The organism is bacterium, from assembly GCA_041648665.1.
Taxonomy (GTDB): Bacteria; UBA10199; UBA10199; order 2-02-FULL-44-16; family JAAZCA01; genus JAFGMW01.
In genome coordinates, this window is the sequence record JBAZOP010000005.1 from 1 (window position 1) to 57,671 (window position 57,671).

Annotated in this window: 45 protein-coding genes and 3 tRNA genes (1 of these 48 running past the window's edge); 33 read left to right on the forward strand and 15 right to left on the reverse strand. The window is 59.3% G+C overall.

Annotation, left to right across the window (positions count from 1 at the left end; genetic code table 11):
• Positions 1–1,010: replicative DNA helicase (dnaB, locus tag WC683_03565; protein MFA4971665.1), on the forward strand; the 1,010-nt coding region annotated here is incomplete at its 5' end.
• Positions 1,011–1,016: 6 nt separating this feature from the next.
• Here the strand turns inward: dnaB and WC683_03570 are convergent.
• Positions 1,017–1,655, reverse strand: coding sequence for a hypothetical protein (locus WC683_03570; protein MFA4971666.1), 639 nt, complete (start codon positions 1,653–1,655; stop codon positions 1,017–1,019).
• A gap of 88 nt (positions 1,656–1,743) precedes the next feature.
• On the opposite strand from WC683_03570, the gene WC683_03575 reads away from it, so the two are divergent.
• Positions 1,744–2,340 carry an XTP/dITP diphosphatase gene (locus tag WC683_03575; GenBank protein MFA4971667.1) on the forward strand — a complete coding sequence of 199 codons (597 nt, stop codon included), beginning with the start codon at positions 1,744–1,746 and terminating at the stop codon, positions 2,338–2,340.
• An 8-nt stretch (positions 2,341–2,348) separates the two neighbouring features.
• Here the strand turns inward: WC683_03575 and WC683_03580 are convergent.
• The 3 genes from WC683_03580 to WC683_03590 all read right to left on the reverse strand — a co-directional run bounded on the left by WC683_03580 (position 2,349) and on the right by WC683_03590 (position 2,882).
• Positions 2,349–2,424, reverse strand: a tRNA-Pro gene (locus WC683_03580).
• Positions 2,425–2,433: 9 nt separating this feature from the next.
• Positions 2,434–2,507: transfer RNA gene (locus WC683_03585), tRNA-Arg, on the reverse strand.
• 102 nt (positions 2,508–2,609) lie between these two features.
• Complete coding sequence (locus WC683_03590; protein MFA4971668.1) at positions 2,610–2,882, reverse strand: HU family DNA-binding protein; 273 nt, start codon at positions 2,880–2,882, stop codon at positions 2,610–2,612.
• Positions 2,883–3,271: 389 nt separating this feature from the next.
• Here WC683_03590 and gyrA point away from each other — a divergent pair, with 389 nt between their 5' ends.
• From gyrA to WC683_03665, 15 genes are all read left to right on the forward strand, one after another.
• Positions 3,272–5,713 carry a DNA gyrase subunit A gene (gene gyrA, locus WC683_03595; protein ID MFA4971669.1) on the forward strand — a complete coding sequence of 814 codons (2,442 nt, stop codon included), beginning with the start codon at positions 3,272–3,274 and terminating at the stop codon, positions 5,711–5,713.
• The gene (locus WC683_03600) at positions 5,713–6,585 is read left to right on the forward strand and encodes a tetratricopeptide repeat protein (protein MFA4971670.1); all 873 of its coding nucleotides are present in this window, start codon (positions 5,713–5,715) and stop codon (positions 6,583–6,585) included. Before gyrA ends, WC683_03600 begins: the two co-directional genes overlap by 1 nt.
• 40 nt (positions 6,586–6,625) lie before the next feature.
• Complete coding sequence (ndk, locus tag WC683_03605; protein ID MFA4971671.1) at positions 6,626–7,060, forward strand: nucleoside-diphosphate kinase; 435 nt, start codon at positions 6,626–6,628, stop codon at positions 7,058–7,060.
• A gap of 13 nt (positions 7,061–7,073) precedes the next feature.
• Positions 7,074–7,490 (forward strand): archease, encoded by a 417-nt coding sequence (locus WC683_03610; protein ID MFA4971672.1) that lies wholly within the window; start codon positions 7,074–7,076, stop codon positions 7,488–7,490.
• Between the two features lie 9 nt (positions 7,491–7,499).
• Complete coding sequence (locus WC683_03615; protein MFA4971673.1) at positions 7,500–8,216, forward strand: hypothetical protein; 717 nt, start codon at positions 7,500–7,502, stop codon at positions 8,214–8,216.
• 237 nt (positions 8,217–8,453) lie between these two features.
• The gene (locus WC683_03620) at positions 8,454–11,129 is read left to right on the forward strand and encodes a hypothetical protein (GenBank protein MFA4971674.1); all 2,676 of its coding nucleotides are present in this window, start codon (positions 8,454–8,456) and stop codon (positions 11,127–11,129) included.
• A 31-nt stretch (positions 11,130–11,160) separates the two neighbouring features.
• Positions 11,161–12,099, forward strand: a complete 939-nt coding sequence (locus tag WC683_03625; protein MFA4971675.1) for a hypothetical protein — start codon at positions 11,161–11,163, stop codon at positions 12,097–12,099.
• Between the two features lie 271 nt (positions 12,100–12,370).
• Positions 12,371–13,822: a hypothetical protein gene (locus tag WC683_03630; GenBank protein ID MFA4971676.1), complete on the forward strand. Its 1,452-nt coding sequence runs from the start codon at positions 12,371–12,373 to the stop codon at positions 13,820–13,822.
• A 112-nt stretch (positions 13,823–13,934) separates the two neighbouring features.
• Positions 13,935–14,489, forward strand: a complete 555-nt coding sequence (locus tag WC683_03635) for a 2-oxoacid:acceptor oxidoreductase family protein (protein ID MFA4971677.1) — start codon at positions 13,935–13,937, stop codon at positions 14,487–14,489.
• A 13-nt stretch (positions 14,490–14,502) separates the two neighbouring features.
• A complete protein-coding gene (locus WC683_03640; protein MFA4971678.1) occupies positions 14,503–14,802 on the forward strand; it encodes a 4Fe-4S dicluster-binding protein in 300 nt (99 codons plus the stop codon).
• A 42-nt stretch (positions 14,803–14,844) separates the two neighbouring features.
• Positions 14,845–16,020, forward strand: a complete 1,176-nt coding sequence (locus WC683_03645) for a transketolase C-terminal domain-containing protein (GenBank protein MFA4971679.1) — start codon at positions 14,845–14,847, stop codon at positions 16,018–16,020.
• A gap of 15 nt (positions 16,021–16,035) precedes the next feature.
• A complete protein-coding gene (gene porB, locus WC683_03650) occupies positions 16,036–16,962 on the forward strand; it encodes a pyruvate synthase subunit PorB (GenBank protein MFA4971680.1) in 927 nt (308 codons plus the stop codon).
• Between the two features lie 68 nt (positions 16,963–17,030).
• Entirely contained in the window at positions 17,031–17,531 is a 501-nt protein-coding gene (locus WC683_03655; protein MFA4971681.1) for an NAD(P)H-dependent oxidoreductase subunit E, read from the forward strand.
• A 3-nt stretch (positions 17,532–17,534) separates the two neighbouring features.
• On the forward strand, positions 17,535–19,427 hold the full coding sequence (locus tag WC683_03660; protein ID MFA4971682.1) for an NADH-quinone oxidoreductase subunit NuoF: 1,893 nt from the start codon (positions 17,535–17,537) through the stop codon (positions 19,425–19,427).
• Between the two features lie 10 nt (positions 19,428–19,437).
• Positions 19,438–20,157: a 2Fe-2S iron-sulfur cluster-binding protein gene (locus WC683_03665; GenBank protein ID MFA4971683.1), complete on the forward strand. Its 720-nt coding sequence runs from the start codon at positions 19,438–19,440 to the stop codon at positions 20,155–20,157.
• Positions 20,158–20,161: 4 nt separating this feature from the next.
• Here the strand turns inward: WC683_03665 and WC683_03670 are convergent, their stop codons facing one another.
• Genes WC683_03670 through dapA form a run of 5 tightly spaced genes read right to left on the reverse strand, consistent with a single transcriptional unit; the run spans position 20,162 to position 23,457 of the window.
• Positions 20,162–20,749 (reverse strand): GTPase domain-containing protein, encoded by a 588-nt coding sequence (locus WC683_03670; protein ID MFA4971684.1) that lies wholly within the window; start codon positions 20,747–20,749, stop codon positions 20,162–20,164.
• Positions 20,750–20,766: 17 nt separating this feature from the next.
• Positions 20,767–21,414 carry a fructose-6-phosphate aldolase gene (gene fsa, locus WC683_03675; GenBank protein ID MFA4971685.1) on the reverse strand — a complete coding sequence of 216 codons (648 nt, stop codon included), beginning with the start codon at positions 21,412–21,414 and terminating at the stop codon, positions 20,767–20,769.
• The gene (gene folK, locus WC683_03680) at positions 21,411–21,911 is read right to left on the reverse strand and encodes a 2-amino-4-hydroxy-6-hydroxymethyldihydropteridine diphosphokinase (GenBank protein MFA4971686.1); all 501 of its coding nucleotides are present in this window, start codon (positions 21,909–21,911) and stop codon (positions 21,411–21,413) included. Before folK ends, fsa begins: the two co-directional genes overlap by 4 nt.
• The gene (dapB, locus tag WC683_03685) at positions 21,908–22,585 is read right to left on the reverse strand and encodes a 4-hydroxy-tetrahydrodipicolinate reductase (protein MFA4971687.1); all 678 of its coding nucleotides are present in this window, start codon (positions 22,583–22,585) and stop codon (positions 21,908–21,910) included. The genes folK and dapB overlap by 4 nt, the downstream gene beginning before the upstream one ends.
• A complete protein-coding gene (gene dapA / locus WC683_03690; protein ID MFA4971688.1) occupies positions 22,582–23,457 on the reverse strand; it encodes a 4-hydroxy-tetrahydrodipicolinate synthase in 876 nt (291 codons plus the stop codon). Before dapA ends, dapB begins: the two co-directional genes overlap by 4 nt.
• A gap of 257 nt (positions 23,458–23,714) precedes the next feature.
• Between dapA and WC683_03695 the strand changes: the two genes are divergently transcribed.
• The gene (locus tag WC683_03695) at positions 23,715–25,694 is read left to right on the forward strand and encodes an integrin alpha (GenBank protein ID MFA4971689.1); all 1,980 of its coding nucleotides are present in this window, start codon (positions 23,715–23,717) and stop codon (positions 25,692–25,694) included.
• On the opposite strand, the gene dapF is transcribed toward WC683_03695, so the two are convergent.
• Positions 25,695–26,513, reverse strand: coding sequence for a diaminopimelate epimerase (dapF, locus tag WC683_03700; protein ID MFA4971690.1), 819 nt, complete (start codon positions 26,511–26,513; stop codon positions 25,695–25,697). It lies immediately after the preceding gene.
• Between the two features lie 443 nt (positions 26,514–26,956).
• On the opposite strand from dapF, the gene rho reads away from it, so the two are divergent.
• The gene (rho, locus tag WC683_03705; GenBank protein ID MFA4971691.1) at positions 26,957–28,204 is read left to right on the forward strand and encodes a transcription termination factor Rho; all 1,248 of its coding nucleotides are present in this window, start codon (positions 26,957–26,959) and stop codon (positions 28,202–28,204) included.
• A gap of 12 nt (positions 28,205–28,216) precedes the next feature.
• Here rho and WC683_03710 read toward each other — a convergent pair whose 3' ends face one another.
• Both WC683_03710 and WC683_03715 read right to left on the reverse strand, forming a co-directional pair.
• Positions 28,217–28,990, reverse strand: coding sequence for a phosphodiester glycosidase family protein (locus WC683_03710; GenBank protein ID MFA4971692.1), 774 nt, complete (start codon positions 28,988–28,990; stop codon positions 28,217–28,219).
• A complete protein-coding gene (locus WC683_03715; GenBank protein ID MFA4971693.1) occupies positions 28,987–30,075 on the reverse strand; it encodes an efflux RND transporter periplasmic adaptor subunit in 1,089 nt (362 codons plus the stop codon). The genes WC683_03710 and WC683_03715 overlap by 4 nt, the downstream gene beginning before the upstream one ends.
• A 146-nt stretch (positions 30,076–30,221) precedes the next feature.
• On the opposite strand from WC683_03715, the gene WC683_03720 reads away from it, so the two are divergent.
• The 7 genes from WC683_03720 (at position 30,222) to WC683_03750 (ending at position 44,821) form a co-directional block, all read left to right on the forward strand.
• Complete coding sequence (locus tag WC683_03720; protein ID MFA4971694.1) at positions 30,222–31,511, forward strand: glycine--tRNA ligase; 1,290 nt, start codon at positions 30,222–30,224, stop codon at positions 31,509–31,511.
• Between the two features lie 35 nt (positions 31,512–31,546).
• Entirely contained in the window at positions 31,547–34,216 is a 2,670-nt protein-coding gene (gene ppdK / locus WC683_03725) for a pyruvate, phosphate dikinase (protein MFA4971695.1), read from the forward strand.
• A gap of 316 nt (positions 34,217–34,532) precedes the next feature.
• Positions 34,533–36,518 carry a hypothetical protein gene (locus tag WC683_03730; GenBank protein MFA4971696.1) on the forward strand — a complete coding sequence of 662 codons (1,986 nt, stop codon included), beginning with the start codon at positions 34,533–34,535 and terminating at the stop codon, positions 36,516–36,518.
• Positions 36,519–36,538: 20 nt separating this feature from the next.
• Positions 36,539–39,292: a hypothetical protein gene (locus tag WC683_03735; GenBank protein MFA4971697.1), complete on the forward strand. Its 2,754-nt coding sequence runs from the start codon at positions 36,539–36,541 to the stop codon at positions 39,290–39,292.
• A gap of 239 nt (positions 39,293–39,531) precedes the next feature.
• Positions 39,532–41,952: a hypothetical protein gene (locus tag WC683_03740; GenBank protein MFA4971698.1), complete on the forward strand. Its 2,421-nt coding sequence runs from the start codon at positions 39,532–39,534 to the stop codon at positions 41,950–41,952.
• 203 nt (positions 41,953–42,155) lie between these two features.
• Complete coding sequence (locus WC683_03745; protein MFA4971699.1) at positions 42,156–42,728, forward strand: transposase; 573 nt, start codon at positions 42,156–42,158, stop codon at positions 42,726–42,728.
• 158 nt (positions 42,729–42,886) lie between these two features.
• Positions 42,887–44,821 (forward strand): hypothetical protein, encoded by a 1,935-nt coding sequence (locus WC683_03750; protein MFA4971700.1) that lies wholly within the window; start codon positions 42,887–42,889, stop codon positions 44,819–44,821.
• An 82-nt stretch (positions 44,822–44,903) separates the two neighbouring features.
• Here the strand turns inward: WC683_03750 and WC683_03755 are convergent, their stop codons facing one another.
• Positions 44,904–46,112, reverse strand: coding sequence for a hypothetical protein (locus WC683_03755; GenBank protein MFA4971701.1), 1,209 nt, complete (start codon positions 46,110–46,112; stop codon positions 44,904–44,906).
• 195 nt (positions 46,113–46,307) lie between these two features.
• Here WC683_03755 and WC683_03760 point away from each other — a divergent pair, with 195 nt between their 5' ends.
• The 5 genes from WC683_03760 to WC683_03780 all read left to right on the forward strand — a co-directional run bounded on the left by WC683_03760 (position 46,308) and on the right by WC683_03780 (position 55,988).
• Positions 46,308–48,548 (forward strand): hypothetical protein, encoded by a 2,241-nt coding sequence (locus tag WC683_03760; GenBank protein MFA4971702.1) that lies wholly within the window; start codon positions 46,308–46,310, stop codon positions 48,546–48,548.
• A gap of 271 nt (positions 48,549–48,819) precedes the next feature.
• On the forward strand, positions 48,820–51,489 hold the full coding sequence (locus tag WC683_03765; protein ID MFA4971703.1) for a hypothetical protein: 2,670 nt from the start codon (positions 48,820–48,822) through the stop codon (positions 51,487–51,489).
• 106 nt (positions 51,490–51,595) lie between these two features.
• Positions 51,596–53,365 carry a M2 family metallopeptidase gene (locus WC683_03770; GenBank protein ID MFA4971704.1) on the forward strand — a complete coding sequence of 590 codons (1,770 nt, stop codon included), beginning with the start codon at positions 51,596–51,598 and terminating at the stop codon, positions 53,363–53,365.
• 12 nt (positions 53,366–53,377) lie between these two features.
• Positions 53,378–54,814, forward strand: coding sequence for an RtcB family protein (locus WC683_03775; GenBank protein ID MFA4971705.1), 1,437 nt, complete (start codon positions 53,378–53,380; stop codon positions 54,812–54,814).
• A gap of 142 nt (positions 54,815–54,956) precedes the next feature.
• On the forward strand, positions 54,957–55,988 hold the full coding sequence (locus WC683_03780; GenBank protein ID MFA4971706.1) for a hypothetical protein: 1,032 nt from the start codon (positions 54,957–54,959) through the stop codon (positions 55,986–55,988).
• A 175-nt stretch (positions 55,989–56,163) separates the two neighbouring features.
• Here the strand turns inward: WC683_03780 and WC683_03785 are convergent.
• Both WC683_03785 and WC683_03790 read right to left on the reverse strand, forming a co-directional pair.
• Positions 56,164–56,234, reverse strand: a tRNA-Gly gene (locus tag WC683_03785).
• Between the two features lie 254 nt (positions 56,235–56,488).
• The gene (locus WC683_03790) at positions 56,489–56,698 is read right to left on the reverse strand and encodes a helix-turn-helix transcriptional regulator (GenBank protein MFA4971707.1); all 210 of its coding nucleotides are present in this window, start codon (positions 56,696–56,698) and stop codon (positions 56,489–56,491) included.
• A 103-nt stretch (positions 56,699–56,801) separates the two neighbouring features.
• Here WC683_03790 and WC683_03795 point away from each other — a divergent pair, with 103 nt between their 5' ends.
• Positions 56,802–57,221, forward strand: coding sequence for a hypothetical protein (locus WC683_03795; GenBank protein MFA4971708.1), 420 nt, complete (start codon positions 56,802–56,804; stop codon positions 57,219–57,221).
• A 431-nt stretch (positions 57,222–57,652) separates the two neighbouring features.
• Positions 57,653–57,671, forward strand: partial view of an SEL1-like repeat protein gene (locus WC683_03800; GenBank protein MFA4971709.1) — the 5' portion only. It continues 968 nt past the right edge of the window; 19 of the gene's 987 nt are visible here — the first part of the coding sequence; the start codon lies at positions 57,653–57,655; its stop codon lies beyond the right edge, outside the window.

Here is a 57,671-nt window from a genome sequence, read left to right on the forward strand (position 1 = left end):
AGCTCGCGTATCGCGAGAAGGGCAACGTGGACGAGTTCGTGGATTCCGCCGAGAAGATCATATTCGACGTCGCCCAGAAGCGCATCCGCCAGGGCTTCGCGAGCGTGAAGGACATAGTCAAGGCGAGCTTCAAGGCCATCGAGCAGCTCTACGAGCGCAAGGAGCTGCTCACCGGCGTGGCCACCGGCTATCGCGAGTTCGACAGGCTGACGTGCGGGCTCCAGAGATCGGACCTGATCGTCATCGCCGGCCGTCCCAGCATGGGAAAGACCGCGCTCGCGCTCAACATCGTGGAGCACGCGGCCATAGAGAACGGCGTGAACTGCGCGGTCTTCTCGCTCGAAATGTCCAAGGAGCAGCTCGTGCAGCGCATGCTCTGTTCACGCGCGGAGGTCGACGCATCCAAGCTCAGGGGAGGGTTCCTCGCGGAGAGCGACTGGCCGAGGCTCACCAGGGCGGCGGGACTTCTCTCCGAAGCGCCGGTATTCATCGACGACACGCCGGCGCTGAACGTGCTCGAAATCAGGGCCAAGGCGCGCAGGCTCCAGAGGGAGCACGGGCTGGGGCTCATCGTCGTCGACTACCTGCAGCTCATGCGCGGAGTCGGCCGCATCGAGAGCCGCGAGCGCGAGATCTCGGAGATATCGCGTGCGCTCAAGGCCCTGGCGAAGGAACTGGCGGTCCCGGTCATGGCGCTCTCGCAGCTCAACCGCGGCGTGGAGGCGAGGCAGGACAAGAGGCCGCAGCTGGCCGACCTCCGCGAATCCGGCGCGATCGAGCAGGACGCCGACGTCATAGCCTTCATCTACCGCGACGAGATGTACAACCGCGAGAGCCAGGACAAGGGCAAGGCCGAGGTCCTCATCAGCAAGCAGCGCAACGGCCCCACCGGCAGGGTGATGCTCGCCTTCCGCAGCCACCTCACGCGCTTCGACGACATCGCGCACGGCCCGGACGACTACGTCGCGCCGACGGCCATGCCGGCGGACGAGGAGCCCGCTCCGTTCTGATCGATTCTAGTAATGTACTCCGACGAACCCCATGCCGGTGAACGACGGTTGGAATCCACCCTTGTACACGAGCGTGTCTGGCACGCCGTTCACGGTCTGCCTGATTTCGTCGTAAAAGAAGAGATCCTCCTGCAGGTCTATGCCGAAAAAGAAATACTTCTTCCAGATGAACGCTATTCCACCCCCGACTGATGGTCCGTAGCCGATGCTCGTCTTCTTGCCGGTGCCCGTGCTGGGCGTATCCGGCAGCACCGACGCCTTGAGTCCTGCGCCGGCCTTGGCAAAGGGGAGCATGCGGAACGTCGGGAAATCGGTCAGCGCGTCGAGGATCAGGAAATATTTGGTGGTCACTACCGCGGAGCCGTAGTGCACCCGCCTCCCGCTGTTTTCGTTCGTGGAGTAGAGGCCCTGCAGCTCGGTGGAGAACCAGTCGTAGATGTTCCATCCGAAGATGAAGCCGAAGGCGGGCTCGAACTCAGCTGCTACCTTCTCTCCCGTGACCTGGTCGGTGTCGAATTCGGTCTGCGCGGCGCCCGCCTCGATCGCGAGATAGGGGCCCACGTTGAAGCCCTTCTCCGGCCTGGCCTGTGCGGCCGAGGCCGCGAGTATCGTGAGCGCTATGATCAGGACCTGGATGCGACGCATTGCCTGATTCTTATCATTTGGCCCTCAAAACACAAGCCGGAGCTCCGGGTCCTTGTAATGCGCCGCAGCCTCTGTTACATGGGCAGGGATGAAGATCGTGCTGGCCACGAGAAATGAGGGCAAGGTCAAGGAGCTCAGGCATATGCTCGATGGCATGGATGTCGAGTTCTCTTCGCTCGCCGATCACCCTGAGGTCCCGGAGATCCCGGAGGAGGGCGCGACCTTTCTGGCCAATGCCAGGATCAAGGCGCGCGCGGTCTGCGAGATCACGGGCCAGTGGGCGCTCGCCGACGACTCCGGGCTTGCGGTCGAGGCGCTCGGCGGCGCGCCGGGGGTCAATTCAGCGAGATACGCGGGTAAGCAGGGGGACTACAGGGCGAACAACGAGAAACTTCTCAAGGAGATGGACGGCGTGCCTGACGGCAAGAGGCAAGCCGCCTTCGTCTGCTTCATGGTGCTGGCCGGCCCTGGCGGCGAGGAGTATGACGTTCAGGGTCGTTGCGAGGGCGAGATCCTGCGCGAGTATCGAGGGAAAGAGGGCTTCGGCTTCGACCCGCTCTTCTTTGTCCCTTCCGAGGGCAAGACCATGGCCGAGCTTTCGATGGGGCGCAAGAATGAGATCAGCCACCGCGGGAAGGCCTTGGCCAGGATGAAGGAAATATTGAAGGAAATTCTGAAAAGCTGACTTCGCTGTCGGGGTGAGAGGATTCGAACCTCCGACTTCCTGGTCCCAAACCAGGCGCTCTAAACCAGGCTGAGCTACACCCCGTAAATCGTGCGCGCCCAGCAGGATTCGAACCTGCGACCCCCGGCTTAGAAGGCCAGTGCTCTCATCCGCTGAGCTATGGGCGCGTTTTCAACACAGCGTGAATATCCTAATGATCAGGGCGCTGCAATATGCAAAAAAGGCGCCCGTACGGAGCGCCTTTTTCACAAACCCTTTGAGAGTTGAACTTAGCAAACCCAATCCTTCAGCTGCTTGCCCGGCTTGAAGCGCGGTACATTGCGAGCCTTGATGTTGATCACCGCGCCCGTCTGCGGGTTGCGCCCCGTGCGCGCCCGACGCTTGGATACGTAGAACGTACCAAAGCCCGTCAGCGTGATCTTATCCTTTTTGCGCATGCACTTCGCGATGTTCTGAGTCACCGTGTTGAGGAGCTGCTCCGCCAGCGACTTGGAGATCTTGCAATCCTTCGCCACGTAATTGATCAGTTCGGCCTTTGTCATGTTGTCACCCCCTTTCACCGAGTAGATTCAGAGGGCGGCAGCTGTAAATGCTTGTTGGGCTTGCATCAGCCGCCATCCGTGGCCGTCAATCTACTTTTCGTGACACGGCATGTCAAACAAAAATGATGCGGCCGATGCAGATTTTCAGCACATCAGCGGGCGCGAGCGTCCGAAGGAGGAGGGGTTCAAGGCTCGGCGGTCGAGGCCGCGTTTGACGGCAAAGCTTTTATTTATCGGGTTCTTATGGCGACGCCGTCGTCCTGAAATACGTTGACTTTTGAACGATCGGTGTGCAGAATTCCCGCGAAATCAGAGGCGGCCGGGCGAGGCCCGGGCCGCCCGTTTCTCATCGGCACGATCCAAAAATCCCTTCGGGAGGAAGAATCCAGATGAACAACGCGGCACAGGTAATACCGATCAACATAGAAGACGAGATGAAGGGCTCCTACCTCGACTACGCGATGAGCGTGATCATAGGCCGCGCCCTCCCCGACGTGCGCGACGGGCTCAAACCCGCGCATCGCAGAATACTCTACGCGATGTACCGCGAGGGCCTGCTCTCCAGCAGGCGCTTCTCCAAGTGCGCAGGCGTGGTGGGCGAGGTCTTGAAGAAATATCATCCCCACGGAGACGCGGCCGTCTACGACACCCTGGTTCGCATGGCGCAGGACTGGAACATGCGCTACCCGCTCATAGACGGGCAGGGAAACTTCGGCTCCGTGGACGGCGATTCCGCCGCCGCCTACCGCTACACCGAGGCGAAGCTCAAGGCCATGGCCGAGGAACTGCTCGCGGACATAGACAAGGACACGGTCAACTTCGTTCCGAACTTCGACGATACCACCACCGAGCCATCCGTGCTGCCATCCAGGGTCCCCAACCTGCTGATAAACGGCTCCGACGGCATTGCCGTGGGCATGGCCACGAAGATACCGCCGCACAACCTGAGCGAGGTGGTGGACGGGCTGCTCGCCCTGATCGACAACCCCGAGCTCGCGGTCAAGGACCTGATGAAGTTCATACCCGGCCCTGATTTTCCGACCGGCGCCGCGATACATGGCAGGGACGGGATAAAGTCGGCCTATGAGACCGGCAGGGGGCAGATCGTCCTGCGCGCCAAAGCGATGATCGAACCCATGGCGCGCGGCGACCGCGAGTGCATCGTGGTCACCGAGATACCCTACCAGATCAACAAGGCACGCCTCATCGAGCGCATCGCGGAGCTCGTCCGCGACGGAAAGATCGAAGGCATATCCGACATCCGCGACGAATCCGACCGCGACGGGATGCGCATAGTCGTGGAGCTCAAGAGGGGCGTCGTGGCCGGCGTGGTGCTCAATCAGCTCTACACCCACACCTCGCTCCAGTCGAGCATAGGCATCATCATGCTTGCCATCGTCGCCGGGCAGCCCAGGCTCATGAGCCTCAAGCAGGCGCTCTCGCTCTTCATCGACCATCGGAAAGAGGTGGTCACCCGCAGGACCGCGTTCGACCTGGCGAAGGCCGAGGAGAGGGCCCACATATTGGAAGGCTTGAGAATCGCCATCGATAACATCGACGACGTCATCGCGCTCATCAAGAAGTCGAAGGAGCCGGCCACGGCGCGCGACGCCCTGATGAAGCGCTACAAGCTCTCCGAGCGGCAGGCGCAGGCGATACTCGACCTCAAGCTCCAGAGGCTCACCGGCCTGGAACGCGACAAGATCATCGCCGAGTACAAGGAAGTCATGGATTTCATCAAGGAGCTGAAGGCGATACTCGCGGACGAGAGGCGGATTTTGAAGATCGTCCGCGACGAGCTCCTGGAGATGAAACAGAAGTACGGGGATGAGCGCCGCACCCTGATCAAGGGCAAGGCCGAGGAAATCTCCGTGGAGGACCTGATCCAGGAGGAGGAGATGGTGATCACCGTCTCCCACCGGGGCTACATCAAGCGCAACCCGATCAGCATATATCGCGCGCAGCGCCGGGGGGGACGCGGCAAGCAGGGCATGGTCACGCGCGAGGAGGATTTCGTCGAAAACCTCTTCATCGCCTCCACGCACAGCTACGTTTTGATATTCACTGCGTCCGGCAAGGTCTTCTGGGTCAAGGTCCACGAGATACCGCAGGTCGGGCGCGTGGCTCGCGGCCAGGCGATCACCAATCTCGTCAACATGACGAGCGAAGACCGCATAGCCGCCGTGCTTGCGGTCAAGGAATTCGCGGAGGGCCGGTTCATCGTCATGGCCACCAAGAACGGCGTGGTGAAGAAGACGGACCTCATGGCCTACGCCAACCCGCGCGCCGGCGGCATCATCGCCACCTCGATCGACGAGGGGGACGAGCTTATCTCGGTGCGCCTCACCGGCGGGGTGGAGCACCTCTTCCTGACCACGCGCGGCGGACAGTCGCTGCGCTGCGAAGAGAGTGCCGTCAGGGCCATGGGCCGCACCGCCCGCGGCGTGCGCGGCATATCGCTGCACAAGGGGGACGAGGTCGTGGCCATGGAGACCCTGACCACCGACGCCCCCGTGCTCACGGTCACGGAGCGCGGATACGGCAAGCGCAGCGAGCTCGCGGAATACAGGGTCCAATCGCGCGGCGGCTCCGGGATCCTCACGCTCAAGGTCGCGGACAAGAACGGGCCGGTGGTCGGCGCGCTGCAGGTGACCGACACCGACGACGTGATGCTCATCACGGACAGCGGCAAGGTGATCCGCTCCAGCGCCAAGGAGATCCCGGTCATAGGCCGCAACACCCAGGGCGTGCGCCTCATCTCCCTTGAGGGAGACGAGAAGGTCGTCACCGTCGCCAAGGTTGTGGAGGATGACGGCGGCGAGGGCGAATAGTGAAGAGGGTCCTCACAGCATGCATGGCCGCTGCCCTCCTCTTCTCGGCGTGCGACCGCGCCATAAACGACTATGATGCGGCGATCGCGGGCGCCGAAGCGAATCTCGGGCTCGGCGAGGCTGAAAAGGCGTTGGATTCCTACAGGCGCATCGCGCGGGCGCTCGAGGAGGATCCGCGGTGGGCCGGGCTCATGCTCCGCATAGCCGAGATAGAAGCCAACATGATGCGCGACGGAAAGGCGGCCGACGAGGCGCTCTCGGAGGTGATCGAGAGGGCGCCGTTGACCGATGCGGGCCGGCTCGCGCGCGAGGCCAGGGCAAGGGACAGGGAGGCGCGCCGCGACTATCAGGGCGCCATCGAGGACTACACGGCCCTGATAAAACACTTCTCGGAGGGCGAGCGTGCGATGCGATATCGGATCGCCCTGTCCGGCGTCTACCTCGCGTCGAAGGATTTTCGCCAATCCAGGGTCGAGATCAAACCGCTGATCGAGGGCGACGGCGTTCCCCCCGAGATGAAGGAGAAGGCGATATTCCTCGCCGCGGAGAGTTTCTTCCTGGAGGGGCAGGTCCGCAAGGCGGCCGGCTATTACGAGTGGATGATAAGGGAGTTCCCGAAGTCGGAGCTCGCGGGCGAGGCGAAGCTGCATCTGGCGACTTGCATCGAGGAGATGGGATATCTCGGCATCGCCCGCGAGGTCACGAAGGATGCCTTGGACGAGTACCCGAACAAGGGGGTCGTGGAGGCGCGGCTCAAGAGCATAGACGAGCGCGGCACGAAGCCGGCGAAACAGATGAACAAGGAGCTGAGCAAGGACGGGAAGCCTGATGAGGGGTCGAAAAAGGTTTACAAAGCAGAGCCGCTAAACTAGTTTTCCGGCACATTCACGGACAAACTGTAAGGAGATCAGCATGGTTACCGAACGAACCCTGGCAATAATCAAACCCGATGCGCTCGAGAAGGGGATCATCGGCGAGATCGTCAAGCGTATCGAAGAGGCGAATCTCAAGGTCGTCGGCATGAAGATGCTCAAGATGGACGTAACGAAGGCCGAGGGCTTCTATGCGGTGCACAAGGGCAAACCGTTCTTCGAGAGCCTGGTGAAGTTCATGGTCTCCGGGCCCTGTGTGGCGGCGGTGCTGGAGGGCGACGGCGCGATCGGCCGCTGGCGCACGACCATGGGGGTGACCAACCCCGAGCAGGCCGACGAGGGCACTATTCGCCGCGACTTCGGGGCGAGCATCGAGCGCAACGTGGTCCACGGCTCCGATGCTCCGGATACCGCCAAGTTCGAGGTCAACTTCTTCTTCGAGCCGGGCGAGATCGTCAAATACGACTGGGTCTAAAAATTTCAACCGGATGTACAAGATAATCGATCATACTGCTGATATCGGTATGAGGGTCGAGGCCGCTTCTCTCGCGGAGCTCTTCGTCGAGGCTGCCTCAGCGATGTTTGACATGATGGTGGCGGAGAAGCGCAGGCTGATCCCCTCGGTCGAGGTCCCGATCTCGATCGAAGCGCCTTCTCTGGATCAGCTCATGGTGCGCTGGCTCTCGGAGCTGCTCTACATATTCGAGACGCGCAGGCTCGTGCTCACCAGGTTCTGGATAGACGAGATGAGCGAGGGCCGCCTCTTCGGGGCCGCGAAGGGGCTCAAGTTCGACAGCGCCCGCCACGATCAGAAACTGGCCATCAAGGCCGTGACATACCATCGCATCAAGGTGGAGAGGGACGAGGCCGGCCGCTGGTTTGCTGAGATAATTTTCGACATCTGAGAGGCGCGCATGTCCACCGAAAGCATCACATCGAATCGAACTCAGTGCAGGCCGGAATTCGACTATCTCAGGCCCGTGAACTTCAAGACAACGGGGGATCTGGGCGAGGCCCTGCTCGACAGCTTCGAGAGTCGAAGTCTGGAGCAGGGCGAGAAGCTCTGTTACCGGTTTGAGGCAAACAACGTTGCAAGCTGGTTCGTCTACCTCCCGCGTGAGGCAAAACCTGTTGAGAAGTCCTCCTCAGGGGATGTGAAAGAGGCGTTCAGCGTGCTGGGCGCGATCGCGCTTTTATCGCTGTTCGTCACGTCGGCGTTCAAGACGATAATCGACGGCGCCACTTACGCGGTCGGCGGGGTGGCGGACGATGCTGCCCTTGCAAAGGAAGGGGCGGCAATGGAAACGCTGTCCATGCCTGCTGCCCTTGGGATGGAAAATGAGCCGTGGTGGCTGGGACTCACCGAGACCGACCGCAGGAGGATGGGCACGGTCATCGAGAGGGATCTGCCGCGCGCCCTCGAGGGCGAGGAGTTCCGTCGGACCTATTTGGACGATGCGGGCAGGGTCAAGCCGGAGGGGCTCCGCTCTCTCCTGGGCAGCCAGGGAAACGTCGATCATCCCCTCGGCCGTATTGACGCCAGATCGAGCTCCATGGAAGCCAGGAGGGCGGAGAGGGGGAACAGGGGCCGGTTCCGCGATCTTGTCCGTTCGTTCAGGGGTGTAAAATAATCAGTTTATCCGCGCATCCTCTTATAATCTCTTAAGAAACCGATTTTTTTGGCGTCTTACGCAACTTCGCCCCTTTTTTGCCGATAACAATGGTGAAAGAGGGATCGAGATGCTTTTAACTCATTGTAAATATTGCAAAATCGAGAGCCTGAAGGTTTCAGGCAACTTTTCCCTGAATCAACCGATAATAAAACAGGGGCGGGGGCTTCATATATATACATTTGTGCGGAGGGGTAAATGGCAGGGGACTCTGTGAAGTGCGTACCCACGAAGACGAAGTCATGTTCGGCCAATGACATCCCTCTCTGCACGGACGTGCTGAAGGAAGAGCTCGGCTATTTCGAGGGCAAGTTCTTCGGCATGCAGGAGCTGGCCGTTGTGAAGGACGAGAAGGGCAAGGAGGAATTCACCACCTTCCTCCCGGCCTCCTCTTACGCGGAAGCGGGCATGCCCGACCCCAGGGGAGAACCGGGGGTGAGGACGCTCAAAGACCGCGACAATCCCAAGACCCCTGCAAATGAGAATGAGCTCGATGAGGTTGTGTACAGCGGCTACCTCGACCTCAACAAGTTGGACGGGATCTGCCGTCTCTCCCAGAAGACCGATGCGGGCAAGGAGTGGAACAAGTATTACGCCTACACGGGCCGCTTGGGCCATATGCTCTTCTCGAACGAGGACGCCTCCAACGACATAGACGACAGCGACATCGACCTCCCGGTCGGCGAGATGAAGGTCATCATCCCTGCGCTGGGGCTGGGACCCACGGATTTTGCGGTCAAGGCGGGCAGCAAGCCGTACGCAAAGGAAGAGGGCGGCCCGGTGATGAACACCTTCCACTTCAGCGGCCAGTACAACCGCCTCGAGCAGATCATAGACAGGCTGAACAAGGTCAAGGGTGTGCTCACCGCGCAGGGCTCCGGCGTGAGCGCTGCGACCGTGGACAGCCTCTCCGCGCATTTGGAGAAGATATACGCCATGTATAAGATGCAGATAGACTCGACCGAGGAGCAGTTGGAGCTCTCGAGAAAATCGATGGACTCTATACCGATGCAGAAATGGTTGACGATAGCTGGTATTTTTTCCGGCCTGGTAGGCACTGCAGCATTCGTCTGGTTCATGCATAGAGCGAATAAAAAGGGGAGGGAAGACTCGTGGAAGATGCATAAAGAATCCATGGACGAGATGAAGGCCAGCAGGGGCGAGAATGCGTCGGTTGCCGGCGACAACATCAAGTTTGAAGATATGGTGGAGGACAGCATTGGAAAGGCCAGGGGGGAGTTGAAATCGCTGGGGACCTTTGAGATGCCTTACATAGATACCGACCGCAAAGTCTCGAGGATGATCGACGTTTCGCTGAGGCCGCAGGCAGATCAGAACAACTGGCTCTCTGCCGGTCAGTCGCGCACCGGCAAAACCGCATCGCTCAGAGGCTATGCGCAGATGTTGGCGCTGTCTGAATTGACTGAAAATGAACGCGAGGTCTTCTATAAAAAGACGACGGAGAGGATGAGCCCGAAAGATGCAAGGGCTTACAGAGAAGGAGTGGAAGCGAATATTGCTTCAATCAAAACTGAATTGGAGAAGGGGGGGCACAAAGGGATACTCATCTACGAAGCCGATATCAACAACCTCAAGGCCAAGGGGGCTGTGTGGGCCGATAAGGACGTAAAAATTCTTGAGGAAAAACTCATCGACCCGGTACTTGCCAAGGCCCGAGAGGGTTACAAGGTTATTCTGTTTATCGACGAGATTCAGCAGGCCGAAGACGGAAGTCGTGACGGAAGGATTGCCCTTCGCGACCGCATAAAGAAGGTCGCCGAAAAACATCCGAACATAACGCTTGCGATAGCCACGACGATCCAGGAGTTGTCCGATACCATAGCCAGGGACCCTGCCTCGCTGAACCGTTATGTCACGATTTTTCACGAAGCCGCGTCCCCGAAAAAGGTCGCGAACATACTGGAGCTCAAGCCCTACGTGAATACGCGATACGGTGTGCTCTCCATTGAACCCGACGCATTGCGAGCCACATATATTCTCGGTTTGAAGGCTCATGCCAAGCCGTCGGCATTGACCGCTGTGGAGACATTCTTCAATGACGTCCTCCAGCAAGCGCAGAAGGACGGAGTTACGGCCATTACTACTGACTATGTCTTGGAATATTTCGAGAAACATCACGGCGAAAATCCGGCGGCCCTCGGTCTTTCAAAGGATAAAATAAGGTCGATATTCAATTACGAGATAAAAGAGATCGAGGTTCAGAATGAACGCGACAAGGCAAGGCTGCGCGTGATCGAGGAGTCTGCCGGTGAAGCATCCCGAGTTACAGCGCCTTGGTGGGAGGCTTCCAGCGATTCATTCCTGAATGTCGATCCGGAGCCCGAATGCAGACAAGAACCGAAACCTGCGCCCGCAGCGTCTGAGCCTAAGCCTGCAGCACCTGCACCCGCAGCTGTGGCTGCCGCGCCTGCGCCTGCTCCGGCAGCACCTGTGCCCCTTGAAGCGGACATGAACGATCCCCGCGCGCGCGAGGTAGAGATTATGAGAAAGACGCTCCTGCGCGAGGCGAGGGAATGGCCGAAGGACGGATCTGTCATACCGTTCAACATCGAGACTTACACAGAGACCGATCAGCGCAACTTCGCCACCATGGCGTACACAGAGTTCGAGGGCATGAAGAAGGATGAAAGCAAGTGGTCAAAATACCTGGAGATAAAGGACAACGCAGGGGTGTTCAAGCCGGGCGCTGCGCACAAGCTTCTGGCGCAGGGCATGAAGCGTGCGAGCCATCCGAGCAGGGGCCTGGTCAACGGTCTTTGCAAGGGTCTGGACAAGATGCGGGATGAGCGCGCAAAGGCGGAGAAAAAGGTTGCGCGCGATGCAGCCAAGGAAGCTGCGCGCAGGGGAAAGTAGTCCTCTCGGGGCGGGGTAGAGGAGAGACGTCATGGGAAAAGTAAAAGGCGCAAAAGGTGGTGCACAGCAGCAAGTCCCGCCGCTCGCGGAGCCGGTCGAGGCCGAGCAGCCGAAGAGGCCCGAGTTTGTTCAGACCGAGGCGGGCTACATCGTAACAAATGACGGGAAGAATCACGTGGTGAGCGGCGACTATCAGGGCGAAAAAGCGGTCTGGTGCGACTCTCTCTGGGGCAGCCAGACGGCCGTATTCCGATTGACCGGCCTTGAGATGACAAAGCAGGAGGCGGTCTGCGTCCGCGAGGCATGGGGGCTCAACAGGGACGCCTTTGTCCTCGACAGGGCGAAGAAGCCGCAGGGCGTGTACTGCATAGAGAAGATGGACCCGTCAATTTACAAGAGTTATCTGAACGATGAGCAGTTCGAGTCGTACAGGAAATGCCTGAAAGAAGATCAGGTCGATAAACTGAACGAGCTCCTCACGATCGAGGAACCGAACAAGGTGGAGGAGTTGGTCTTCCTCGGAGTGGCGTTCGGTGTTATTGCCCCGCTGGGGACGATGCTCCTGAACGGCGCATGGGGCTTGCTCAAGAACAAGTGGAAAAATCGCAAGAACGGCCCGAAGGATCCTCCTGCGCCTCCGGCTCCAGGCGGCGGCGCGAAGTTGCCTGTGCTTGCCGATGTTCCTGATCCTGTGCCCGGCGGCGATGCAAAATTCTCCGCGCTCGACGATCCGTACGATCCGGATGGCGTGTACTACCCTGAGCCCGTACCCATGAGTGATGTTGCGAACCAATTTGCAGAGAAGCTGGGGCTCATTGCGGCGGGGATCATGGGACTGATTTTACTGCGCTTCGGTGGACCGGCGGCTGTGATGGGCATGGAGGGAGCGGCGGCCGGCGGCACGTTCATGCTTACCCCCGGATCGAATGGGGGCCAGGGCGGCATGTCGGGCATGGGCCCCATGGCATAAGGGATCTGTTTTATTTTGACTCATAACGAACCTGTTTCCCTGCGATTCACAAGGAAACAGGTTCTTTTTTATCCAATTAAATCAATAGCTTAAATCGGATCAAATTTTCTAGCAACTTATGCGACATTTTGTCGACAAATTCTCCGGAGGTTGTGTTAAGGGTTTGCGGTCAAAAGCGCCTATGGGAAAAACTTATCCGACAACAGGTGTCTGCGGTTTCGAGGGAAAGATTTGTCAGCTCAAGGATTACCCGCAGTGTGATGAGATGCGCATGATCGGCGCCCGCCCGCTTCCGGGCACACCCCCGGAGGATGACAAGGAGCTTGCGAAGTGGGTCGACCGATGGGTCGAGTCTGTGAAGAACATAGGCGGCATATGCAAATATGCCTCCGGCGCCTGGGGCATCTACTCTGGGAACAGACCGTCCCTATTGTCTAGCGCTCAGAGATCATCCGAACCTCAGCCTCAGCCTGAATCTCAACCTGCGTCTCAGCCTGTGTTTCAACCTGAATCTCAACCTGTTTCTCCTGCAGCTGTTGACGAACCCTCTGCCCCACTTCAGTTCATCAAATCGATCCAGGAGTTTGGGGCAGGACTCATCCCTGAGGATAAAAAGAAGGATGTCGGGATATACGGCGGCATCGCAGCCGGCGCTCTGCTGTTTCTCGTCGTATCCGTATCTTCGTATGTGATCTATAAGAAGGCCAAGAACATCGACAAGATCCTCAAAGCGAACAAACCGCAAAAGGTCGTCCCTCCAGTTGTTGCGAAAGATCCGGTGAACGCGGAGGCTGTGAAATCGCCGAATCTCAAAACAGCTCAACTCCTGCAGCTCATGCTGGCTGTTCATAAGAAGAAGAAGGGAACCCCTGAATACGATGAGAAGTCGAGCACGACCAAGCTTCGCACGATGATGGAGGTCGGGAAAGAGAACAGCGTCGAGCTCGCTGATCTGGAAAAGGTTCAGGTCCTGGTGATGGAGTACGATGCGCTGCTGGGCCAGATAGACGGGTTGAAGATTGTCAATGAGGGCATGGCCGGTATTGATTCGCATAAACTCGCTCAATCCGTGCTCCTTAAAAAACACCTGATGCTCATCGATGGGAATTGGACCGAGTTCGAGGCAAAGTTCAGGCCCGGCGGGTCGGAGCTCATGGGCCCTGTGCCGCCTGAGTTGATCCAGAACATGGTGAAAGACGGCAGTTGGGCGGACCCGTTCGCACCTGCTCCGCAGGCGAAGCCCTCCTCTCCCGCGCCTGCGCCGGCTCCTGCTCCTGCAGCGGCACCTGCCGCAGGGGCTGAGCCTGCCATCGAAGTCGTGGCGTCAGGTGCGCCAAGGGGGGACGAGAGCAGCGACTTCGGTCCCACCCGCGCCAACTCGGCATTTTGGACCGATCTCCTCGAGAGCGATTGGTTCCAGGGTATGGATGACCTTACCAAGGAGATCATCCTGGGAAACCATGAAACCATTCAGAAAGCCCTCCACCTGGCATACAAGGATCCGGCCTTCAAGGAGCGCCATGTCCCTGTGGGCAGCAAGAAGATCAGCGATGCCGGGATGCATTACGTGGTCGTGGAGACCCTGAATTCCCGCAAGGTTAACACCAGACAGGCGGTCGGCCTCGCCGGCCTCGCGCGTCCTGATGAGAAGGCGGAGCGCGGCTGGTTAGAGCGCTATCGCAAAGATCTGCCCAAGGCTCTTCTACCCAAGGCCGCTCGCTAGGCGATATCCCCTGAGCTCTTTTTCTTGACATATTCCCCCAAAAGCGGGAAGTTCCGCGCGCCTTTTTGGCGAAAGTAAATCCATTATCTTTCAACCACTTGGAAACACTACCATGATCGAAATAAGATTCCACGGCCGCGGAGGCCAAGGCGCAGTCACCTCAGCAGAGCTCGTCGCCCTTGCGGCGATAGAGCAGGGACGCTTCGCGCAGTCCATGCCCTCGTTCGGCCCGGAGCGCCGCGGCGCCCCTGTGCAGGCCTATCTGCGCGTGGCCGATGAAAAGATCCGCGTGCGCGCAGAGGTCAATCACCCGAACATCGTGGTGGTGCTCGACGACAGCCTCATAGACATCCTGGACGTGACGCAAGGCCTCAAGGACAAGGGGCTCGTGGTGCTCAACACCAAGCGCAGCGAGAAAGAGGTCCGCGAGGTCATGAAATACAAGGGCAGGCTCGCGTGCATCGACGCGCTCACCATAGCGCTCGAGACGCTCAAGGTTCCGATCACAAACACCACGATGATAGGCGCGCTGCTCAAGGCCAGCGGGGTCATTCCGCTGGACGCGCTCGTCCCGCAGATAGAGCGCCGCTTCAACCCCAAGCTGGCGGAGCGCAACGTGGCCGCCTTGAAGCGCGCGTTCGAAGAGACCAAGGTGAGCGGTCAGTGAATTGGAGAATGTCATGGCTCTGATTACGGTCAAGGACGTAACAACAGGTTTCATAGTCGACACCCCGGGCGGGGCCAAGGCCTATCGCACCGGCGATTGGCGGAGCATGAAGCCGGTGTACGACAAGGACCGCTGCGTGAAGTGCGGGGTCTGCTACCTGTTCTGCCCGGATGCGGCCATCAAGATAAAAGAGGACGGCTACGTGGAGGTGAACGAGTTCTACTGCAAGGGCTGCGGGATCTGCGCCAAGGAGTGTTGGACCGGCGCGTTCGAGATGAAGCCCTTGAGCGAAGATACGGGCAAGAAGAGCTAGCTCACAGCTTACAGCTCAAAGCCGAAGGCAAGGGAAGGTGTCATGGGAAAGAGAATAGGGATCGAAGTCTCTCTGGCGGTATCCGAGGCGGTGAAGCTCTGCGACGCTGACGTGGTCTCCGCATATCCGATCACGCCGCAGACGCACATCGTGGAGCACCTCTCCGAGCTCATCGCGGACGGCGAGCTGGACGCGGAGTTCATCTGCGTGGAGAGCGAGCACTCCGCCATGAGCGCGTGCCTGGGCTCGGCCGCTGCCGGCGCCCGCACGTTTACCGCGACCGCGGGCCAGGGCCTGGAGCTCATGCACGAGGCGGTCTATCTCGCCTCCTCCATGAGGCTGCCGATGGTCATGGCGGTCGCCAACCGCGCCCTCTCGGCGCCGCTCTCCGTGTGGGGCGATCACTCCGACGTGATGGCGGTGCGCGACACCGGCTGGATACAGATATTCTGCGAGGACGGCCAGGAGGCCTTCGACCACATCATCTGGGCGTTCCGAGTCTCCGAGGACAGGCGCGTGCTCTTCCCGGTCATGGTGCACTTGGACGGCTTCCACCTCACGCACGTGGTCGAGCCGATCTATATAGAGGACAAGGAGAAGGTCGATTCGTTTTTGCCGCCGAACGATTTTCCGCTCCCGCTCGACCCCAAGAAGCCCGTGAACATGGGCGCATTTGCGCCGCCCGCGATCTACACCGAGATAAAGAAGGCGCAGGAGGACGCGTTCCAGTCGATCATGCCGCATCTTGCCGAGATCTGGGAGGCGTTCGGAAAACACTTCGGCCGCAAGTACAAGCCGGTGGAGACCTACAAGGCCGAGGATGCCGAGACCCTCATCATGACCATGGGCAGCTACGGCGAGACCGCGTCGGTGGCGGTGGATACGCTGCGCGAGAAGGGCGTGAAGATCGGCCAGGTGAAGCTCAGGCTCTGGCGGCCCTTCCCGTTCAAGGAATTCCGCGACGCGGTGAAAAACGCGAAGAACCTGATCGTGCTCGATCGCTGCATATCTTCCGGCGGCCCCGGCGGACCGGTCGCCTCCGAGGTGCGCAGCGCGCTCTACGATGAGCCGAAGAAGCCCGTCATCGTGGGCTACATAGCGGGCTTGGGCGGCCGCGACATCCTGCCTGAGCAGTTCGTGGAGATAATAGAGCGCGGGATCAAGGATGCAGCGAAGGGCCAGAAGGACCGCATGGTCATTCTCGGCGCGCGCGAATAGAAGGGAAGGGGAAAGATGAAAGACCTGTCGGTTTTCGCATCCAGGCTCGTGACCAAGGACGAGAGCTTCGCGCCGGGCCATCGCGCCTGCGTGGGCTGCGCCGAGGCTCTGGCCGTGCGCCAGGTGGCGAAGGCGGTCGGCCGCAACGCCATCATGGTCAACGCCACAGGCTGCATGGAGATCATCGCCTCATGCTACCCTGACACGAGCTGGGAGATCCCCTGGATACACACGCTCTTTGAGAATACCGCCGCGGTCGCATCCGGCGTCGAGGCCGCCCTCAAGGCGCTCAAGCGCAAGGGAAGGATGGACCCGGCCCGCAGGATAAAGGTGGTCAGCATGGGCGGCGACGGCGCTACCGCCGACATCGGCATCCAGGCGCTTTCCGGAATGCTCGAGCGCGGCCACGACGTGCTCTACATCTGCTACGACAACGAGGCGTACATGAACACGGGCATACAGCGCTCCGGCTCGACGCCCTACGGAGCCTCGACCACGACCTCGCCGGCAGGCAAGAAGAGCATCGGACAGCACACGCAGAAGAAGAACATGCCGGAGATCGCGGCCGCGCACCATATACCGTACGTCGCTACCGCGTGCCCCAGTTTCCCGTTCGACCTGATGGACAAGGTGAAGAAGGCGGTGGCCGTGGAGGGGCCGGCATATATCCACATCTTCTCGGTCTGCCCGACCGGATGGCGCGCGGCCTCCGAGGACGCGGTCAAGTTCGGCAGGCTCGCTGTTCAGTCGGGGGTGTTCCCGCTCTACGAGGTGGTGGACGGCGAGTACAAACTCTCCATGGATTTCGAGAAACTCCTCCCGGTCAAGGATTACTTCAAAGGCCAGGGGCGCTTCCGCCATCTTACGGAACAGGACGTGGAGCATATCCAAGCGCAGGTGGAGAAGAACTGGAACAACCTGAGAAAGAAGTGCAATCTGTGATTTGTGAGCTATCCGCTCACAGCTCATGACTCACAGCTTGAAAGGAACTTTAAAAACGAGGGCTCAAGATGGATCTCACGAAAGTCGACACAATCTGCGAGAAGCACCGCGGCCTGCCGGAGCAGCTCATCGGCATCCTGCAGGACGTGCAGAAGCAGTACAACTACCTGCCGCGCGAAGCGCTGGAGCGCGTGTCGCAGGACCTGGGCGTTCCGCTCTCGCGCATCTACGCTGTGGCCACATTCTTCAAGGCGTTCTCGCTCGAGCCTCGGGGGAGGCATACCTGCCAGGTCTGCATGGGGACGGCATGCCACGTCCGCGGGGCGCAGCGAGTTCTCGACGAGATGGAGCGCGAGCTCGGCGTCAGTGCGGGGAAGACAACCGCCGACGGCGCCGTGACGCTCGAGACGGTCAACTGCGTAGGGTGCTGTGCGCTGGGGCCGGTCGCCGTCGTCGATGGGGAGTACCACGGCCAGCTCACGGCAGCGAAGGTGAGGGGTATCATCCCGGCGGGCGAGGCCCAGCCCAAGAAGGCCGTGAAGCCGGCCCAATCGAAGAAGAGAAGGTAGATCATGGCGAATGAACCGAAGAAGCTCAGGAGTGCCGCAGAACTCGACGCCTGGCGTGAGGGCATCCTCGCCAGCCGCAAAGGCTGCAGCGCCCAGATCGTCGTCGCAGGCGGTTCGTGCGGCGAGGCGCGCGGGAGTCACAAGGTGCGCGACGCGGTCGCCGAGGCGATCAAGGCGGGGAAGCTCTCCGACCGGATAGGGATACGCTACACCGGCTGCCACGGATTTTGCCAGCGCGAGCCGATCGTCATCGTGATGCCCCACGGCTTCTGGTACCAGCGGGTCGCGCAGGAGGACGCCGGCGATATCGTCGCGTCGGCGCTTTCGGGGAAACCCGTCGAGAGGCTGCTCGCGACGGACGAGTCAGGGAAGATCTGCCTCAGGGAGGAGGAGATTCCCTTCTACCGCTCCCAGAACAAGCTGCTGCTCGGAACGAACCGATTGCTGGACCCGACCTCGATCGAGGACTATATCGCGGTCGGCGGGTACGCGGCCGTCGTCAAGGCGTTCGGGATGAAGCCCGAGGCGATAATCGACGAGGTGAAGAGGTCGGGGCTGCGCGGGCGCGGCGGCGGCGGATTCCCCACAGGCAAAAAGTGGGAGATCTGCGCTGGCTATGAGAGTGACACGAGGTACGTGGTGTGCAACGCCGACGAGGGCGATCCGGGCGCGTACATGGATCGCTCGATCCTTGAAGGCAATCCCTTCGCGGTGATCGAGGGCATGATCATCGGCGCCAGGGCGATCGGCGCGTCACACGGCTACGTCTACGTGCGCAACGAGTATCCGCTTGCGGTCAAGAACCTGGGCGCCGCGATCGAGAAGGCCAGGGAGGTCGGTCTGCTCGGTGAGAACATCATGGGCAGCGGGTTTTCCTTCGACGTCACGATCACCCGCGGCGGCGGTGCGTTCGTTTGCGGCGAGGAGACAGGTCTCATCAGCTCGATCATGGGCTTCACCGGCGAGCCGAGGCCCAAACCGCCGTATCCGGCGCAGCGCGGGCTCTGGGACAAGCCGACCGTCATCAACAACGTGGAGACCTGGGCCAACGTGCCTATGATCCTGGCGAAGGGCGAGAAGTGGTTCGCCGGCATGGGGACCGCGAACAGCAAGGGCACGAAGGTCTTCTCGCTCGTGGGCAAGATCAACAACACCGGTCTTGTGGAAGTGCCGATGGGCATCACGCTGCGCAAGATCGTCTACGACATCGGCGGCGGGATTCCCGGCGGCCGGAAATTCAAGGCGGTGCAGACCGGCGGCCCGTCGGGCGGCTGCCTCCCGGAATCCATGCTCGACTCTCCGGTTGATTTCGACGAGCTCAAGAAGGCCGGCTCCATGATGGGCTCCGGCGGCATGATCGTGATGGACGACCGCACCTGCATGGTCGACGTGGCCCGCTACTTCATGAAGTTCTTAAGCGAGGAGTCCTGCGGCAAGTGCGTGCCCTGCCGCGAGGGCGTGCCGCGAATGAGGGCGATCCTCGAAGACATATGCGACGGCAAGGGGAGCGAGGATAAGATCGCGCTGCTTCAGGAATTGGCCGAGACCGTCCGCGACGCGTCCCTCTGCGCGCTCGGCGGCACGGCTCCCAACCCGGTGCTCTCCACGCTCAAACACTTCCGCGACGAGTACGACGCGCACATACGCGACAAGCGATGCCCTGCCGGCGTGTGCAAGGCGCTGATCAAATACTTCATAATCGAGGACAACTGCGCAGGGTGCAAGGCGTGCGCAAGGGTCTGTCCGACCGGCGCCGCCGTGGCGACCGGAAGGCCTGCCACGATCAAGGGCAAGAAGAACGACAAGCTCAAGGCCCACGAGATCGTCCAGGAGAAGTGCATAAAGTGCGGCGCCTGCATCGAGGCCTGCAAGTTCGACGCAGTGAGAGTCGAATAGGGAGCGGGATATGCCAGAGGTAAAGATCACCGTAGATGGAAAACAGCTGAAGGTCACGACCGGGGAGACGCTGCTGCCCGCGCTCCTCGCCGCTGGCTTCGACATCCCCCACATGTGCTACAACGACGAGATAAAGCCGTTCGGCGCGTGCAGGCTCTGCCTGGTAGAGGTCGAGGCGAACGGCCGTCGCAGCGTCGTCTCGTCGTGCTCGTATCCAGTGAGCGAGGGGATGGCGGTATTCACCGATACCGAGCGCATCAAAAAACATCGCAGGATGGTGGCGGAGCTCCTGCTCGCGAGGTGCCCCGACGTAAAGGAGATCCGGCAGTTGGCGGCCGACCTGGGCGTGGCGGGGGATTCGCGTTTTGCGAAGAGGGACAAGGGCTGCATACTCTGCGGGCTCTGCACCAGGGCGTGCGAGCAGGTGGTCGGGGTGTCGGCGATCTCGTTCGTCGGCCGCGGTCCGGACAAGGAAGTCGGCACGCCGTTTCTGGACAAGAGCGAGGCCTGCATAGGCTGCGGATCCTGCTACTACGTCTGCCCCGTGAACTACGTGGAAATGGAGGACGAGGAGGACGTGCGCCGCTTCCCGCAGTGGAAGGTCGAGTTCGAAAAGGTGTGGTGCGAGAGGCTGGGCCGCAAGGTCCCGAAGAAGACGCTGGATCACTTCAAGAAGATCGCGAAGATTCCGGATGGATGGTTCGAGGGTCAGTCAGCGGACAAGAAATAGTCTTTCAAAAATCTTTCTTCAGCTCCTTTAGCACCTGAAGGCTCGCCGACCTGAAGGCGTCGAATATCCCTTCTCCCTTTGTGGCCACGGTCTCGAATTCCTCTCTCTTCTCGGTGTTGAGGTAGCGCGACATCTCCTCCCGAGGCACTATGCCCTGCAGGTCGCGCTTGTTGTACGCGAACGTGAAAGGGACCGACTGCCAGTCCAGCCCTTCGCCGTGCAGGATCTCCTTCAGGCCCGTGAGGCTCTTTATATTCTCCTCCATCCTCGTCAGCTGCGAATCGGCCACGAAGACCACCCCGTCCACGCCCTTCGATATGAGCGCGCGGCTCTGCTTGTAGCCCACCTCGCCCGGGATGGTGTAGAGGTGGAGCTTGACGGTGTAGTCGCCGATCTTCCCCAGGTTCAGCGGCACGAAGTCGAAGTAGAGCGTATGGTCGTCGTCCTGCGCGAGGGAAATCATCTTGCCCTTCGAGCCCTTCTTCACGTCGCCGTAGATGCTCCTCAGCGTGGTGGATTTTCCGGCGAGCGCGGGCCCGTAGTAGACGATCTTGCAGTTTATCTCGTTGGTGTTCTGGTTGATGAAGGACATGTTGATCCCCCGTTGTTTTATTTCGGCACTTTCTTCCAGTCGTTGAGGAAGCGCTCGATGCCGATGTCGGTCAGCGGGTGCTTCATTAGCTGCTTTATCACGTCGAACGGCACCGTGCATATGTCGGCGCCTATCTTCGCCGAGTCGAGCACGTGTATCGGGTTCCTTATGCTGGCTACGATGATCTCGGTGGGATACTCGTAGTTGTCGTAGATGCGCACGATGTCGTCGATCAGCTCCATGCCGGGCTGGGTTATGTCATCCAGCCTGCCGACGAAGGGGCTGACGTACGAGGCCCCGGCCTTTGCGACGAGCAGCGCCTGGTTGGGCGAGAAGCAGAGGGTGGCGTTGGTCTTCACGCCCAGCTCGGACAGCGCACGTATCGCCTTGAGGCCCTCCACGGTCGTGGGGACCTTGCAGACCACGTTCTCGCCCAGGTCCGCCAGCTTCTTGCACTCCTCCACCATGCCGGCTGCGTCCATCGCGTTCGTCTCGAGGCTCACCGGCCTGTCCGTTATCTCCTTGAGTATCTCGTGGACCACGGTCTTGAAGTCGCGGCCGGTCTTTGCGACGAGCGTGGGGTTGGTGGTCACGCCGTCGAGCACTCCCATCGCGTTCGCTTCCCTGATCTCCTCTATCTTCGCGGTGTCGATGAAAAGCTTCATCTGTTCGCCTCCGTATCGGTTGACAACAACTCTCTCATCTCTGCGGCCGAAAGCCCTGAGCGAGGATCGACAGCATCAGGCGCTATATCACACAGGGGGACGAGCACAAACAATCTTTTGGCCAGCTCCGGGTGCGGCACCGAAAGCCCAGGCTCGTCGATGATCATGTCGCCGTATAAAAGGAGATCCAGGTCGACTGTTCGGGGCTCGCCTTTTTGCCTCTCCATGGGGCGCCCGAGCCGGGACTCCACCTCCAGGAGCCTCGATAGGAGCTCCGCCGGGGGGAGCGGCGTCTCGATCCGCGCGACCCCGTTGACGTAGTCGGGTTGAGGGAGGGTCCATCCCGCCGTGGGCAGGGCCTTTGTCTCGTACCAGTCGGAGAGATCGGAGACCTTGATGTCGCGATAGTGCGCTAGGAGATCGATCGCCGCCGTGCAGTTCTTTTGCCTGTCGCCGAGGTTTGAGCCGATTCCGATGTAGGCGGTGCGCGTCGTCATTTGAAACCCAGCACGTCGGCCATGTCATATAGGCCGGCCGGTTTGCCCACGGCCCAGCGCGTCGCGGCGACGGCGCCTCGAGCGAATATGCCGCGGTTCGATGCGCGGTGCACAATCGAGAGCTCTTCGCCTTCGGCGGAGAAGCGGATCTCGTGGTCGCCGACCACCTCGCCTTGCCTGATCGACTGCACGTCGATCGCCTCGCCGCCCCTCTTCTCCCTCGCTATCTCCGCCATCCTCTTCGCGGTGCCGCTGGGGCGGTCGAGCTTGTGCTCGTGGTGGGTCTCCTCGATGCCTACCGCATAATCGGGGCCGAGGGCGCTCGCTGCGGTGGCGATCAGCCGGAACATCACGTTCACGCCTATGCTCATGTTTGGCGCATAGACAACCGGCACCTTTTTTGCCGCGGTTCGGAGTGCATCCATCTCCGCATCGGAGAGGCCGGTGGTGCCGATGACGATCGGCCTGCCGGCATCGGCCGCGATCGCGGCGTGTTGCGCCGAAGCTTCAGCCGTGCTGAAGTCCACGATCACGTCGCAGCCGCCGGCTGCTTTTTCCAGCGAATCGCCGGCGTCGATCTCGGCGGTGAGCGCGAGGTCCTTTGCCGACCGCACGAGTTCAGAGACCTTTCGGCCCATGCGTCCCTTCGCGCCTGCGACGACAACCCTGATCATTCGATGACTCCGTATTTTCTGAGCACGTCCCTGAGCTCCGTCCTGTGCTCTTCGCCCATCGGGGTGAGCGGCAGCCTGAATTCCTCGCGGCATCGGCCCATCATCGCCAGCGCGGTCTTGGCGGGTATCGGGTTCGTCTCGATGAACATCGCTTCGTTGAGCGCCTGGAGTTCCCGCTGTTTGCCCTTCGCCTCGTCGACCCTGCCCGCCTCGAACGAATCCCACACCGCCGCGATCTGCTTCGGCGCTACGTTGGAGGCGACCGAGATGGCGCCGGCGCCGCCGGCCTTGTAGATCTCGAAGTTCTGCGCGTCTTCGCCCGACAGGAGCGCGAATTCCTTAGGCGTGCTGCGGAGGATCTCCCTCACCTGATCCATGTTACCGCATGCCTCCTTGATGCCGACGATCGAGTCGATCTTCGCGAGTCTGGCCACGGTCTCGGGAAGCATGTTGACCGACGTCCTTCCCGGCACATTGTAGAGCAGCATCGGCAGCTCCACCATCTCGGCGATCGCCTTGAAGTGCTGGTAGAGCCCCTCCTGAGTGGGCTTGTTGTAGTAGGGCGTGACCTGAAGCATGGCGTCGGCGCGGGCCTCCTTGGCCTGTTTAGCCAGATTGATGGCGTTCGAGGTGGAATTGGAGCCCGCGCCCGCTATCACCGGCACGCGGCCTGCCGCTTGTTCCACGGCGATGCGAACAACGCGGTCGTACTCTTCGTATTGGAGTGTCACGGATTCGCCGGTGGTGCCGCATGGCACGATCGCATCCACGCCCTCTGCTATCTGCCAGTCGATCAGTTTGCGCAGCGCATCCTCGTCCACCCTGCCGTCGGAAAAGGGTGTTATTATCGCCGTCATCACGCCTTTGAACATGGGAGTAGCCTCCTTCAGACCCGTCTCTCTAACAGACTGAATTCAATCATTAAACAAAAAACCGCCACTCTTTTGACACTTTTATTGTTTGGAAGGTTTTTTTTGACCCTCCATTTCAGAGGCGCGGTCTAAATAAGCTTATTTATCAGCGTATTAACTGCTTAAAGGGGAGGGCGATCTTGGCATCCAATGTGCATATTAATGAGCGTGCCTTTGAGAAGGCATTTGAACCCATTATTTTGGGAAGGAGCGGGGCTATGACTACATATAAATCTCTTGGGTATATGAAGGCCGCCTGTGTGGCTGCGATGTTGTGTCTTGTCTTCGCAGCCCTGTCGGGCTGCAAAGGCGCCATAATCTTCGGTGAAGATGAAAATGGGGATGGGAGCGTGAATCAGGTTGCCGTCACCATGACAGTGGAGAAGGACGCTGAGCGCAAATGCTGGGTGGCCACCTTTGCAGCGGGCGATCCGTCGGCGACGCTCCCTGGGATCGACCAGGCTTCGCTGGCAACGGCGATTACGGTCGTGAACGAATCCGGGGTCGAGGTAGCCTCCAACGTCCTCGCAAGCAATGTCGGGAGCCGGTGGTTCATATGCAGCCCCATGCAGTGCGGCTTTGCATACGATATCGCGGTGGCGGAGGGAGTGATAGCGGATGCGGAGGGCGCTGTCTTCGAGAACCTCACGCTGCAGGTGGTGGACAGCTCCATATCGGTGACGACCAAGGCGGGCAGCGTGGATGGCGACTGCTTCGCGGACTTCCTCGTCGGCGATTACACGGCGAACGGCAACGACGGCCTGGCCAGGCTCTATTACGGCAATACTACGCCTTCGGAGGGGATGGACTATGCTGAAAACGTTCCGCCTGAGGCCGACAACAGGTTAGGCGCCGAGCTTACGATGACGGACAGCATGGGCGTCACGACGGGCGGGGGCCCCAATCTCCTTATCGGCGCGCGCACTGCCACGAGCGACGGCGGTCTGGGAAGCGCCGGCAAGATATACCTCGATATCGTGTCTCTCCTGGATGCGGCTATTCTTCAGGACCTTCTTTATGTCGAAGGCGAAGCTACGGATCAGAGGTTCGGCTTTCATGTGGCGTTTGTGGGCGATGTGAACAACGACGGATACGGCGATTTCGTTGGATGCGGCAGGGGCGGTGTTGCGGACCCGGATGAATCGAGGGAACCGCGTCTCTTCCTGGGGCCTTGGGGCAGCGACCTCGACAGCTCGGTCGCAAACGCGGTGTTGAAGAATGAACATCCTGCCGCCAACTGGAACTTGGGATTCCATATAAAGGGCAACGCGGATTTCGACGGCGACGGGATCGACGATATATTCGTTTCCTCCGCTACGATAGACGCCGCGGAAATGGTCGGTTATTGGGTGCTCTATTTTTACAAGGGAGGTCAGTCCTTTGCAGGAGAGGTCCAGCCGACCAGCTATCTCTGGGGAGGAGGCGTTGATTATCAGGGATTCGGATACCTGTACGACCTTGCGGACGTCAACGGCGACGGCTATGCGGACCTGATCGTCTCTGCCATCCAAACAGACATGTCGGCCTATCCGCCGGATATCAGCATGGACTATGGCGCCGCCTTCATCTTCTTCGGGCCTAGGGCCATGGACACGCCCCTCTTGCCCGGCGATGCGGACGTGATGTTCGCTGCCGACGACGAGATCATGGGCTTCCAGGCGGCTAGCGCCGGAGACGTCAACGGCGACGGGATCGACGATGTCTTAGTCGTATCGCTGTTCGAACCGCTCGCCCCCGGTTATCCCAACGCAAGGGCGTATCTCTATCTTGGAAGGCAAAGCTGGGATCAGCTCCCGCTGACTTACGCCAAATCGGATGCTGATCTGGTGATCAGCGGCGTAGTCGATCCTGCCACCGAGGACATGGATGAGGCGATCTACGCGAGCGCAGGCATAGGCGATCTGAACAACGACGGCTATGACGATTTTGCGATCGGCGCTTTCGACAAGACGAGCGGACAGTCCTCGATCTATGTATTCATGGGGTCCTCTTCTTACTCGGGGAGCACGGTATATCTGGGCGATGCTGCGCTGAAGATCGACAGCCCGGATGCGGCGTCTTCGACCGGCATGACGGCAGTGGGCAGCGTCTGGAGCGGGTTCTCCGATACTCAGTATCCGATCGAGGATTACAAGCCTGAGCCCGAGCAGCCCCCTGAGCCGGAACAGAGAGACGGGCAGGATCCCTTGCAGAATTAGCTATATCATTATCTGTCCGGTGAACACCGTTTCGGCAGGTCCTGTCATGTAGACGTGGTTGTCGCTAGTGCTCCATTCGATATCGAGTTTCCCCCCCTGCTGCACGACCGTGACCTTGCGGTCTGTGAATCCGTTGAGCACCGACGCCACTGCGGAGGCGCACGCCGCTGTGCCGCACGCGAGCGTGGCGCCCGTGCCGCGCTCCCAGACCCGGAGCTGCAGCTCCTGTTTGCTGACCACGTTCACGAAGCTCACGTTCACGCGCTTGGGGAATATGCTGTAGTTTTCGAGCAGCGGTCCGTACTTTTCGACGGGCACGTTGTCCAGGTTGTCGTGGAATGTGACGCAGTGCGGGTTGCCCATGGAGAGACAGGTGATGCGGAACTCCTTTGTCTCGGTCTTGAGCGGCCTGTTGATTATCCTGCCCGAGAGGTTGACCGGGATGTCCTTGCCCTTCATGATCGGCTCGCCCATGTCCGTGCGGAAGGTCTTGCCGGTGCCCTTGACCATGCGGGGGCCGGCGAGTGTCTCGATGCAGAGCTCCTTTTTCACCGACAGCTTGCTGTCCCGGATGTACTTGGCGAGGCATCGGATTCCATTGCCGCACATGTCGGCCTCGCCGCCGTCCGCGTTGAAGACGCGCATGCCGAAGTCGCACTTGCGCGACTTCACGAGAAGGATCAGCTGGTCGGCGCCTATGCCGAAGTTGCGGTTGCAGAGTTTTCGCGCGGCATGGGCCGGGTTGCTCAGCGATGATTTGAGGCAATCGATCAAGATCACGTCGTTGCCTATGCCCTGCATCTTTATAAAGGTGCGCATCTTAGCCTTTTTTTGGTCTGCCATGGTCTTTCTCCTCGTTTTTGGGAGTTGTGGCAAACACTGTAACCATTTGATTTATAAGAATAATTTAGAATAAGATAACAGCTGGCCATTCCTTTGTCAAGCAAAGAGGACCCCATTAGTCTCATAACATCGCGAAAATTCAAAAAGTTTTCCAAGAAACAGGTTGTTGAGGGGTGGGTTCAAAAAGCTTGACTTAATCAAGTAGTTAGAGCAAAGTGACTCAACTTTTCGAGGTAAGATAATCCTTCACAACTTTTTGACCTACCTGTAGGCGGCATTTGTGACCAAATGTTGATTTTATTTGAATAAAACCCTCCCAAAGGATGAAACCGGTAATTTCTATAAAATAACGATCTTGCGCACATATGTTGCGCGACGGTGCGCCATGTCGGCGCGCTGCGGAAAGGGAACAGAACTATATGCATCTCAATGAACTCAAGGGCAAGAAGATCGCGGAGCTTCTGGAGCTGGGAAACCAGTTCAACATCGAGAACGCGGCGGCCATGCGCAAACAGGAGCTGATCTTCGCGCTCCTGCAGGCGCAGACCGACAAGAACGGCGCCATATTCGGCGAGGGGGTTCTCGAGACCCTGCCGGACGGTTTCGGCTTCCTGCGCTCGCCCGACTACAACTATCTGCCGGGCCCGGACGACATCTACGTCTCCCCCTCGCAGATCCGCCGCTTCGGCCTGCGCACCGGCGATACGATCGCGGGCCAGATCAGGCCGCCGAAGGAGGGCGAGCGTTACTTCGCGCTGCTCAAGGTCGAGACGATAAATCTCGAGGCCCCGGAGAAGGCCAAGGAAAAGACGATCTTCGACAACCTGACCCCGCTCTATCCGAACCAGAGGATCAAGCTCGAGTTCGACATGAAGAACCACTCCACGCGCATCATGGATCTCTTCACCCCGATCGGGAAGGGTCAGCGCGCGCTCATCGTCTCTCCGCCTCGCGCGGGCAAGACGGTGCTCCTGCAGAACGTCGCGAACGCCATCACCTCGAATCACCCCGAGATATACATGATCGTGCTTTTGATCGACGAGCGCCCCGAGGAGGTCACGGATATGGAGCGCTCGGTCAAGGCGGAAGTCGTCTCGTCCACGTTCGACGAGCCGGCGCAGCGCCACGTGCAGGTCTCGGAGATGGTGCTGGAGAAGGCCAAGCGCATGGTCGAGCATGGCAGGGACGTCGTGATCCTGCTCGATTCCATCACGAGGCTCGCCCGCGCCTACAACTCAGTGGTTCCGCCTTCGGGCAAGATCCTCTCCGGCGGCGTGGACTCAAATGCCTTGCACAAGCCCAAGCGCTTCTTCGGCGCCGCGCGCAACATCGAGGAGGGGGGGTCGCTCACCATCATCGGCACCGCGTTGATCGACACGGGCAGCCGCATGGACGAGGTCATCTTCGAGGAGTTCAAGGGCACGGGCAACATGGAGATCCACCTCGACCGCAAGCTCATGGAGAAGCGCATCTTCCCCTGCCTTGATATCAACAAGTCCGGCACGCGCAAGGAAGAGCTCCTGCTCAACGAGGAGGAGCTGGGCAAGGTCTGGATCCTGCGCAAGATGCTCCAACCGCTCAACCAGATCGACGCGATGGAGTTCCTGCTCGACAAGGTCACGCCCTGCAAGACCAACAAGGAATTCCTGATGTCGATGAATCAGTAGGACCGCTGTCGATTACTTCCTTGGAAGCACCACGATTCCGTTCGTCACCTTGGCGAGCCCCTCGAGAGAGAGGCTGAAGTCGCCGACCTTGGCGTACATCTGCGAGGAACCCCCGCCGTCGAGCGCCATCGAGTCCTGGCAGTCGAAACCGCCGTTGAACATGCGCCCACCCATGCGCTTTGCGAGCTCCTTGAGCGAGATGCCGTGGCCCGAGGTGATGAGGAGCACGACCATGCCCTGCCCGTCGATGCCGACGGCGGAGCGCGCCGATAGCCCTTCCTTGAGCTTGGGGACGCTGCCGCCTATCGTGAGCCTCGGGCCCACCTGCAGCGCCATCGAGACGTTGCCGCTGTCCTTGAAATCCTTCGGCGTCGCGATGGCCGGCTTTTTGTCCGCGATATAGAAGACGCTCCACCAGCTCGTGTTGTGCAGGGGCCTCAGCTGTTTTTTGCCGCTGATGATGAGGCCGATGGACTCGTGCTCCGGCGTGAAGAAGCCGCCGTTGATCGCTACGAGCGCGCCTTTCCTGTCGGCCATCTCCCGGATTGTGGCGCCTTCCTTCTCGTTGGCCGCCATGGCCACGTCCAGTCCGTATTTCGCCGGATCGATCCTGAAGGCGTGTATCCAGGTGCGTTCGCCTTCGGACAGGTCGAACGAGTAGGTCGCGTACTGCAGCCCGTCCCTGAGCTGCCTCCAGATGTAGGGGGATTTCGGCGCGGCGCTGCACTGGATCGGCGTAGCCAGGGCCGCCAGCAAGAGCGCGAAGAAAATATATTTTGTTTTCATCTGCCCCATATATCCACGGCCGTCCCTTCTTTGATCCTGTCATGCCCGCTGACTATGACCATGTCGTCGTCCGCAAGCCCTCTCGCTATCTCGACGAGGCTGCCGCGCGTCTGTTCGGGTATGACCTGAACCTTGTGCGCCTTGCCGTTCACGACCGTGAAGACGAAATATCCTCGTGTCTCCCTGATGATGGAGCTCTCGGGTACGAGGTGGACGCGGCGCGTGGTGTCGCCCGTCATCTCCACGGCCGCCGTCATCCCCTCCTTGTAGATTGCCGCGGGGTTGGGGATGGAGGCGCGCACGATGAGTTTGTTGTCCGATGGGTCGATCTTCGTGTCGATCGCCGTCACGGTCGCCTGTTCCCTCCTGTCGCCGAGCGACGGGAACACGACGTTTAGCCGTGAGCCGGCCTTTATGTCGCCGGACATCTCCTGTCCTATCCTGAACTCCACGAGCGCCGGGTCCATCCGCTTCACCGTGGCGATCGGACTGCCCGCCGCCGCCATGGAGCCGGCCGTGACCAGCCTCTTCACGAGCACTCCGCTTATCGGGCTCGTGATGCCGGGCTCCCCGATGTTCGTCTCCGCCCGGCCGATATCGGCCTGTATCCTCTCGATCTCCGCTTCGTCGTCCGCGACCTCTTTTTCGACCTCATCGTACTGCTCCTGGTCTATGCGTCCCTCGTCGAGGAGCCTGTCGCGGTTTCGCAGGATGTAGCTGTCCTTCTCGGCCTTGTTGCGGATCTCCCTGAGGTCGGCCCTCATCCTCGCCAGCCTCACCGCAAACTCCTCCTCCGAGATCCTCGCGATGACTTCGCCCGCGTTCACCGCCTGTCCCTCGGCAACCGCGAAGGACTCGATGACCGCATCCTCGGGCAGGGATATGTCCGCTTTTTCAGAGGCTGAGAGCGTAGCCGGGATCTGGGAGATGTTCGCCTTGTCCTCCGTCGCCACGGTTTCGACCGTGACCGGTATCCCGGAGGCCTCGCCCCTCAGAAGATTTGACAGGAATCCGCCCCGCTCGTTCGAGCAGCTGAAGGCCACGATGATCACGGCGGCCAGGGTGATTAAGATGGCTGATTTCATAAGTCGTTGGATGCGCCGGGATTATAGTGAAAGGGGGACGCTAGGCAATGGAAAAGGGGGCTCCATAGCCCTTGACGGTAAAGGTTTCGCATGGTAACTGACCGCTTCCTTTTTTCCCGATAATTCAAGGGGTTCTTATGGTTGAGATGGAAGTTCTGGTGTCGTTGTGCAAGAGGCGGGGCTTCATATTCCAGTCCAGCGAGATCTACGGCGGGATCAACGGATTCTGGGATTTCGGGCCCGTGGGCTGCGAGCTCAAGCGCCGCATCAAGGACTCATGGTGGAAGAGGATGGTCCAGGATCGCGAAGACGTCGTGGGCATCGACTCCTCCATCATCGCGCATCCCGAGATCTGGATCGCTTCGGGCCACGTGGCGAGCTTCAACGATCCGATGGTCGACTGCAAACAGTGCAAGCGCAGATTCCGCCTCGACGAGATACCGGCCGCCGACGCGAAGAAGTGCCCCGAGTGCGGCGGCGATCTGACCGACGCGCGCGAGTTCAACCTCATGTTCCAGACCCACGTGGGCGCCACCGCGGACGGCGCGTCCATCGCGTACCTTCGGCCCGAGACCTGCCAGTCGATATTCACGCAGTTCAAGAACGTGCAGGTGTCGAGCAGGATGAAGGTCCCCTTCGGCATCGCGCAGATCGGCAAGGCCTTCCGCAACGAGATCACGCCGCGCAATTTCATATTCCGCTCGCGCGAGTTCGAGCAGATGGAGATGGAGTTCTTCTGCCACGCGGCCGAGGCCGACAAGTGGTACGAGTACTGGATAGGAGAGCGCTTCGCCTGGTTCAAGTCGATCGGCGTCAATCCCGAGCGGCTCAGGCTCCGCCCGCACGAGCACCACGAGATGGCGCATTACGCCAAGGGGTGCACCGACGTGGAGTATGAGATGCCCTTCGGCTGGTCCGAGATGGAGGGGATCGCCAATCGCACGAACTACGACCTCACGAACCACATGAAGCACTCGGGCAAGGACCTCACGTACTTCGACGAGGTTCTGAAGGAGAAGTTCGTGCCGTACGTCATCGAGACCTCGGTGGGCGTTGACCGCACCGCGCTCGCGATACTCTCCGACGCGTATCGCGAGGAGGAGGTCAAGGGCGAGAAACGCGTGGTCATGGGCTTCCATCCCTCGATCGCACCTGTGCAGGTCGGCGTGCTCCCGCTGTCGGCCAAGCTCAAGGAGCCCGCTAAAAAACTGGAGCAGGAGCTGCGCCGAGGCTTCGTGAGCGAGTACGACGACGCCGGCTCGATAGGGAAGCGCTACCGCCGCCACGACGAGATCGGCACGCCTTTCTGCCTGACCTATGATTTCGAATCTGAGAACGATCACGCCGTCACCGTGCGCGACCGCGACACCATGCAGCAGGAGCGCGTGCCGATGGAGAAAGTCGCGGAATACCTGAGAGACAAATTCGTACGATAGTTCGATACCGACGGACCAACTAAGGAGGAGCACAGATGAGCACCAAGTATGTTTACACGTTCGGCGCAGGCAAGGCGGAGGGCAACGCGACGATGAAAAACCTGCTCGGCGGCAAGGGCGCCAACCTCGCCGAGATGTCCGGCCTGGGCATCCCCGTCCCTGCGGGGTTCACGATCACGACCGAGGTCTGCACGCATTATTACGATCACGACAAGACATACCCCAAGGAGTTGGACAAACAGGTGCAGGACGGTCTCCGCTTCGTGGAGAAGGCGATGGGCGCGAAATTCGGCGACCCCAAGAATCCGCTGCTCCTCTCCGTTCGCTCCGGCGCGCGCGCGAGCATGCCCGGCATGATGGACACGGTGCTGAACCTGGGGCTCAACCAGGAGACTATCCGCGGGATCATCGACCGCACGGGCAACGAGCGCTTCGCCTACGACTCCTACCGCCGCTTCATCCAGATGTACAGCGACGTGGTGCTCGGCGCGGAGTCGCATCATTTCGAGACGATAATCGACGAGCTCAAGAAGAGCAAAGGCGTGAAGCTCGACACCGAGCTCACGGCGGCCGACCTCAAGGAGCTCTGCACGCGCTTCAGGGAGCTGGTCAAGCGCGACCTGGGCCGCGACTTCCCCGACGACCCGAGGGATCAGCTCATCGGCGGCATCGGCGCGGTCTTTAAATCCTGGATGACCCCGCGCGCGATCGAGTACAGGAGGCTCCACGCCATCCCGTCATCCTGGGGCACCGCGGTCAACGTGCAGGCGATGGTCTTCGGCAACATGGGCGACGACTGCGCCACCGGCGTGGCCTTCACGCGCGATCCCGGAACCGGCGACCGCCGTTTCTTCGGCGAATACCTCATCAACGCGAAGGGAGAGGACGTGGTCGCGGGCATCCGCACGCCTCAGCCGATCAACGTCGCGGCCAAGAAATCCCCGGACGAGAAATCGCTCGAGGAGGCGATGCCCAAGCCCTACACGGAGCTCGAGAACATCTACAAGAAGCTCGAAAAACATTACCGCGACATGCAGGACATCGAGTTCACCATCCAGCAGAACAAACTCTGGATGCTGCAGACGCGCAACGGCAAGCGCACCGGGCCGGCCGCGGTGAAGATCGCGGTGGACATGGTGAACGAGAAGATGATCGACAAGCGAGAGGCGCTCATGCGCGTCGCGCCCGCCCAGCTCGATCAGCTCCTCCATCCGCGCCTCGATCCCAAGGCAAGGCGCGAGGTGGTGGCAAAGGGCCTGCCCGCTTCGCCCGGCGCCGCGGTGGGGCGGGTGGTTTTCACGGCCGACGAGGCCGCGCGCTGGGCCAAGGACGGCAAGAAGGTCATACTCGTGCGCCTCGAGACCTCGCCCGACGACATCAAGGGCATGGCGGTCGCGCAGGGCATCCTCACCTCGCGCGGAGGGATGACCTCCCACGCGGCGGTGGTCGCGCGCGGGATGGGCACTCCGTGCGTCGCCGGCTGCGGTGAGCTAGGGGTCGACGCCGGGCGCAAACAGGCCCGCATAGGCGAGATCGTGCTTTCAGAGGGGGACCCGATCACCATCGACGGCGGCACCGGCGAGGTGATGCTGGGCGAGTTGCCCACGATAGCGCCGGAGCTCACCGGCGACTTCGGCACCTTCATGGCCTGGAGCGACGAGTATCGGAAGCTCAAGGTCCGCACGAACGCGGATACCCCGCATGATGCGCAGACGGCGCGCAACTTCGGCGCCGAGGGCATAGGGCTCACTCGCACGGAGCACATGTTCTTCGAGGGGGACCGCATCGACGCGTTTCGCGAGATGATACTCTCCGAGGACATCGAGGGCCGCAAGAAGGCGCTGGCCAAGATCCTCCCGATGCAGAAGAGCGACTTCAAGGGCATCTTCAAGGTGATGAGCGGCTACCCGGTCACCATCCGCCTGCTCGATCCGCCTCTGCACGAGTTCCTGCCGCACACGGACGAGGAGGTCGAGGACCTCTCAAAGAAGATGGGCGTGTCTGCGCAGAAGCTGCGCGATAAGTCGGCGGAGCTGCACGAGTTCAACCCGATGCTCGGCCATCGCGGCTGCAGGCTGGGCGTCACCTATCCCGAGATCTACGCGATGCAGACGCAGGCCATCATGGAGGCGGCCTGCGAGCTTGCGCGCGACGAGAATGTGGCCTGCATCCCCGAGATCGAGATCCCGCTGGTCGGCCACTACCATGAGTTGGTGCAGCTGCGCGCGGTCTGCGACAAGGTCTGCCAGGAGGTGATCGCCAAGACGGGGGTCAAGGTCGACTACACGATCGGCACCATGATCGAGCTGCCCAGGGCGGCGATCACGGCCGACGAGATCGCGAAGCACGCCGACTTCTTCAGCTTCGGGACCAACGACCTCACGCAGACCACGTTCGGCTTCTCGCGCGACGACGCGGGAAAGTTTTTGCGCGAATACGTGCAGAAGAAGATCCTGCCGTGCGATCCCTTCGTCACGATCGACCGCGACGGGGTGGGCCAGCTAATGAAGATCGCGGTCGCCAAGGGTCGCGCTACCAATCCCAAGCTCGATATCGGTATCTGCGGCGAGCACGGCGGCGATCCGGATTCAGTGGCCTTCTGCAACGAGATCGGGCTCAATTACGTCTCATGCTCTCCGTACCGCGTTCCGATCGCGAGGCTGGCCGCCGCCCAGGCAGAGCTCGCAGAGACCAAAAAGAACTGAAAGGGAAGGGGACGTTCCACCCCGTCTCAACACCTTCAAATCACCGGCAAATTTAGGGCGAGTTGAAAAAGTTGGTGTGGATAACCGGGGTACACTGGGGACAGGCCCCTTCTCTGCCCCTGGTCTGCAATGCATCAGTTTGCAGATGTACCTGTTCGGGGACTGTCCCCTATACGCCCCTCCTTAAATATTTAATAAAATCAATCAGTTATAAATGACGCGGCGTTCGTGGTATTTCACGCAACTTTTGTAAAAAATTGCCGATAATTAGCATGGTTGGGAGATAGGTCCCACCGGTTTAACAAGGGGGTTAGGGATGAGTGATTCTGTATCAAAGTGCGGCCGCCCGGGTCAGGACTCCCGCGCGTGCAAACAAGCCGATTACGCGGACTGCGACGATCTCAAGTCAGCGGATCTCACCCAGTTGATCAGCTACAACGGTCACGGCCTCAGGCTCGTGTTATCGGGTCTGGATCGCCGCAAGTTCAAGGCGCCGAGTTTCAAGCAGATCCGCAACATGGACTGGTCCAAGTTCGAGGGCCAGGACGGGGTATGCAGGCAGGGCAACAAATGGTTTGCCTATAAATCCCGCCAGGCGTCTCTCCCTGCAGATGCGGCGCAGGCAGGCGGAGAGGTCGCCGCACCGGTTGCGAAAAAGGATTTTTTTGCCGAGATCTTTGACCCGATAGAGGCCGGACTTGATCTTGCCATGAAGGGCCGCTTCGAGAAGGCGGTCGAAGAGGTGGGCCCGGAGCGCCTGGCAGGGCTGGGCGTTGCGGCGCTGCTCGGCCTGGTCGTCGTCTACAATATCATCCGCTGGCCGTTCAGGGCGGCGAAGAAGAAGCGCGTTGCGATACAGAGGGAGGAAGCCGCAAGGGCGAGGGCTGTCGAGGCCAGTAAGGAAAGGGAGCGCCTTCGTGAGCTCGATGACGCCAGGAGGCAGGCGAGCGACGCCGAGTTGAGGATAGCCCAGGCGGAATCAGCCGCTCAGGAGGCGATAAGGATGGCCCGTGAGCTGGCCGCAGCGAGGGAGCGTACCCCGACCCCTCAGCCGTTGGATGTCATTCGTGAGGATACCCCGCTGCCGTTGATTCGAAGGAGCGACACTCCGCCGGAGGGCACCAGGGTAGAGGCTGTAAAGACTTATGCCGAGGGCAGGGAGGCCGACAAGACCGACCCGAATCTCAGGCCGATGGTCTCTGTCAGCGTGAATTTTGATGTCATAGATGCGGTGCTGGATATCAAGGGCAATCCGCTGGTGGAGATCGAGAAAGAGTTTGGTCTTGAGATCAAGCCGGCGGAGCTCAAGAAGGCCGCGATACTTGCGCAGGCTTTTCCGGTCGAGGGCAAGACCCTTGTGGAGACAACTACCGAGTATCTGACGATAGGCAGCGTCTTTGAAAAGGAAAGCGCTGAGGTGCTGGGCGAAAAAGCCCTCATAAGAGCGGTCGTACATGTCTCGCAGGAGAAGGTGGGTGTGGAGGCAGCAAGGGCGGCGTTGGCGCCGTACGATTCCTGGTTTAAGACCGGCGAGGTCGTGACGGATGATTACAAGGAGTGGTGGAGACTCAAGGAGAGGAGAATGACCCTGACGCCGGACGAACCCGTTCGCCCGCCGGCAAAAGAAACTTCAAATACGACCATAGTCCAGCATGAGCAGTACGCTGCGCCGGCAAGCGCTGACGCAAGGCGCTCCGAGATTGTGGGGAGAGAGACGAGCGAACGAACGATAGATCCCGGCGTTGCGTCGGCGGACGTTTTGGCTGAACAGGAGGCCGGCAAGATAGCGGCGGCGCGAAGGTCAACCGTGGTTTTGACTAGTGGCCCGTTTGATCTCGGCGAGGAGGTTGTGGGTGGGAGCGTGGAAGATGGATTCCTATTCCGAGAGGAACGGGGTGGTCTCAGGGCCCAGGCCTCCATACACATCAATCCGGTAAAGGCCCTGGAATCTGCGCTGAGCAAATTGGAGAAACACCCCAAATATACGGGGTTTACCGAGACCGACCGACGGCTCCTTGCGGAAAAGGTGGTGAAGGCGGCGACGGAGATCCCGGGGTTTGCGGAGGAGTTTTTCGACGGCAACAGCAACTACATCCGCACGGGAAGGCTTGAGGATGCGGTCGAGACCGCGCGCGGCCTGTTGCCGGACAAACCCGCAAAGATGGGTTTGAGCAAAGGGCTAAAGCCGCGAACTGAGGAGAGAAGGAGCGGCAACAGCGGGTTCGAGGAGCTCTTCGACGAGAGAGAAGCAAAAGAGGCGCGTGGCCTGATTGAGAAGGCGCTCGAAAAAGGCGGCAAGTAATTCCTGGATCAGAGAATCGGATGCCGAAGATAAAAGACAGATGCGGCGGCCGCGGGCAGCCCTGCGCCGCCGCTTTTCCTGACTGCGAAGCCGAGTCGCGAAGCGGCGCAAACGTGCGTCCGCTCTCGAACGAGCCCGCTGATCCGGAATCGTTCGCGCGATCGATAGAGAAATACGGAGAGCTCTGCCGCTATTCCGACACCTCAAGGTACAAGTACGGCTGGTTCACGAGGCCGGCGCCGATCCAGTTCGGCTGGCGCAATGCCGAGAACCCAAAGCCCGAGGCTGAGACATCACAACCTGAGGCTCAAAAATCAAAACCCGAGATTCAAACATCAAAACCTGAAGCTCGAAGCTCGGAGGATAGCGAAGGTCCCTCCAGCGCCCTCCTCATAGGCGGCGTAGTAAATGTCGTCCTCATCGCGCTAGCCGGCGCGGCGTACGGGGTCTATCGCCGCATGAAACGGAATCTCTCAGGCGAGGGGCCAAAAGAGATGCCACCTGAACCCACGCCACCTGCATCTGAGTCTGCACCCACGTCTGAGCCTGCAGCACCTGCTCCTGCGTCTCCGCCTGAACCACCTGAACCCGCGGCGTCTGCACCAGAGCCTGCGGCGTCTGAATCTGCGTCTCAACCTCAGGACCCGATCTTGGAACCTGTGCCGCTTGGCCCGATAGCCATAGGGGAAGGACCGTACAAACGTGGCGATCCGATGCCCGAGAGCGTCATGAAGGTGATCGCCTCCATAGAACATGGTTTTTCGACCCTCCCTCAAATTATTCAGAGTCACACTCTCAAAGAGTTCTGGAGTGCCGCGACCTACAGCGAGGAGAACATGCGTCTGTTCTTCCGGGACGGCAGGTTCACCATCGATGCGCTCTTTCACTGGCGCGCCCTTATATCCAGTTTCGGCAACTCTTTCGAAAGACAGCTGATCGGCGACAGAGAGATCACATTTGGGGAGAAAGTCCTGCCTGATGGTTTTCAGGGCAACACAGAGGACTATATACCAAAGATCATCGAAGAGATGCGGGCCATAGATACCCTCTTTGCAAAGCTCCCCTTGGATTCACAGACACGCATTGCTTGGAACGTCGCGCAGCTGCCGCAATCATTCCAGGATGGAAAACTCACATTGTATGCAGTGCACTTGGGGCACGGGCTGGCGCGGGGTTATAGCCGCGAGCCTGCACCCGCGCCTCAACCTGTGCCTCCGCCTTTCAAGGCCCCGCCTCCGAAGGGCCGGGTGGCACGTGGCGAAGATTCAAAGACAGGCGTCTTTCGTAAGCCGGAGCTCTCGGAGAGCGTGACGGGCAAGTGGGACGGGAGTGAGCCTGAACCTTTGGAAGGAGCAGAGGCCCTGGCCGGTTTCGATGTCGATATCCCCGAGAACCGCACCACGATCCCCGCGCCCCCGCTTGAAAACAGCGTGCTCGCAAGGCTTCCCTCGCGGGAGGTGGAGTGGGTGCCGATGTCGCAGCGCGCCGGATCAGAGGCCCGCTCCATCGAGGCGCTCGCAGACGCGATCAGCAAAATCGGAATTTACGCAGGGCTGCCGCGCGAGGACATCGAGCGCAGGGCGGAGTTCTACTATGAGCTCTGGGTGAGCCAGCCGGCCGAGAAGAGCGAGGCGTTGCTCGAAAATCTGAGCGCGCGGGAGACGATTGTAGCAGGGGATGCGACTATACCTCAGGCGTGGGTGATCAGGCAGGAGGCCGCGCTCAACGCGAGGCTGAGACTCCTGGAAAACCGTTTCTACAGGGACCTGCCTGACAGCTTAACGGAGAAGATGACGCTTACGACGGAAAAGGAGATCCGGGAGTTTGACAAGTATGCGCAAAAGTTTCCGGAGCGGGTGCGGAGCGCGGTCGACGGAGAGGGCGGCGAGGGCAAAGAGTTGATCGTGGAGATATCGAGGGACGGACCGGCGAGGCTCATACAGCGCTCGGCCATGGCCATGGTCTCGAAATTTCACTTCTTTGAAGAGCTGGCCGACGAGGTCTTTTCCCGCGATGGTCTCGCCAGGATCCTCCTCGTCCATTCCGACCGCAGTCCTGTTGATAAGCTCGCTTACAGGATCAGCAGGATGATCGATTTCTCAGGGCTCTCTGCAGGGCAGCTCGATCTGCTTGCGAAGAGATATATCGAGATGTGGGAGGATATGCCCAAGATAGAGCGCGCCAAGATCTGGTACAGCGGCTTCGAGGAAGAGGATAAGGTAGAGTTTATAGAGGTCTCGAAACAGGAGGAACATATCGCGAAGGCGCGAAAGTGGGGTATGGAACCGCTGCTCAAACCGATCGTCAAAGAAGGGGCTCAGACCGCGGCGAACGTGAGCGAGCCGCCCGACTCATGGTTGCGCTGGCAGAGGGCTGAGACAAAGGCATGGTTTGAGGCGGAAAGGGTCGCCTCTGAGGGCGATACCAACGTGGAATTTCAGGCCAGGGTTATTCACAGGCAGCTCTTCGTACCGGAGAACGAAAAGTTCATGGGGCTCCTCGCCGGGGACAGATATCGCCTTTGCAAATTCGTGGCCCTGGGCATGGCGGAGGCTCGGAAGGATCCTGAGTTCATGAAGAACCACGTGAATGAAAACGGATACATCTCCCCTGAGGGCATAGAGATCATCATGAAAAAGGGCGGGGTCAACGACTCTCGGATGGATCTGAGGGTGAGGAGATCACGGGGTTTGAGACTCACCAGAGAAAAGCTGAAGGATATGCCTGCGCCGAACGTCTGGAAATCCAAGGTCGGCTGGGAGCATGTAAAGTAATGATATTGCTGGGTTATCCCTGTGTCCGTTGTAATTCGTTATTTTCCCGCAACTTTTTCAAATCCCTGCCGATAATCTGATCGAGGGGAGGGCCATGCTCGCGGGGAGATATGGCCGGAAGGATCAAAGCTCGTAAGCACGCGCAGCGGGAATCATATCCTGCCTGCGCTGATCTGTACCGCAATAACCCCAGCGTCCTCAGTTCAGATCTCACAAATCCGGATGCATTCTCAAAGGATGTGGCAAGGCACGGTTTGAGCCTGTGCACGATGCCGAAGGGCTCGCCCTTTAAGTGGGGCGTTTACGGCGAGGCCCCGAAGATTCAGACCGGTCTCTCGGGCGATGCAGACGCTGAGCCTGTTTTTGCTCCTGAGGCTTTGTCTGTAACAGCTGCCGAGTCCGGTGAGGAGAAGACGGAAGGGAACTTGGCGGGCTGGCTGATCAGCGGCGCAAGCGCGCTGGTGTTTGCAGGCGTAAATACCGTGCTGGCATTGAAGATATTGAAGATGCGCGCCAAGACAAAGGCCGCGCGTGCTGAGACAGAGAAGATCTTGGCTGAAATGGGCAAGGGCGAATTGCCGCCCCTTGCCGAACCGCCTCCTGAGCCCCAACCTGAGCCTAAACCTGAGCCCAAACCTGAGCCTGTGCCTGAACCTACTCCTGTTCCTGCTCCTTTGCCCGAGGCCGTTGAACCTGAGCCCTTTACCCCGCCTGAGAGGGCGGAGGCTCCATCCGAGGATCTGCCTGTTCTCGAATTGCCGAGAGTGAAAGTGCCCGTGCCCAGGCCCGGCGCCGCAAAGGCAGTGCCGCCCGGTTCTACTCTCAAGACGTTTCTTGAGTTCTTCCTTGCAGACAAGCCGGGCGCTGCAAAGGCAGTGCCGCCCGGTTCTGCACCGCAGCCGCTGCCCAGGCCTGCCTACGTGCCGCCGCCTCCTGTCACATCCGGCATTGAAGAGTCGGGCATGTTTGATCCTGCGAAAGGTCTTTCGGAACAATCTGAACTCCTGGACCTCGGTAAACTGATGGATATGTATCAGGCCCAGTCCGACTCTGTCCCAGAGGAGGATTTTGATGCGCTGGTGACCCTTGTGCCCAAGAAAAAGGAGAAGGGCCTCTTCGAGAGGGCGAAGGACGGCGTGAGCAGCGCGATCGCGAAGGTCAAAGGATTGTTCTTCTGGACCAAGGTGAATGACAGCATGATCGAGGAAGAGTACAAGTCGCCGCCTCCCCTGCCCGATGCTTCCGAGATCCAGCCGTTGCCGTCGGATCTCACGAAAGAGCTCTCCGATATTATCGCAGGCTCAGTCGAGAGGGTCGGGCGCCTCCTCCCCGAGGCGATGAGGGTCCCCTTTGCAAGGTCGATCTGGACCTACGAGAGCAGGACGATCGAGGGTGAGCGGGGAGCCCTCTTCAATGTGATGCGTTCGCTCATCCAGGTAGCGCGTATGTCCGGCGATCAGCGCGAGGCATATCATGACGCCGAGGGCTACATGCTGGAATCCGCGGCGGACAGGGTCATCGTAGAGAACAGCGGTCTGCCGATGGCAGCGAAGCTCGCGCTGCAGATGCGCTCCATCGACGAGTTTGCGGGCATGGAGAGCGAGGAGCTCCACGGCGTTGCGCGAAGGCTCTATGCTCAGTGGTCCATGATGACGCCGATGTCGAAGAAAAATGTGATAGCGGCGGATTGGGATGACCGCAACATGAGCCCGGCGCGTTTCTACGAAACCTATGATATGCCGCCCGATTCCTGGGTAAAGAGAGAAGCTGAGTTCATGGCGGCTGAGCAGGAGGCGTGGGAAGAGGCGGCGCCCAGGAAGAGCGTGGGGAACTTAGAGATCCATGCCGTGCACGACGCCTTGTTCCTCAACGAATGGTTCGAGTCTGCGAGAGCCGCGAAGAGGTTCAAGATCGCGAAGGCCCTGGCGTCCGTGCTCTTCGACCCTGAGTTCAGGTCTCATCGCGTGCAGCTCCTGCCCCCCAAACAACAGGCGAAGCTCTATGATGTCGATATTTACGTAGACAACGATGGCAAACTCAACAGGGACGGGCTCCTGGTAGCATTCGATCGCGCCGGCCTCGGCGTGCCGCCGGTGGACACGGTCATCATGCTGCCCGGCAATCGCAACGAGATACTCCCCTTGCCCAAGGCGCCGGATGGCGAGCCTGTGTCGACTGACGGCAAAGAGATCCCAGCAGTCGATGCGCCGGAGGATGTCGACGCGATGATCGAGGAGGTCAGGGGCCTGATCGCAAAGAGGCACGGCGGCAAGATGCCTATCGCCGATGTCGAGGAACTCGACCTGAACGAAATCGAGATAATCAGGGATGCCAGTGAGGCTTCAATCCAGCTCGATGTCAGGGAGATGGAGGAAGTCAGGACTGCCGGCGAGCCCTCAGTCCAGCTTGATGTCAGCGATATGGAGGAACTCCCCCCTGAACTCGGCGAGGGCGTGGGCAGGGGTGTTGCGACCGGTGTTACCGAGACCAGGGCCACACAGAATGACTACGTCAGCGGCGGCAAACCTACAGCGGCCGGCGTGAAAGAGACCGTGGTGCACGAGAAAGACGGATCCAGGCCGCAGGGCAGGGCCATGAAAGCGTTGAAGGGCTGGGCAGCCAGGGCAGCCACGGTGCTAAAGGGCGCAGAGAAGAAATAGGAAATCGGGGTCAGTCCCCCATTTATAATTCGTTGATAATCAAGTTGAATAAACCGCACTTTTGAAATTTTGCATCTAATTTGTTCTTCATTTTGTACATCCTCCAAATTACATATCGACAATACAACAGCTTAGCCGTTGGCCCGCATCTTGCTTAATGGTGGTTCATGCCTCGCGCTCCAAGATCGCTTCCATCTGCTGCCATGCTCCATGTCATATGCCGTGGCAATAACGGCATGCGGATATTCAGGAATCGTTTGGATTTCTCACGATTCAAGCACACGCTTTCGCGATATCTGAAGGACGTACAGATATATGTTCATCATTATGTACTGATGAACACGCACTGTCATTTTCTGGCATGGTGTGAGGAGACTTCTGCGCTCGCACCATTGATCAAAGCAGTCTGCGTCTCTTACAATTATCAGTACTGCAAGCGCTATTCATATAAGGGCCACCTCTGGCACAGCAGATTCAGGACAGTTGTCATAGAGGACGAAGATCAGTGGGCTCAGTGCGGCAGATATATCGAGCTGAACCCGGTATATGCGGGCGCATGCAGAGATCCCAGAAATTATCCATGGTCGAGTTATCATTATTACGAGACAGGGGGAAGGGACGCGCTTATTCAGCCAATCTTGATGAGGGACGAGTTTCGCTTGAGAGAGAAAGGCGATATCAATGAATCATATCGCGAGTTTGTGTTGGCAGGGATCGATCTGGATTATCGGAAACTGAAGAAACAATTTGAGGGACAAAGGAGTCCGAGATCTTGAACAAAAACACCTCAGTTTTTTCAACCTGTCCTTAAAAGACATTAACAATCAATATGTTATAAACAGGGGACTGACCCCTTTGGGGAAGCAACTTTGGGGGTCGGGCCTGCCGATAATACTGTCAGTAAAGGGGGAGGCCTTCTATTTCGGGGGGCTTCATGACAGGCGCAGGTCAGGTCCGTGTTTCTGAAGACCTGAAAGACTGTCCGCAGTCCATTGACGACGGCCTGGATTTCGAGTGCGTGGATCCGGAGGCAGGCACTGATGCTGCGGTTCATGTGGAGCAGCATGTTGATACAGTCGAAGGGGAGTATCCCCATGCATGTCTTGCAGCCCGATTGCTCAGCACGATTGCCCCTGGCGGCAACACCCTTCTGACTGCGGTCCCGTCGATCGCCTGCAACGTGACAGCTGCATCAGGTGACGATGATGGCGGGATCTTCTCTTCAGTCGGCTCCGCGGTAGATGCGATCGTTGACGGGGTAGAGACTTTCATCTCCGTCCTGGATAACAGGAAGGCCTCGATCATTCCGATGCTCGGAATGATCGCAGGCGGTGTCGTTGGCGGGCAGTTCTCTGCAGATGAGACCACATCTGTCGGATTCGATCTTTCCGATCCAAACAACAGGGCACGATTGGCTGTCGAGATAGTATCGGAACGGTTGGGTCACCTGGTCGATCCAAAGATAAAATCTGAGATCGAATCGTATGCAAATTACAGGGCTGAAAAAATCACGGACATGTATGAGCTGGTAAATGAGACAGAGTGGAAAGCAAGAGATTACATAGCGCGCGGACAAGCGACCGAAACGACTGCCGTACGTGTTGTGGAAGATCTGATCCCACGGGAATTGTGGGAGGGGCGCTCCATTGGTACAGGTGTAGAGGTGATCAACGCCTTTCTGAGGGGCGATCTTGGTCGCGAGCCGACGGCCGCAGAGGTGACAAGAGTGAGAGACGCTATCCGACCTAGAAGCTATTTTGAAAACAGCGACTTAAAGGAATCGGTCATGGGTCTCGAGGGAAAGAGAATTTTTCAGATCTTCACCAGCGAGTTCATGGACGGGCTTGCCGCTGAACTGAGGAAGATGTCGGCGCGCTTCGAGGACACGCACGGCCGCAAGCCCGTGATCCGCGAGATCGGGGCCGGAGACGGCAGGCTCAGCGCAGGCCTGCGCAGCCGCGGCATAGACATAGAGGCGACCGACAACGGAAGCTGGGAACTTGGAGAGACGCACCTTGTCACAAGGATGGATTCAGTCGATGCAGCCAGACAGTCGGACATCGTCCTCGGCTCATGGCTCTCTCCGCCAGACGGCCGGCACGATGCGGACGTTGCGCGCGTTATTGCAGAGAACCCTGAGAAGGCGCTCGTGGTAGTGGGCCAGCCGGCCAGCAACTGCGGCAGCTTCACCGAAGCTACGTACGACAACGCCACGAACAGCAAGCGTTTCTATGATTTTATCAGCGATCCCTCGAGCGGCTTAAAAGTGAAAAATCTGGAGCATTTGAGCAGCTGGCGCACTGAAGGCACGACTGTGACATTCTCACACATGGACTTCGGGAGTTCAAATATGACCGAGACGGGTGTTCAGGTATATCGCGGCACCGGGGTCGACCTGGATGCAGAGCGAGGTGTTTTCGCGAGGAGCATCGCCGATGCCGAATACCGGGGGCCTGAGAGGGAGACCATGGCTGCCCTAATCCAGGATTATCTCGATCTCAATTACGATCAGATCAAGGAGGAATGGCTTGGTTCGGAAGCTGCGCGTGAAGCCTTCGGCACTTTCCGCAGGTTCGTCATAAACAGGGTAAGGCCATACGAGATCGAAGATGCCGATATTATCGAAGAGTCTCGCTCCTCCCGCCCCGCATCCCTCGGCGATGGTGTTGGCAGGGGTGTTGCGACCGGCGTCGACTCAACCAGGGCCACTGGCAACACCTATGCCAGCGGAGACCAGGTGACCGAGGGCGGCAGGGAAGAGACCGTGCAGCGCGAGAAGGACGGCTCCAGGAAACCGACTGATGCCGAGAGAATGAAGGCCGAGGCAGCGAAGGCCGGCAGGGTGGTCGAGGAATCGCGAAAGAAATAGGGACCCTATATATATGATAATGACAACGCCCCCGAGAGGGGGCGTTTTTGTTTTTCGGATATGGAGCAGGATGTTATTCAACTCAGATGCGGGCCATTATGTCGCCCACATGCATCTCGTCTTTGGCCCAATTGAGGAAGCGGCGGTGCATCTTCTCGTCGTTTCTGCCCATGAGCGCGCGCTGGCAGTGAAAGAGTATCGAGGGCGCGAACTGGCGGTTGCCGTCTGTGAAGAACCGCACGTTGCGCACGAACTTGCGGTGGAGCTCTTCCCTCTTTTCCCCTTGTTCAGCGTACATGAGATCCACGTTCTTCTTCAAGAAATTCGCCGCGCAGCCGATCGCCCACTGTCTGCCCTTTGTCGGCACGTTATGGTGCACGACAAAGGTGGTGATCGATTTCATGGCCTCGCGCTCTTCGTTGGTTTTGCCGAGCCTCTTGAACCTCTCCTGTGCGTCGAGCAGGCGCAACAGCGCGTTCGCCATGTGGGCCATGTAGACGCTGTTTTTCGGGCCGGACGCGAGCCTCTCCCTCTCTGCGTCTCCGCCCGCGCCCTTGACCGCGGCCGAGTAGTAGATGTGCGCCAGGTGCTCCGCGGTCGAGCGGTCCATGGCGCCTTTGGCGATGATCCAGTGTTCGAGGTGGTTTGCGCACGAGATGATAAGCCCCATCATGGACGAGACGCGCTCTGAAAGCGCCGTGTGTTCCACCTTCTTGAGCGATATGAAGTCCGCGAGATCGGACGCAGCGGTCGTGATCAGATTGACGGTGCGGACCATGTCGGTTGGCGCGACCGTCGCGCCGCTGCGCGAATAGAGGTCCATGGACTCCATGACTCCGCGCAGGTAGTCCAGCTGCGTCTCGCGCGTGTCCGCGCCCACGGCAGCCGAGATGTTCGCCAGGTCCAGTATCACGCCTTGTTCGATCTCAGCTGTGCTTCGCATCCGCCGCATGGTTTCGAATCTCGCTTCGGCGTTTGCATTCCTGAACGATGCTATGTTTCGCCACGGACCGATTGACCGGACGTTATCCCCGTCATCGCCGCCGCTTCCCCCGCTAGGCGGTGGTGCGAAGCGCGCGGGTCCGGTCATGTCGTCGGCCCCGGATGCAAAGCGCATGGCGGAGCGATTCGGTGTGCCCGGGAAATCCAGGGGGGTCGTTCCCGCGTTTACGAAGACATTTCCTGAGTGAAAGGCGTTTGCGAGGTTTCCTGCTGCCGGCAAGATCGGGTCAGCAGACTGAGGGACAAGCTGAAGATACGGGATAAATCCCGGCGGTTTGATAGTAGTCACAAAGCCCCCTTCATTTATGGTATCGGCAGTTTATTGCAAATGTTGCGTGGAAAGGTAAGGGTCTTTTGTTCAAAATAACATATTGAAATCATTAGTAATTTAGCCGTAAATCTATTTTTTCGCCCCCCGCAACTCCGCATGTACCCCCTGCCGATAATTATATGGGGGGATTCCTCAGTTCAAAGGGGTGCGAAGATGCAAAGCGCAGGCGAAGCAGTGAAGGACGTCGTCAACAATACTGTGGCGCTCGATATGAATGATATCGAGTTTATGGATCAGACCATGCAATTCGACGGCTCGGAGCTTGAGGAGGTCTGCGATCAGAACGCGCCTCGAGATGGCACGATGGAGCTCACCGAGGCGGACCTGAAGCCCGTGAACAAGGGCACGATGATTTACGATCCAACCAACGCACGTCAGCAAACCTCGGTCTTCAGGCCGGTCTCGAACGGCGTAGAGGGATATGAAACGTTCGAGCAGGCGCGCATGTTCCTGGAGCGGTATCCTGAGTTCGACAGGATCGGGAAGGACCAGCTGAGGAGTGATTTCTTCTATCATCTCATCGATGTCTATGAATCCCTTCCCAGGGAGGTGCAGACAGGCGCTCTGGGCAGGTCGGTGGACATGAAATGGGAAGAGAATTTCGAAAAGGCGCTCACCATAACGCAGAATGATCTAGGGATCGACGTGCGTGTGGGCGACGGTGTGAAGGATGTCCTGTTGATCGAGCCTGAGGGCAAGGTGCGCAGCAGCACTACTGAACTGGATCGCGTAGATATATTCCTTGAAGAGCGGATGCGTGGCTGGGATGACAAACTTAGGATCGAATTCAAGGAGATATGGTCTGCCGACGTCGACAGAGGCTACGGTCTTGAGGACAAGGGCACGCTTGAGATCAGGTTCGATCAGACGATCGAGCATTGGTTGGAGAACTACAGGGGCATGCCCACCGACGTGGTCGAAAAGATCATGGCCCTCGACATTCCGAGAGAAGACCTGCCCAGGCACGTGGACAATGCGATATACAATCACGGCCTCTGGCCGTCTGAGACAGCCAATTTCCTGGACAGCAACGTGGCCGGCCGGTCGGTCGAGCCCGAGTCCGTGAGGTACGGCGACGCTGATCTCATGCTCGACGTGGACACCTATATCGAGGAGAGGCTGGGAAGGCTCTCCAGCCGCGCGAAGTTCTCGAACAGTGAAATCGGAGAGGTGAGGGAGGTGTTCAAGGCCTCGGCGGAGGCCAAGTCCCTGAAGATGTCGGGCGAACCTTCTGTAGCCTCTCAGGAAGATCTCCAGATGTCATATGAGTATGCGATCGAGTCGATGCTCGCGCGTAAGATCGACAGGATGTATGATTTCCAACTGGGTTATTTTGATAAAAACATGCTCTCCAGTGAGATCATGGACGCTGCCAGGAATTCCAGCATGGGGCTGGAGGCGGCGCTCGGCGTGATCGAGATCGGGCTCCAGCATGGGCAGAGGGGCCTGGTCAATGCGTTCGACTACCTCGACGGCAGAAAACGCGTGGACAGCAAGCCTCAGGTCTTCGAGGTCAGCGATGGCGCTGGCGGCAGGAAGCGCATAACAGTGCCTGAAGGCGCCAAGAGCGGCGGGAGGGTGAACTTCGTGGAGCCTCCGCTCTCCGAGCACAGTGTCACGCGCGTGTTCGACATGAGCGAGTTTGCGCCGCAGAGCGAAAGGGATGTGACGGTCAGGGTCGACGCGGGCAAGTACCAGGAGCTGTCCGCCGAGAAGGCGGCTGCAGAGGCGGAGCGCGGCGTCACGCAGGTCTATTATGTCTCAGATCTTATCAGGGAAGAGCGCACGATCGCAGCAAGGAACAGGCAGAGACTGACGGCTGCGGACGAGGCCTACCTCTCCAGGCTCGGGCCCAGCATTACGCCGGATTCCGATGAGATCGCAAGGCGCATACAGGTGCTGGATTCCAACAAATTCACCGCTGAAAAGGCGTGGGTTGATGCACTCGTGGCGGACGGATTCACGAGGGCCAATGCAATACAGGCGATCAACAGCGTCGCAGTGGCGTGCTTTGACATAAATTTCGAGGGCGGCGAGGTGAGGCTCGTGATCGACAACGCAGTGAACAGGCCTGAGCTGCTCGAGCCCTTCCGCGGCTCATTCTATCCCGAGGACATGGGTCTCATCGCAGACCGGGCCATAGATGCGGTTCTCCCGCATCGCTCCGGCGTGATCCCGCTCAGGCCCGGCACCCTCGGCGACGGCGTGGGCAGGGGTGTCGCGACCGGCGTGACCGAGACGAGGGCCACCGAGAGCACCTTTGCCAGCGCGGGCAGAGTGACAGAGGGCGGCAGGAGAGAGACTGTGGAATCCAGGAAACCTGGCGCTGCCACGGAGCTGGAGGGCAAGGCGCGCGAGGCCGGCAGAGTGGTAGAGGAATCAAGGCGTCACTGACAGGGGTCAGTCCCCCATTTGTAAGTGGCTGATAGATAAAACGAATAAACCGCACTTTGGAAAAATTGAAGACGCTCCCAACAGGGGGCGTTTTTGATTTTCCGAACAAAAGCTGCTCAATTTTCTTAAAGCGCGCCTGAATCACCTTAATTTACAGTAAGTTACAAACAGGGGACTGACCCCTTTTCTGTGCCTTGAGGCAACTTTGGCCCCTCTGTCTGCCGATAATTCTTATGAGCGGGAGTCTCTGTCCCGTGGGGGAGTATTTATGATGGCAGGCGGAGAAGTACAGAGAGCAGCGCCGGATGCGACGGCCGGATCGTGCGCGCCTGATGTCTACGCCGGCGAAACGGTTGAGCAACAGTCCGTTCAGCCGGATGCAGCGGCGCCGGAGAGCTTCGACAGCGCGGGTCAGCCGGTGAGCGAGATGCCGCCGGAAGACGGCTTCGAACTCGTGGATCCGGAGCGAGAGACCCGGCAGATAGACTCGCCAAGGCGCGACTGGAAGGGTCTGGACAAGACGCTCTTCAAGAACAAGTGGTTCAGTTCCCTCTCCGATCAGGACAAGGAATACGTAAAGACGCGCGTGGAAAACCGCCTCTCGCAGCCCGGCTACGGGACCGATGTCGACGAGAAATCATACAGGAGGGCGCTCGCAGCAGAGAGGATGGCGCTCGAGGCCACGGACGCGAACAGGTGGAGCTCAGGCGATTCCTCCGCGCAGTTGACCATGGAGGACTACCTCAAGGAGCGCACAAAGCTCCTCGATAAGGAGAGCGGCAAGGCGCTGTCGACGCTCATGGACGCGAACCTCGATCCTGCGGAGGCGGTCGCGAACGGCAAAAGGGGAGTCGCGATCTACGAGAGGGGATACCTCGACGCAGTCTATCAGACCTCGGTGGAGCAGGCGGTCGAGGTGGAGATGCACGCTGCCGGGTTCCTCGGTGAGAAGGTCACGCGCCAGGCGCTCCCAGACATCGTGAAATACGGGCTCGCGGAGGTGAAGGGGGACGCAGCGCGACTGCCTGAGTTCATGCGCGAGGCGATGAGCGAGGAGTCGCTGAGAAGGCTGGCGATCGCGGCCGAGCGCGCCCTGAGCGACAAGCTTTCCGCAAAGCTCAAGGATGCCGCGAAGATGACCGCAAAGGGCGGCGTTACGTGGGGGATCGCGGAGGCTGCGGTTGGGGCCATGGGTGTTGAGAATCCGACCGCGAGATTCGCAGGCGTGATCTACCTCATGCACGGCCAGGGAGTGGCGATCGAAACAGTGATCAGGGCTAGGGCGGCTGCAAAGGCAGGCGGGACCAAGATCGGGACCGAGTTGTACAAAGAGATATCGAAACTCGCGCCGGGCGCAACCGCTGCCGAGAAGGCTGCATCCCTCGGCAAGTCCGTAGTCAAGGCGCCGATCGAGGCGATCAAGGGCCTGGGCAGCGGGCTCCTCGCATCCAAGATCGCGGGGCTTGCGGCAAAGGCGGCGGGCGCGGACGACACCACCGCAGGCCTGGTCTCCACGGCGGCATTTTTCTCGCCCCAGCCCTTGGCGAGGATCTTCGGCAACACGCGCGCAGCAGCGCTCGTCTCCCGCACCCCGCTTCCAAAGGTCGCGCGCGCAGCGGGCAATACCATGGTCGCAGGCCTTGCGGACGAGCTGATCTACAACGGCGTGGTGACGGTAGCTGCCGGCGACGACAGCGACTACGCCCTTGCAGTGTCCATGGAAAATACACAGATGATGGGCCAGGACTTCTGGACATCTGTGGAGAACATCCCGAATCTCCCGTGGTACGAGATACCGTTTGCAGCGAGCGCCGCTGTCCCCGTAGGTGCTCTCATGCTCGTCTCCGACCTGCTGGTGCCCGGCTTCACCGCAGGCGTCATGAAGAAGGTCTGCGACTGGAGCGATACCGGTTTTACCAGGGACATCGAACGCCGCTACATGGCCGAGGGAAAACAGAAGAGCAAGGCGATGGGCGAGGATCTGAAACGGCTGGTGGTGCACGGTATGGGGGACGAAAACGAGAATCCGGAATTCTATCAGGAGGTCAACCTCCATTACCTCGGCGGTATGGTTCATCCCATGAAGGATGAGCTGGTCAGGGAAAAAGAGGAGATGAGCTTTGACTTTGAGTTCGATGAGAAGAACGAAAAGAGGCTGAGGGCGATGGGCGAGGGGGAGATGCAATTGGAGATAGACGCTCATGTCATGTCGAAGATGGGAGAAGATAGATTCAGGCAGGCTGCTTCGGTCGAGTCCGCGGCGCGGATGCAGGAGGAACTCAAGTTCCTGCACATGATCGGTTACGACGGCGGCGAGGGCGCCTCTGCAAGGGAGATTGTGGACGAGCACGGGAGGGTGCTGGACGCCGACGCGCTCCTCACCACCTATGTGACGCCGCAGCTCGTCGAGGATGAGGGCAAGGACCCTGCCTTCAAGGAGATGGCGGATAAGGCAAAGGCGGAGCTCGATGAGAACAAGGTCATGGAGGCGGAGGCAAAGAAAGCGGCAGTGGCCTCGGATTACGAAGAGGGTGGAGACAGCTACTACTACAACGCGAACGAGGCAAAGCCCCTGATCCTGGCTGCGCGCAAGAGGGAACTCGTAATTAGGGCCCTCCAGACGCCGGCGGGCAAGAAGAAAGATGAGCTCATGAAGCTGGCTGCAAACGTCGGGTTGTGCGACGAGTCCGGCGAGTTTGTGCGTACTTCGGTTTACTACTCGGCGGTGGAGATGTTCGTCGAGGACGCCTATGCCCGCAATGTGGATGCGCTGAAGGACGTTGCGAACGCACGCTATAAAGAAATCAAGACCCGCTCTTACAATGCGGACAGCGAGAAGGAATCGCTGGAGATAGAAAAGGAGATGGACGTCATGGTCAAGGCCATGGAGCGGGGCGTGGAGATCGCCAGGGAAAGCATGAAAAAGACCGCACAGAAATGATTGTGTTTTTTTGGAAACGCCCATGCGCGCCCGAACGGGCGCGTTTTCTTTTGCACCGCCTCTCTCTTTGCGATAGATATCCGTCATCCCACCAAAGGAGATTCCGATGTCCAATCGATCGATCATAGGTATCTTAGCAGCAGTGATCGCATTCGCGATCTGTCTCATGGCCGGCCGGACGTCATTTTCAGCGAAAAAGGGGGAAGCGATGGAGGGCAAGGCAAGGGCCGTGATCTCGGAGTATCTGGAGAAGTACAAGCCGCTGGACCTGGGGCTCAGACGCGCCTGGTACGAATACAGCACCACGGGGGACAAGCGCGCCTCCGCGAGGCAGGGCGAGTTGGAACTCGCCATGAGACAGCTGGCCAGCGACAGGGATAGGTTCGGGAAGCTGAAGTCCCTCTACAAGTCGCGGGACAAGATCGAGGACCGCGTGGTCAGGCGGCAGGTCGAGCTCCTCTACCTCGTGCATCTGCCGAACCAGGTCGAGCCGGAGAAGCTCAAGAGGCTCACCGCGCTCGAGAGGCGCATCGAGGAGACCTTCAACGACTACAGGGCGGAACTGGACGGAAAGAAACTCTCGCCCGTGGATGTCGCGCACATGCTCTCCGACTCCACGGACAGCGCAAAGATCGAGCGCGTCTGGAAGTCCCAGGCGGGCGTGGGAAGGCTCCTTGAATCCGACTTCCGTGAACTGGTGAAGCTGAGAAATGAGATCGCGCGCGATCTGGGATACGCGAGCGCGCTCGAGCTCGAGGCGGTGGTCGCGGAGCTCGACCTCGGCATGCTGGATAAATTCTACAGCCAGGTGCGGAAGGCGACGGACAAACCATTCAAGAGGCTAAAGGAGGAGTACCTGGACCCGAGGTTGGCAAAGCGATACAACGTCGCCGCGGGAGATCTCAAGCCGTGGCACTATCAGAACGCCTTCTTCCAGGAGGCGCCGCCCGCCGCGTTCGGCAAGGTGGACTTCGACGCGTTCTACGCGAAGACCGATTCGAAAAAGGTGGTGGCGCAGACGATCGCGTTCTACGAGAGCATCGGGGTGGACATAAAGGGGATCGTCAAGAACTCGAGCCTCTACCCTGCGCCCGGCAAAAACCCTCACGCGGTCGCATGGCTCATGGACCCTGAAAAGCCGGGCAGCTCCGTGCTGATCATGAACCTGCCAAACCCGCCGACTCCGCCCAAGGCCTCGGAGGCCTCGACGTTAGTCCACGAGCTGGGACACGACATCAACTACGAGGCCATACTCGCCAACGGCTCGCTGCCGTATCTCCTTCGCGAGCCGACCATGCTGACCGAGGCGTTTGCGATGCTCATGGAGAACCAGACGCAGACCGCGGACTGGGTCACGCGGCTTGGCGTGCCGGAGAGAGAGGCGCGCGAGGCGGAAGAGACCGCGTCGATGATCGACTACGCGGACCAGCTGATATTCCTGCGCTGGTCCTCCACGATCTACTGTTTCGAGCGAAAGTTCTACGCAGACCCGGACGCCGATATAGGAGATCTCTGGTGGGAGTGCCGCGCGAGAAACCAGTTGCTCGACAGGCCGGAGGGCTGGCGCGAGCCGGACGCGTTGGCGAAATATCACATCCCGATCGTGCCGCCGCTGTACTACTCCAACTACGCGATCGGCCGCGTGGCCAACGTGCAGTTCGCCGAGCTCTTCGATTCGCGCACCGGCGGCGGTGGTTCTGCCAGCTTCTACGGACGCAGGGAACTGGGCGACTGGCTGATGAAGGACTTCCTGGCCCAGGGAAACCTCTATTGCTGGGACGAGTTTTTGAAAGCGCAGGCCGGCGAGCCGCTCTCGGTCGCGGTTTGGAAACGCCGCTATATCGGCTCGGATGCGGAGAAGATGCTGTACAAATAGAGGGTCACGATCATGGACCTTCAGCGCATCAATGATTTCGCGTGGCGCATACCCAAGCACGGCAAGATGCGCGTGGACGGGATCATCTTCGCCTCGCGCAGGATGCTCGAGGACATAAGAAAAGACGAGAGCGTGCAGCAGGTGATCAACGTCGCGTGCCTGCCCGGTATCGTCCGCGCCTCGCTTGCCATGCCCGACATCCACTGGGGCTACGGTTTTCCCATAGGCGGTGTGGCTGCCTTTGATGCCGAGGAAGGTATAATATCCCCTGGTGGTGTTGGTTATGACGTGAATTGCGGCGTGCGCCTCCTGCGCTCGGACCTTGCGGCCGAGGACGTGAGGCCGCGCATGCGCGAGGTCGTGAACCAACTATTCCGCGATATCCCCACCGGGATCGGCTCGCATCACAAGAGTTTCAAACTCGGTCCTGACGACATGAAGCACGTGCTCAAGGACGGGGCCGCATGGGCCGTGAAACACGGCTTTGGCGATGAGGGGGAACTCGCGCACATCGAATCCGCGGGCTGCATCCCTGGCGCCGACCCGCAGGCGCTCTCCGAGCGCGCAAAGCAGCGCGGCTGCGATCAGCTCGGCACGTTGGGTTCGGGCAACCACTTCGTGGAGGTCCAGGAGGTGGTGGAGATATACGATGAGCAGGCGGCGAACGCGATGGGGCTCTTCCCCGGGCAGGTGACGATCACGGTCCACACGGGCTCGCGCGGCCTGGGCCACCAGGTTTGCGAGGACAATATCGAGGTGATGCTCGCCGCTGCGCGCAAATATCACATAGAGCTCCCTGACAAGCAGCTCTGCTGCGCGCCGGTGGGTTCACCTGAGGGGAGACGGTACTTCGTCGCGATGGCGGCCGCGGCCAACTTCGCGTTCGCAAACCGCCAGGTCATCACGCACTGGGTGAGGGCAGCGCTCGAACACGCGCTCAAGATGGGGCCGGCGGACCACGGCATCAGACCTGTCTACGATGTCTGCCACAACATCGCAAAGTTCGAGGAACACATGGTTGGCGGCTCCTCGCGCAGGCTCTGCGTTCATCGCAAGGGCGCGACGCGCGCATATCCCGCGCACCACCCGGAGGTCCCGGCGATCTATCGCGAGATAGGACAACCGGTGCTCATCCCCGGAGACATGGGCCGCTACTCCTTCGTGCTCGTGGGCACTGACCGCGCCATGGAGGAGACCTTCGGTTCCACGTGCCACGGCGCGGGCCGCCTCATGTCCAGGCATGCGGCCAAACGCGCATGTCGCGGCCGCAATATCGAGCAGGAACTGGCGGCCCAGGGGATCCTGGTGCGCGGCGCCTCGCGCGACACCGTGGTCGAGGAGGCGCCGGAGGCGTACAAGGACGTGGCCGAGGTGGTGGACGCCGTCGCTGGCGCCGGGATCTCCAAGAAGGTGGCCAAGCTAAAACCCCTCGGCGTGATTAAGGGATAGTCCTCAACTGCTTGATATTTTTAATTATTTAGCCCTCTTACAGCATATGTCTCCCCCTGTTCCATCCGACGGCATAGCGATAATTTAGCAACAATATTTGGACCCGGCCGAAAAGTGTATGCGCTGATAATGGGAGAGCTTTATGGGCATCGCATCGCCGCCGAGGATCAATATCCCCCTCCTGATGAATCAGGTGACGGAGATCTCTCAAAATCTGGGTGTGGAGTTCACGCCTTATTCCAGGACGAGCCGGGGACTCGTCTATGCGCGGTTCGATCCGAACAACCCCCTCGCACAGAAGCCCCTGGATGTCCTGATCCAGACGAGGGAAGGGATCTCGCGCGAGAGTTTCTTAACGCGGTTTCCTTTTGATGTGGCGACCCATGCCTTTGCTGTGGAGTGGCGTGCGATGCAGGCCATCGTGGACGGGGCAGGCGGCGAAGCGAAGTTGCTCGCAGACATAGCGCAGGGCGACGATGCTAGGCGCCAGGCGGCCGCATCGAGGATGCAGTCCTCCCTGGCCCTGCCGGTGCCGGGAGTGAGCGCGGTTTCCGGAGAGGACGCACTCATCGGTTGTCGCAGCGCTTTCGTGGCGAACGTCAGATCCGCCATGCTCTTCAGCCTCCTCCTCGGTGAGTCGCACGTCGAGGTGGCCAATCGGTTCTTCCAGACGGCGGTCAATTCGATGCAGATGGGCTTCCCCTCGGCGGCTGCGATGTTCGCCGAGGTCGCGGCCGATAGGATTGCCGGCGTCGATCCGTTCTCGCCGGAAGCGCAGCGCATAAGATGGTATCGGTCGTTTGCGGCCAAGGCGTGGCGCCGCTCTATCGTCGCCTCGGATTCCAGGGAGTTGAGGAGGTTCAAGATAGACGGGGGGATTTTCAACAGCTGGTCCGACGAGAACCCGATGCTGGCGATCGAGCTCCACATGTCCTCCGATGAGCTCAACGCGAGACAGAGACTCTATGCCGAGGCCACCAGCGATATGCTGCGCGCGACGCGTCTGGTGTTGGAGAGGGGAGTGAAGGCCATCGGCGGTATAAAGGCTGTGGACGTTGCGGCCTGTTGCATGAACAAGGCGGTCAAATCAGCGGCCAAGGTTCCCGGGATGAAGAGGGAGTCGGTGGAGATGTTGCGCGAGCTGCACCGCCGGATGATCGGCGAGGCACCATGACCTATGTTTTTGAGCGGGTGATGGGAATCGCCGGCGCGCAGTACCCACGCGCCGGCACTTCATCATTATAGGCACTCCTTCGGAGTGCTTAAATCCTTTGAAGGTCGGAACCGGTGGCTTCGAGCGACACCACAACGCTCAAAAAAAGGACCCCAAAAGACGGGGTCCTTTTTTGAGCGGGTGATGGGAATCGAACCCACGTATGAAGCTTGGGAAGCTTCCATTCTACCATTGAATTACACCCGCTGATTTTTCAGGACCCCACGACTAGTGTATGTAAGTGATTGATTGCAATACTAGAGTGCGACCTGTGACAATTGAGCGCTGGAAGCAGCCAGAACTCATTATCAGGTCATTATTGGGTCAATATCGTCTCCTTTGTGGGAGCATTGTGGGAAAAAATCGTGCGCCAAGGATGGCTACGTTGACGCATTTAGAAATGCCTGCAAGGGGGTTCGCATGGCTGCGTAAATGGCCCTTATGGCGACCCAGAGGAAGAACTAAGGCAAAAAATCGCCAGGACGGCACTTGAACGCTTTTGCCAACTTGTAGAGAATCCTTATGGTCGTATTCGTAGTGCCCGCTTCAACCTTCTGATAGTGCTTCCAACTGACCCCAAAATCCTCCACATCCTCTTGCTTCAACCCTGCTTTCACCCGGCAGGCGCGGACTTGAAGCCCTACTCTTTTTAAAAGCTGATCTGTCTTCACCTTACGCCTCACTTATGCGGTGAAGACTATTGAACCTTGACAGGGAGTTACACCTCACATATGAGGTTATTTACAGCTTGCCACAATAACTAGGGAGGCACACATGCGAAATATATTCGTTGTCATATTGGCTCTTCTTCTCCTCCCTTCATGTGGCGGTTCAGAGGGTTCCGATCCTTCTTCGCCCGACCCAAGCGATACTACAGCATCTCTCATAGGAACTTGGGAACGGGTTGCCGAAGATTGTGACTGTATCATCGTTTCGTATCTCAAGTTTGAGGAGGTCAGCGGGAATATCTACGCCCAACATTCATCGGACAACAGCATTTTTAAGGATAGAATGATCGTGACGGAGAATGGCAGCGAGTTCACCTTCACCGGTGACAGCGACAATTTCTGGAATGATTGCGTTGTAACCTACGACGTTGAGTGCGGCGGGACGGCGACGGATGGAATGACGACTCTTCGCTTAGATTGCGAGGTCGATCATATTGGTTGCACCATCGACCTCAGCAAGCTCTAGCCAGCGCACACCACCCCTAGGGATTATACTTTATCATACGTATATTTTACGACAAATTTATGTCACCGGATGCCTATTTTTATTCATTGTTATTCGCATTATTCATAACTGTTTTATTTTTCATAAGGTTCCGTAGTAATCAAATGACTATCAAACATTTTTCATTGTATTATCGTATTACATTGAACTCTTGGAAATCTCGGAGTGAAGAGGGCTTCTACGATTCAGCGCCTGTGTCCAACCCCCACACCCTTTTGGGGCCTTAGATTCATGATTGAATTACATAACAGCACGATATACCGTTTCAGTATGGTGTAATTGAGAGGCACTGAAGAGATAGCAATCATGGTGATTGCGTAATGCAAGGAATGAAGTGGTCACCTGATTATGGAGCATGCGACCTGCTGTGCTGATACGAAAAGAGGAAAATCATGCGTCTTAAAACTCTGC

Excerpts from the sequence above, each read along its gene's own strand:
- WC683_03760 (MFA4971702.1), top strand. The coding sequence starts at position 46,308 with ATGCAAAGCGCAGGCGAAGCAGTGAAGGACGTCGTCAACAATACTGTG.
- WC683_03780 (MFA4971706.1), top strand. The coding sequence starts at position 54,957 with ATGGGCATCGCATCGCCGCCGAGGATCAATATCCCCCTCCTGATGAAT.
- WC683_03610 (MFA4971672.1), top strand. The coding sequence starts at position 7,074 with ATGTACAAGATAATCGATCATACTGCTGATATCGGTATGAGGGTCGAG.
- WC683_03665 (MFA4971683.1), top strand. The coding sequence starts at position 19,438 with ATGCCAGAGGTAAAGATCACCGTAGATGGAAAACAGCTGAAGGTCACG.
- WC683_03575 (MFA4971667.1), top strand. The coding sequence starts at position 1,744 with ATGAAGATCGTGCTGGCCACGAGAAATGAGGGCAAGGTCAAGGAGCTC.
- WC683_03655 (MFA4971681.1), top strand. The coding sequence starts at position 17,031 with ATGGATCTCACGAAAGTCGACACAATCTGCGAGAAGCACCGCGGCCTG.
- WC683_03765 (MFA4971703.1), top strand. The coding sequence starts at position 48,820 with ATGGCAGGCGGAGAAGTACAGAGAGCAGCGCCGGATGCGACGGCCGGA.
- WC683_03710 (MFA4971692.1), bottom strand. The coding sequence starts at position 28,990 with ATGAAAACAAAATATATTTTCTTCGCGCTCTTGCTGGCGGCCCTGGCT.
- WC683_03795 (MFA4971708.1), top strand. The coding sequence starts at position 56,802 with ATGCGAAATATATTCGTTGTCATATTGGCTCTTCTTCTCCTCCCTTCA.
- dapA (MFA4971688.1), bottom strand. The coding sequence starts at position 23,457 with ATGTTCAAAGGCGTGATGACGGCGATAATAACACCCTTTTCCGACGGC.
- fsa (MFA4971685.1), bottom strand. The coding sequence starts at position 21,414 with ATGAAGCTTTTCATCGACACCGCGAAGATAGAGGAGATCAGGGAAGCG.
- WC683_03735 (MFA4971697.1), top strand. The coding sequence starts at position 36,539 with ATGCCGAAGATAAAAGACAGATGCGGCGGCCGCGGGCAGCCCTGCGCC.
- ndk (MFA4971671.1), top strand. The coding sequence starts at position 6,626 with ATGGTTACCGAACGAACCCTGGCAATAATCAAACCCGATGCGCTCGAG.
- WC683_03640 (MFA4971678.1), top strand. The coding sequence starts at position 14,503 with ATGGCTCTGATTACGGTCAAGGACGTAACAACAGGTTTCATAGTCGAC.
- WC683_03720 (MFA4971694.1), top strand. The coding sequence starts at position 30,222 with ATGGAAGTTCTGGTGTCGTTGTGCAAGAGGCGGGGCTTCATATTCCAG.
- WC683_03615 (MFA4971673.1), top strand. The coding sequence starts at position 7,500 with ATGTCCACCGAAAGCATCACATCGAATCGAACTCAGTGCAGGCCGGAA.
- WC683_03645 (MFA4971679.1), top strand. The coding sequence starts at position 14,845 with ATGGGAAAGAGAATAGGGATCGAAGTCTCTCTGGCGGTATCCGAGGCG.
- dapF (MFA4971690.1), bottom strand. The coding sequence starts at position 26,513 with ATGCGCACCTTTATAAAGATGCAGGGCATAGGCAACGACGTGATCTTG.
- WC683_03745 (MFA4971699.1), top strand. The coding sequence starts at position 42,156 with ATGCTCCATGTCATATGCCGTGGCAATAACGGCATGCGGATATTCAGG.
- WC683_03625 (MFA4971675.1), top strand. The coding sequence starts at position 11,161 with ATGGGAAAAGTAAAAGGCGCAAAAGGTGGTGCACAGCAGCAAGTCCCG.
- WC683_03695 (MFA4971689.1), top strand. The coding sequence starts at position 23,715 with ATGACTACATATAAATCTCTTGGGTATATGAAGGCCGCCTGTGTGGCT.
- WC683_03670 (MFA4971684.1), bottom strand. The coding sequence starts at position 20,749 with ATGTCCTTCATCAACCAGAACACCAACGAGATAAACTGCAAGATCGTC.
- WC683_03630 (MFA4971676.1), top strand. The coding sequence starts at position 12,371 with ATGATCGGCGCCCGCCCGCTTCCGGGCACACCCCCGGAGGATGACAAG.
- WC683_03770 (MFA4971704.1), top strand. The coding sequence starts at position 51,596 with ATGTCCAATCGATCGATCATAGGTATCTTAGCAGCAGTGATCGCATTC.
- WC683_03775 (MFA4971705.1), top strand. The coding sequence starts at position 53,378 with ATGGACCTTCAGCGCATCAATGATTTCGCGTGGCGCATACCCAAGCAC.
- WC683_03715 (MFA4971693.1), bottom strand. The coding sequence starts at position 30,075 with ATGAAATCAGCCATCTTAATCACCCTGGCCGCCGTGATCATCGTGGCC.
- WC683_03660 (MFA4971682.1), top strand. The coding sequence starts at position 17,535 with ATGGCGAATGAACCGAAGAAGCTCAGGAGTGCCGCAGAACTCGACGCC.
- WC683_03570 (MFA4971666.1), bottom strand. The coding sequence starts at position 1,655 with ATGCGTCGCATCCAGGTCCTGATCATAGCGCTCACGATACTCGCGGCC.
- gyrA (MFA4971669.1), top strand. The coding sequence starts at position 3,272 with ATGAACAACGCGGCACAGGTAATACCGATCAACATAGAAGACGAGATG.
- dapB (MFA4971687.1), bottom strand. The coding sequence starts at position 22,585 with ATGATCAGGGTTGTCGTCGCAGGCGCGAAGGGACGCATGGGCCGAAAG.
- WC683_03750 (MFA4971700.1), top strand. The coding sequence starts at position 42,887 with ATGACAGGCGCAGGTCAGGTCCGTGTTTCTGAAGACCTGAAAGACTGT.
- rho (MFA4971691.1), top strand. The coding sequence starts at position 26,957 with ATGCATCTCAATGAACTCAAGGGCAAGAAGATCGCGGAGCTTCTGGAG.
- WC683_03620 (MFA4971674.1), top strand. The coding sequence starts at position 8,454 with ATGGCAGGGGACTCTGTGAAGTGCGTACCCACGAAGACGAAGTCATGT.
- WC683_03590 (MFA4971668.1), bottom strand. The coding sequence starts at position 2,882 with ATGACAAAGGCCGAACTGATCAATTACGTGGCGAAGGATTGCAAGATC.
- WC683_03730 (MFA4971696.1), top strand. The coding sequence starts at position 34,533 with ATGAGTGATTCTGTATCAAAGTGCGGCCGCCCGGGTCAGGACTCCCGC.
- WC683_03635 (MFA4971677.1), top strand. The coding sequence starts at position 13,935 with ATGATCGAAATAAGATTCCACGGCCGCGGAGGCCAAGGCGCAGTCACC.
- folK (MFA4971686.1), bottom strand. The coding sequence starts at position 21,911 with ATGACGACGCGCACCGCCTACATCGGAATCGGCTCAAACCTCGGCGAC.
- porB (MFA4971680.1), top strand. The coding sequence starts at position 16,036 with ATGAAAGACCTGTCGGTTTTCGCATCCAGGCTCGTGACCAAGGACGAG.
- ppdK (MFA4971695.1), top strand. The coding sequence starts at position 31,547 with ATGAGCACCAAGTATGTTTACACGTTCGGCGCAGGCAAGGCGGAGGGC.